Annotated in this window: 48 protein-coding genes (1 of these 48 running past the window's edge); 23 read left to right on the plus strand and 25 right to left on the minus strand. The window is 56.2% G+C overall.

The features are described from left to right. Window positions 1-13 precede the first annotated feature (13 nt). The 3 genes from ACSEMK_RS10090 to aroP form a co-directional block, all read right to left on the minus strand. Window positions 14-964 (minus strand): glycoside hydrolase family 43 protein, encoded by a 951-nt coding sequence (locus ACSEMK_RS10090; RefSeq protein WP_430914839.1) that lies wholly within the window; start codon window positions 962-964, stop codon window positions 14-16. Further along, window positions 964-2,370 carry a glycoside-pentoside-hexuronide (GPH):cation symporter gene (locus ACSEMK_RS10095; RefSeq protein ID WP_430914840.1) on the minus strand — a complete coding sequence of 469 codons (1,407 nt, stop codon included), beginning with the start codon at window positions 2,368-2,370 and terminating at the stop codon, window positions 964-966. Before ACSEMK_RS10095 ends, ACSEMK_RS10090 begins: the two co-directional genes overlap by 1 nt. A gap of 171 nt (window positions 2,371-2,541) precedes the next feature. Continuing rightward, window positions 2,542-3,915 (minus strand): aromatic amino acid transporter AroP, encoded by a 1,374-nt coding sequence (aroP, locus tag ACSEMK_RS10100; protein ID WP_161799840.1) that lies wholly within the window; start codon window positions 3,913-3,915, stop codon window positions 2,542-2,544. A 645-nt stretch (window positions 3,916-4,560) separates the two neighbouring features. Between aroP and pdhR the strand changes: the two genes are divergently transcribed. The 5 genes from pdhR to ACSEMK_RS10125 all read left to right on the plus strand — a co-directional run bounded on the left by pdhR (window position 4,561) and on the right by ACSEMK_RS10125 (window position 12,137). After that, window positions 4,561-5,340 (plus strand): pyruvate dehydrogenase complex transcriptional repressor PdhR, encoded by a 780-nt coding sequence (gene pdhR, locus ACSEMK_RS10105; RefSeq protein ID WP_015368223.1) that lies wholly within the window; start codon window positions 4,561-4,563, stop codon window positions 5,338-5,340. A 140-nt stretch (window positions 5,341-5,480) separates the two neighbouring features. Then, window positions 5,481-8,144, plus strand: coding sequence for a pyruvate dehydrogenase (acetyl-transferring), homodimeric type (aceE, locus tag ACSEMK_RS10110; protein WP_015368222.1), 2,664 nt, complete (start codon window positions 5,481-5,483; stop codon window positions 8,142-8,144). Window positions 8,145-8,158: 14 nt separating this feature from the next. Beyond that, window positions 8,159-10,057 carry a pyruvate dehydrogenase complex dihydrolipoyllysine-residue acetyltransferase gene (gene aceF, locus ACSEMK_RS10115; protein ID WP_430914841.1) on the plus strand — a complete coding sequence of 633 codons (1,899 nt, stop codon included), beginning with the start codon at window positions 8,159-8,161 and terminating at the stop codon, window positions 10,055-10,057. Between the two features lie 206 nt (window positions 10,058-10,263). Then, on the plus strand, window positions 10,264-11,688 hold the full coding sequence (lpdA, locus tag ACSEMK_RS10120) for a dihydrolipoyl dehydrogenase (protein ID WP_015368220.1): 1,425 nt from the start codon (window positions 10,264-10,266) through the stop codon (window positions 11,686-11,688). A gap of 164 nt (window positions 11,689-11,852) precedes the next feature. Next, window positions 11,853-12,137, plus strand: coding sequence for a hypothetical protein (locus ACSEMK_RS10125; protein WP_087860872.1), 285 nt, complete (start codon window positions 11,853-11,855; stop codon window positions 12,135-12,137). Window positions 12,138-12,181: 44 nt separating this feature from the next. Here ACSEMK_RS10125 and ACSEMK_RS10130 read toward each other — a convergent pair whose 3' ends face one another. Continuing rightward, window positions 12,182-12,988 (minus strand): DUF2950 family protein, encoded by an 807-nt coding sequence (locus ACSEMK_RS10130; RefSeq protein ID WP_435336439.1) that lies wholly within the window; start codon window positions 12,986-12,988, stop codon window positions 12,182-12,184. 10 nt (window positions 12,989-12,998) lie between these two features. Further along, window positions 12,999-14,636, minus strand: a complete 1,638-nt coding sequence (locus tag ACSEMK_RS10135) for a DUF3300 domain-containing protein (protein WP_435336441.1) — start codon at window positions 14,634-14,636, stop codon at window positions 12,999-13,001. A gap of 355 nt (window positions 14,637-14,991) precedes the next feature. On the opposite strand from ACSEMK_RS10135, the gene acnB reads away from it, so the two are divergent. Continuing rightward, window positions 14,992-17,589, plus strand: a complete 2,598-nt coding sequence (gene acnB, locus ACSEMK_RS10140) for a bifunctional aconitate hydratase 2/2-methylisocitrate dehydratase (protein ID WP_072201386.1) — start codon at window positions 14,992-14,994, stop codon at window positions 17,587-17,589. A gap of 186 nt (window positions 17,590-17,775) precedes the next feature. Further along, window positions 17,776-18,138 (plus strand): protein YacL, encoded by a 363-nt coding sequence (gene yacL, locus ACSEMK_RS10145; RefSeq protein ID WP_430914843.1) that lies wholly within the window; start codon window positions 17,776-17,778, stop codon window positions 18,136-18,138. 72 nt (window positions 18,139-18,210) lie between these two features. Here yacL and speD read toward each other — a convergent pair whose 3' ends face one another. From speD to ACSEMK_RS10170, 5 genes are all read right to left on the minus strand, one after another. Next, window positions 18,211-19,005, minus strand: coding sequence for an adenosylmethionine decarboxylase (speD, locus tag ACSEMK_RS10150; RefSeq protein WP_015368213.1), 795 nt, complete (start codon window positions 19,003-19,005; stop codon window positions 18,211-18,213). A gap of 24 nt (window positions 19,006-19,029) precedes the next feature. After that, window positions 19,030-19,890: a polyamine aminopropyltransferase gene (gene speE / locus ACSEMK_RS10155; RefSeq protein ID WP_087860869.1), complete on the minus strand. Its 861-nt coding sequence runs from the start codon at window positions 19,888-19,890 to the stop codon at window positions 19,030-19,032. A 122-nt stretch (window positions 19,891-20,012) separates the two neighbouring features. Then, the gene (locus tag ACSEMK_RS10160) at window positions 20,013-21,296 is read right to left on the minus strand and encodes an FKBP-type peptidyl-prolyl cis-trans isomerase N-terminal domain-containing protein (protein ID WP_430914844.1); all 1,284 of its coding nucleotides are present in this window, start codon (window positions 21,294-21,296) and stop codon (window positions 20,013-20,015) included. A gap of 8 nt (window positions 21,297-21,304) precedes the next feature. Next, window positions 21,305-21,718, minus strand: coding sequence for a hypothetical protein (locus tag ACSEMK_RS10165; RefSeq protein WP_087860867.1), 414 nt, complete (start codon window positions 21,716-21,718; stop codon window positions 21,305-21,307). A gap of 264 nt (window positions 21,719-21,982) precedes the next feature. Further along, window positions 21,983-22,330: a YacC family pilotin-like protein gene (locus ACSEMK_RS10170; protein ID WP_087860926.1), complete on the minus strand. Its 348-nt coding sequence runs from the start codon at window positions 22,328-22,330 to the stop codon at window positions 21,983-21,985. A gap of 145 nt (window positions 22,331-22,475) precedes the next feature. On the opposite strand from ACSEMK_RS10170, the gene cueO reads away from it, so the two are divergent. After that, window positions 22,476-24,077, plus strand: a complete 1,602-nt coding sequence (cueO, locus tag ACSEMK_RS10175; RefSeq protein ID WP_430914845.1) for a multicopper oxidase CueO — start codon at window positions 22,476-22,478, stop codon at window positions 24,075-24,077. A 75-nt stretch (window positions 24,078-24,152) separates the two neighbouring features. Here cueO and ACSEMK_RS10180 read toward each other — a convergent pair whose 3' ends face one another. Then, window positions 24,153-26,543, minus strand: coding sequence for a glucose/quinate/shikimate family membrane-bound PQQ-dependent dehydrogenase (locus ACSEMK_RS10180; RefSeq protein WP_430914846.1), 2,391 nt, complete (start codon window positions 26,541-26,543; stop codon window positions 24,153-24,155). 78 nt (window positions 26,544-26,621) lie between these two features. Here ACSEMK_RS10180 and ACSEMK_RS10185 point away from each other — a divergent pair, with 78 nt between their 5' ends. Together ACSEMK_RS10185 and hpt are read left to right on the plus strand one after the other, a co-directional pair. Further along, window positions 26,622-26,726 carry a hypothetical protein gene (locus tag ACSEMK_RS10185; protein WP_370429761.1) on the plus strand — a complete coding sequence of 35 codons (105 nt, stop codon included), beginning with the start codon at window positions 26,622-26,624 and terminating at the stop codon, window positions 26,724-26,726. Window positions 26,727-26,745: 19 nt separating this feature from the next. Beyond that, window positions 26,746-27,282, plus strand: coding sequence for a hypoxanthine phosphoribosyltransferase (hpt, locus tag ACSEMK_RS10190; protein ID WP_015368206.1), 537 nt, complete (start codon window positions 26,746-26,748; stop codon window positions 27,280-27,282). 57 nt (window positions 27,283-27,339) lie between these two features. Here hpt and can read toward each other — a convergent pair whose 3' ends face one another. Next, window positions 27,340-28,002 carry a carbonate dehydratase gene (can, locus tag ACSEMK_RS10195; protein WP_045390077.1) on the minus strand — a complete coding sequence of 221 codons (663 nt, stop codon included), beginning with the start codon at window positions 28,000-28,002 and terminating at the stop codon, window positions 27,340-27,342. 230 nt (window positions 28,003-28,232) lie between these two features. Between can and ACSEMK_RS10200 the strand changes: the two genes are divergently transcribed. The 4 genes from ACSEMK_RS10200 to ACSEMK_RS10215 all read left to right on the plus strand — a co-directional run bounded on the left by ACSEMK_RS10200 (window position 28,233) and on the right by ACSEMK_RS10215 (window position 31,800). Beyond that, window positions 28,233-29,159: an ABC transporter ATP-binding protein gene (locus tag ACSEMK_RS10200; RefSeq protein ID WP_015368204.1), complete on the plus strand. Its 927-nt coding sequence runs from the start codon at window positions 28,233-28,235 to the stop codon at window positions 29,157-29,159. Beyond that, window positions 29,156-29,926, plus strand: coding sequence for an ABC transporter permease (locus ACSEMK_RS10205; protein ID WP_015368203.1), 771 nt, complete (start codon window positions 29,156-29,158; stop codon window positions 29,924-29,926). Before ACSEMK_RS10200 ends, ACSEMK_RS10205 begins: the two co-directional genes overlap by 4 nt. Before the next feature lie 123 nt (window positions 29,927-30,049). Further along, a complete protein-coding gene (locus tag ACSEMK_RS10210; protein ID WP_015368202.1) occupies window positions 30,050-30,490 on the plus strand; it encodes a PTS sugar transporter subunit IIA in 441 nt (146 codons plus the stop codon). A gap of 56 nt (window positions 30,491-30,546) precedes the next feature. Continuing rightward, a complete protein-coding gene (locus ACSEMK_RS10215) occupies window positions 30,547-31,800 on the plus strand; it encodes a polysaccharide deacetylase family protein (protein ID WP_213317268.1) in 1,254 nt (417 codons plus the stop codon). Window positions 31,801-31,834: 34 nt separating this feature from the next. Here ACSEMK_RS10215 and panD read toward each other — a convergent pair whose 3' ends face one another. The 9 genes from panD to thpR all read right to left on the minus strand — a co-directional run bounded on the left by panD (window position 31,835) and on the right by thpR (window position 38,879). Then, window positions 31,835-32,215 carry an aspartate 1-decarboxylase gene (gene panD / locus ACSEMK_RS10220; protein WP_087860863.1) on the minus strand — a complete coding sequence of 127 codons (381 nt, stop codon included), beginning with the start codon at window positions 32,213-32,215 and terminating at the stop codon, window positions 31,835-31,837. A gap of 80 nt (window positions 32,216-32,295) precedes the next feature. Further along, window positions 32,296-33,150 (minus strand): pantoate--beta-alanine ligase, encoded by an 855-nt coding sequence (gene panC / locus ACSEMK_RS10225; RefSeq protein ID WP_213317269.1) that lies wholly within the window; start codon window positions 33,148-33,150, stop codon window positions 32,296-32,298. An 11-nt stretch (window positions 33,151-33,161) separates the two neighbouring features. Continuing rightward, window positions 33,162-33,953, minus strand: a complete 792-nt coding sequence (gene panB / locus ACSEMK_RS10230; protein ID WP_213794588.1) for a 3-methyl-2-oxobutanoate hydroxymethyltransferase — start codon at window positions 33,951-33,953, stop codon at window positions 33,162-33,164. Between the two features lie 120 nt (window positions 33,954-34,073). Then, complete coding sequence (gene folK / locus ACSEMK_RS10235) at window positions 34,074-34,553, minus strand: 2-amino-4-hydroxy-6-hydroxymethyldihydropteridine diphosphokinase (protein WP_430914847.1); 480 nt, start codon at window positions 34,551-34,553, stop codon at window positions 34,074-34,076. Continuing rightward, window positions 34,550-35,947, minus strand: a complete 1,398-nt coding sequence (gene pcnB / locus ACSEMK_RS10240) for a polynucleotide adenylyltransferase PcnB (RefSeq protein ID WP_087860859.1) — start codon at window positions 35,945-35,947, stop codon at window positions 34,550-34,552. The genes folK and pcnB overlap by 4 nt, the downstream gene beginning before the upstream one ends. Before the next feature lie 119 nt (window positions 35,948-36,066). Then, window positions 36,067-36,948: a tRNA glutamyl-Q(34) synthetase GluQRS gene (gene gluQRS, locus ACSEMK_RS10245; protein ID WP_430914848.1), complete on the minus strand. Its 882-nt coding sequence runs from the start codon at window positions 36,946-36,948 to the stop codon at window positions 36,067-36,069. A gap of 59 nt (window positions 36,949-37,007) precedes the next feature. Continuing rightward, complete coding sequence (dksA, locus tag ACSEMK_RS10250; RefSeq protein ID WP_007373199.1) at window positions 37,008-37,463, minus strand: RNA polymerase-binding protein DksA; 456 nt, start codon at window positions 37,461-37,463, stop codon at window positions 37,008-37,010. A gap of 163 nt (window positions 37,464-37,626) precedes the next feature. After that, window positions 37,627-38,343 carry a DNA/RNA nuclease SfsA gene (gene sfsA / locus ACSEMK_RS10255; RefSeq protein ID WP_045390098.1) on the minus strand — a complete coding sequence of 239 codons (717 nt, stop codon included), beginning with the start codon at window positions 38,341-38,343 and terminating at the stop codon, window positions 37,627-37,629. After that, complete coding sequence (gene thpR / locus ACSEMK_RS10260; RefSeq protein ID WP_087860857.1) at window positions 38,343-38,879, minus strand: RNA 2',3'-cyclic phosphodiesterase; 537 nt, start codon at window positions 38,877-38,879, stop codon at window positions 38,343-38,345. The genes sfsA and thpR overlap by 1 nt, the downstream gene beginning before the upstream one ends. 72 nt (window positions 38,880-38,951) lie before the next feature. Here thpR and hrpB point away from each other — a divergent pair, with 72 nt between their 5' ends. The 6 genes from hrpB to fhuB all read left to right on the plus strand — a co-directional run bounded on the left by hrpB (window position 38,952) and on the right by fhuB (window position 50,468). Beyond that, on the plus strand, window positions 38,952-41,381 hold the full coding sequence (hrpB, locus tag ACSEMK_RS10265) for an ATP-dependent helicase HrpB (protein ID WP_430914849.1): 2,430 nt from the start codon (window positions 38,952-38,954) through the stop codon (window positions 41,379-41,381). Window positions 41,382-41,751: 370 nt separating this feature from the next. Beyond that, window positions 41,752-44,304 (plus strand): bifunctional glycosyl transferase/transpeptidase, encoded by a 2,553-nt coding sequence (mrcB, locus tag ACSEMK_RS10270; protein ID WP_430914850.1) that lies wholly within the window; start codon window positions 41,752-41,754, stop codon window positions 44,302-44,304. Window positions 44,305-44,545: 241 nt separating this feature from the next. Beyond that, the gene (fhuA, locus tag ACSEMK_RS10275; RefSeq protein ID WP_430914851.1) at window positions 44,546-46,756 is read left to right on the plus strand and encodes a ferrichrome porin FhuA; all 2,211 of its coding nucleotides are present in this window, start codon (window positions 44,546-44,548) and stop codon (window positions 46,754-46,756) included. Window positions 46,757-46,801: 45 nt separating this feature from the next. After that, the gene (fhuC, locus tag ACSEMK_RS10280; protein ID WP_045390112.1) at window positions 46,802-47,599 is read left to right on the plus strand and encodes a Fe3+-hydroxamate ABC transporter ATP-binding protein FhuC; all 798 of its coding nucleotides are present in this window, start codon (window positions 46,802-46,804) and stop codon (window positions 47,597-47,599) included. Then, window positions 47,599-48,489 carry a Fe(3+)-hydroxamate ABC transporter substrate-binding protein FhuD gene (fhuD, locus tag ACSEMK_RS10285; protein ID WP_213317273.1) on the plus strand — a complete coding sequence of 297 codons (891 nt, stop codon included), beginning with the start codon at window positions 47,599-47,601 and terminating at the stop codon, window positions 48,487-48,489. Before fhuC ends, fhuD begins: the two co-directional genes overlap by 1 nt. Continuing rightward, entirely contained in the window at window positions 48,486-50,468 is a 1,983-nt protein-coding gene (gene fhuB, locus ACSEMK_RS10290) for a Fe(3+)-hydroxamate ABC transporter permease FhuB (RefSeq protein ID WP_411325684.1), read from the plus strand. Before fhuD ends, fhuB begins: the two co-directional genes overlap by 4 nt. A 134-nt stretch (window positions 50,469-50,602) precedes the next feature. Here the strand turns inward: fhuB and hemL are convergent, their stop codons facing one another. Further along, entirely contained in the window at window positions 50,603-51,883 is a 1,281-nt protein-coding gene (hemL, locus tag ACSEMK_RS10295; protein WP_435336461.1) for a glutamate-1-semialdehyde 2,1-aminomutase, read from the minus strand. A gap of 179 nt (window positions 51,884-52,062) precedes the next feature. Here hemL and clcA point away from each other — a divergent pair, with 179 nt between their 5' ends. Further along, entirely contained in the window at window positions 52,063-53,481 is a 1,419-nt protein-coding gene (gene clcA / locus ACSEMK_RS10300) for a H(+)/Cl(-) exchange transporter ClcA (RefSeq protein ID WP_113374436.1), read from the plus strand. A gap of 81 nt (window positions 53,482-53,562) precedes the next feature. Beyond that, on the plus strand, window positions 53,563-53,907 hold the full coding sequence (gene erpA / locus ACSEMK_RS10305) for an iron-sulfur cluster insertion protein ErpA (RefSeq protein ID WP_008807363.1): 345 nt from the start codon (window positions 53,563-53,565) through the stop codon (window positions 53,905-53,907). A 79-nt stretch (window positions 53,908-53,986) separates the two neighbouring features. Here the strand turns inward: erpA and ACSEMK_RS10310 are convergent, their stop codons facing one another. Genes ACSEMK_RS10310 through mtnN form a run of 3 tightly spaced genes read right to left on the minus strand, consistent with a single transcriptional unit; the run spans window position 53,987 to window position 56,136 of the window. Continuing rightward, window positions 53,987-54,610, minus strand: coding sequence for a TRIC cation channel family protein (locus ACSEMK_RS10310; RefSeq protein ID WP_087860849.1), 624 nt, complete (start codon window positions 54,608-54,610; stop codon window positions 53,987-53,989). Between the two features lie 34 nt (window positions 54,611-54,644). Further along, entirely contained in the window at window positions 54,645-55,445 is an 801-nt protein-coding gene (gene btuF / locus ACSEMK_RS10315; protein WP_087860848.1) for a vitamin B12 ABC transporter substrate-binding protein BtuF, read from the minus strand. Further along, a complete protein-coding gene (gene mtnN / locus ACSEMK_RS10320) occupies window positions 55,438-56,136 on the minus strand; it encodes a 5'-methylthioadenosine/S-adenosylhomocysteine nucleosidase (protein WP_015704439.1) in 699 nt (232 codons plus the stop codon). The genes btuF and mtnN overlap by 8 nt, the downstream gene beginning before the upstream one ends. A gap of 83 nt (window positions 56,137-56,219) precedes the next feature. Here mtnN and dgt point away from each other — a divergent pair, with 83 nt between their 5' ends. Next, window positions 56,220-57,671: the 5' portion of a dGTPase gene (gene dgt / locus ACSEMK_RS10325; RefSeq protein ID WP_435336467.1), read on the plus strand. Its footprint extends 63 nt past the window's final position; the window shows 1,452 of its 1,515 coding nt (coding positions 1-1,452); it begins with the start codon at window positions 56,220-56,222; the stop codon falls past the right edge of the window.

The raw sequence follows: 57,671 nt of genomic DNA on the forward strand, positions 1-57,671 counted from the left end.
GGGGATTGACTCGCTACAGCGTATCAGCGGGCGGGATGCCGAAGTCGGGCATCCCGTTTTCTTGCCAGCGCACTAACTTCAGCCGGGTGTGACGGTTAGGATCGTACAGCGGGTCGCCTTCAATTTCGGTGTAGTTGCGCGCGTGGTACACCAGCACATCTTCCCCCTGCGGCGTTTGCGTAAAGCTATTGTGGCCGGGACCATACTGGCGGTTTTCATAGCTGGTGCGAAATACCGGCTGCGGGGATTTATGCCAGTTTTCAGCCACCAGCGGGTCGGCTTCACGGTCGATCCATAATAATCCCATGCAGTAGTTTTCATCGGTCGCGCTGGCGGAATAGCTGATAAACAGCTTATCGCCGTGTACCAGCACCGCAGGCCCCTCATTGACCATAAATCCCCGGCATTCCCAGGCGAACTCCGGCTTGCTCAGCATGAGCGGCGCGCCTTTTAGCGTCCACGGGTTTTCCAGCTCCGCCAGATAGAGATTGCTATTGCCGGCGATCTGCGGGTCTTTCTGCGCCCATAAATACCAGCGTTTCCCTTGATGGCAGAAAGTGGTGGCGTCGAGGGCAAAGGTATCGAACGTGGTGATAATTTGCCCTTTTTCATGCCAACGGCCGCTGAGCGGATCGCTGTCGGTACACTCAAGGGCAAACATCCGGTGCTGGAACATCCCCAGGGCGTCGAGGTCATGGGTCGGGGCGGCGGCGAAATAGATATACCACTTGCCGTCGATGTGGTGGAGCTCCGGCGCCCAAATCAGCTGGCTCATCGGCCCGCTTTGCGGCTTGCGCCAGACGGTCACCGGCTCGGCTTCACGCAGGCCTTCCAGCGTGGCGGCGCGGCGAATCTCCAGCCGATCGTATTCCGGCACGGAGGCAATAAAATAGTAGTGGTCGTGATGGCGCAGGATAAAAGGGTCCGCGCGTTGTTCAATAAAGGGGTTAGGCCAGTTGTTCATCAGGCTTTCCTTACGTGTTCACTGGTTTTCAATTCCTGGAGCTCATTCAGTTCGCTGTAGTTACTGCGGCGCTTTTCCAAATCATTCTGGATTTGGCGCATCAGATTGCGGTCAACTTTCAGCAGGCGTACGACGCCTGCGGTAATCAGGTAGCCAACGCCGGGGATCACTGAGAACAGCAGCACGATACCATTTAGCGCCGAGGCGCTTTGCTCCTTCGCGCCGGCATCGTAGCCGTACCACGACAGCAGGAAACCCACCATAGCCCCGGCGACCGCCAGCCCAACTTTTAGGAAGAACAGGTTGCCGGAGAAGCTGATGCCGGTGATCCGTTTACCGGTTTTCCACTCGCCGTAGTCATCAACGTCGGACATCAGCGACCAGTGCAGCGGCGACGGGATTTGATGCAGGATATTGAGCAGGAAGTAGAGCACCAGAATCAGCGTCGTGGCATGCGGATTAAAGAAGTAGAACGCGCAAGAGAAGACCGCCAGTACAATGTTGGTCCAGAAAAAAACCTGCAGTTTACACCAACGGTCGGTCAGCACTTTCGCCAGCATGCTGCCGATCATCATGCCGATGACGCCAAGGCTGATAAACAGGGTGGCGAAATGGGTACTTTGCCCCATGACCCAGGTGACGTAGTACATGGTGGCGGCCATACGGATAAAGCCGGGGCAAACGTTGCACAGGGTTAAGAGCAAAATGCGAACCCACTGGTCGTTTTTCCACACATCTTTGAGGTCTTTTTTCAGCTCGTCGTTGGTTTGGACCGCCGGGCGGATGCGCTCGCGTACGGTGGCGAAGCAGAACAAAAACATACACATGCCGATGAACGCCAATACGGTCATCGCCATTTGATAACCTTTGGCTTTATCAGCGCCGCCGAACCACTCCGCCATAGGCAGCAGAGTCAGCGAGAGCAGAAGCGTCGCGATACCGACCAGCACAAAGCGGTATGACTGGCAGGCGACACGTTCTTGCGGGTCGGATGTCATCACTGTCCCCAAAGAGCAGTAGGGGATATTTATCGCGGTATAGGTTATCGACAGCAGGAAGTAGGTGACGAAGGCATAGATAACCTTGCTGTTGTAGGTCCATTCCGGGGTGGTGAACATCAGTACGCTGAACAGGGCGTAGGGGAAGGCCATCCACAGCAGCCATGGGCGAAAGCGGCCATATTTACTGCGGGTGCGGTCGGCCATCGCTCCCATGATCGGGTCGGTGACGGCATCGATGACGCGCACCGAAAGCAGCAGCACCCCAACCAGCGCCGGCGCAAGACCAAAAATATCCGTATAAAAGTAGTTAACGAACAACATGATGGCGCCAAAGATAATGTTACATCCGGCGTCGCCCATCCCGTAGCCAATCTTTTCTTTCAGCGAAAGTGTATTGCCTGTCATCCTGGAACTCTCCATTGCAGTCTGGAGAGAATTATTGGTCTTAGCGTCGGGAATTACGTTGCAGTAATCCGTCATCGATATGGAGAAAACTGTTACAGGAAGGAAAGTGTGAAGCAGATAACAATGCGCCGTGCCCGTCGGTAAAGGACGGACACGGCGTGACGAGATGTATTATTGTGCTTTTACGACGCCGGCGCTTTTCTGTTTAAACAGATAGCCAACGCCGAGAACGGCAATCCATACCGGTATCAGCCACACCGAAATCGCCATCCCCGGGGTCATCAGCATGATGGCCAGTACCGCGACCATAAACAGCAGGCATACCCAGTTACCCAGCGGGTAGAACAGCGCCGGGAAACGCGTTTTCACGCCTTCCTGCTGCTTGGCGCGACGGAATTTGATATGCGCGAGGCTAATCATCGCCCAGTTAATCACCAGCGCGGAGACCACCAGCGCCATCAGCAGTCCGAACGCCGATTCCGGCGCCAGATAGTTGATCAGCACGCACAGCGCGGTGACCACGGCGGATACCAGAATGGTGTTGACCGGTACGCCGCGCTTATCGAGAGTCAGCAGCGCTTTCGGCGCATTGCCCTGCTGAGCCAGGCCGAATAGCATACGGCTATTACAGTATACGCAGCTGTTGTAAACCGAGAGCGCGGCGGTCAGCACCACGATGTTGAGGGCGTTTGCCACCAGCGTGTCGCCGAGTTCGTGGAAGATCAGCACGAACGGGCTGGTATCGGCGGTGACGCGCGTCCACGGCAGCAGCGAGAGCAGCACGGCCAGGGAGCCTACATAGAAAATAAGGATACGGTAGATAACCTGGTTGGTGGCTTTCGGGATGCTCTTTTCCGGGTTGTCCGCTTCCGCCGCGGTGATCCCCACCAGTTCCAGACCGCCGAAGGAGAACATAATGATCGCCATCATCATCACCAGCCCGGTGAAGCCGTGCGGCAGGAAACCGCCCTGATCCCACAGGTTACTGACCGTCGCCTGCGGGCCGCCGTTGCCGCTGAACAACAGCCAGGCGCCGAACAGAATCATGGCCACTACTGCGACGACTTTAATAATCGCGAACCAGAACTCCATTTCGCCGAACACTTTTACGTTGGTCAGGTTAATGGCGTTAATGGCGATGAAGAAGACCGCCGCGGAGGCCCAGGTAGGGATTTCCGGCCACCAGAACTGGATATATTTGCCCACGGCGGTCAGTTCCGCCATGGCGACAAGCACATACAGCACCCAATAGTTCCAGCCGGAGGCAAAGCCGGCAAAGCCGCCCCAGTATTTATAAGCAAAATGGCTGAATGAACCGGCTACCGGTTCTTCGACGACCATTTCGCCGAGTTGGCGCATGATCAGGAAGGCGATAAACCCGGCGATAGCGTAGCCGAGAATAATACCAGGACCTGCAGATTGAATCACTGACGCACTTCCCAGGAATAAGCCCGTACCGATAGCGCCTCCTAGCGCAATGAGCTGTATATGGCGGTTCTTCAAGCCGCGCTTGAGTCGATCGCCATGCTGTTGACCTTCCATCATGAAACCTCGTGTGTGGTTATTATGTTTATACGCTTCATCCTTCAGGTTGCTGCTTTGCTGTCCGTCTCTGCCAAATAGCATAGTTAGCTAATTTCAAGGCGTTTGAGGCCAGTTTTTACCCGAGTGACGCAACGCACACATTGTTGTGTTTGTGTAATTATGAAATTCCATTTTTGTATTGATTTCTTTACGGAAAGAAAAGCGGAAATTCCCTCAAAGACCTTTCGCCTGATGAAGAATAATGGTAAGGGCGTGCGAATGCACCTGCTTTATGAAGGGATGATGACGGAACGAACAAAAAGACACCGTTTGTCATTTTTTCTTACCACCATCGCCGCTACCCTTTATTGGTTATCTATTCACTTTATTGGTTTATAAATGCACTTTTTCGCTTCTTGAATCGGTTCAGAAAGCGTAATTTTTCGTTTATATAAAGTTAATGCTACCCCTTGCTGGGTAAATGTAAGTTTTGTGCAAGGTTACATTTCTGAAACGTTATTTCTGTAAGGTTGTTAAAAAAGGCCGGGTTTACTGATTTCAATCAAAACCTGTATGGACAGGAGGTGAATACTTTGTTACTTTAGCGCTACGAACTTTAAATTGGTAAGACCAATTGACTCCGGGCGAATGGCAGAGACAGGGAATATGGCCTACAGCAAGATCCGCCAACCAAAACTTTCTGATGTGATAGAGCAGCAGCTGGAGTTTCTGATTCTTGAGGGGACGTTGCGCCCCGGTGAAAAACTCCCGCCTGAACGCGAACTGGCAAAACAGTTCGACGTTTCCCGTCCCTCGCTCCGTGAGGCGATTCAACGCCTCGAAGCCAAGGGCCTGTTGCTTCGTCGCCAGGGCGGTGGAACCTTTGTACAAAGCAGCCTGTGGCAGAGCTTTAGCGACCCGTTGGTCGAGCTCCTGTCCGACCATCCTGAATCCCAATTCGATTTGCTGGAAACCCGTCACGCGCTGGAAGGCATCGCGGCTTATTACGCGGCGCTGCGCAGCAATGATGAAGATCGCGACCGTATTCGCGAACTGCATCAAGCCATTGAACGGGCCCAACAGTCCGGCGATCTCGACGCCGAATCCGGCGCTGTCGTCCAGTACCAAATCGCCGTCACCGAAGCGGCGCACAATGTGGTGTTGCTCCATCTGCTAAGGTGTATGGAGCCGATGCTGGCACAGAACGTTCGTCAGAACTTTGAATTGCTGTATGCCCGCCGGGAAATGCTCCCGTTGGTCAGCAACCATCGTACTCGCATTTTCGAGGCGATAATGGCCGGGGAGCCGGAGCAGGCGCGTGAGGCGTCGCACCGTCACCTGGCGTTCATTGAGGAAATTTTGCTGGATCGTAGCCGTGAACAGAGTCGTAGAGAACGTTCATTGCGTCGTTTACAGCAACGAAAGGACGAGAACTCCGGTTCTTAAGCGCCATTTTTTAGAGCGCGGCAACTAAACGCAGAACCTGTCTTATTGAATTTTTGGTTGTTCATCAGAGTGAAACGCTAAAGAGTTCAATGGGACAGGTTCCAGTTAAATCAACGATTAGATAGATAAGGAATACCCCCATGTCAGAACGTTTCCAGAATGACGTGGATCCGATCGAAACTCGCGACTGGCAACAGGCGATCGAATCGGTCATCCGTGAAGAAGGTGTTGAGCGTGCTCAGTATCTGATCGACCAGCTTCTTTCTGAGGCCCGCAAAGGCGGCGTGAAAGTAGCGGCCGGTGCGGCAGCGCATAATTACGTCAACACTATTGCCGTTGAAGATGAACCGGAATACCCGGGCAATCTGGAGCTGGAACGCCGTATTCGTTCAGCGATCCGTTGGAACGCCATCATGACCGTTCTGCGCGCATCGAAGAAAGATCTGGAGCTGGGTGGCCACATGGCATCCTACCAGTCTTCCGCTACCTTCTACGAAGTCTGCTTCAACCACTTCTTCCGTGCGCGCACTGAGAAAGACGGCGGCGATCTGGTTTACTTCCAGGGCCACATCTCTCCGGGCGTATATGCACGTGCCTTCCTGGAAGGTCGTCTGACTGAAGAGCAGATGAACAACTTCCGTCAGGAAGTTCACGGTAATGGTCTGTCCTCTTATCCGCACCCGAAACTGATGCCGGAATTCTGGCAGTTCCCGACCGTATCGATGGGTCTGGGGCCGTTGGGCGCTATCTATCAGGCTAAATTCCTGAAATATCTGGAACACCGTGGTCTGAAAGACACCTCTGCGCAAACCGTTTACGCCTTCCTGGGCGATGGCGAGATGGATGAGCCGGAATCTAAAGGCGCTATCACCATCGCGACCCGTGAAAAACTGGATAACCTGGTCTTCGTCATCAACTGCAACCTGCAGCGTCTGGACGGCCCGGTCACCGGTAACGGTAAAATCATTAACGAACTGGAAGGCATCTTCGGTGGTGCTGGCTGGAACGTTATCAAGGTTATCTGGGGCGGTCGTTGGGATGAGCTGCTGCGTAAAGACACCAGCGGTAAGCTGATTCAGCTGATGAACGAAACCGTTGACGGCGACTACCAGACCTTCAAATCCAAAGACGGCGCCTACGTTCGTGAGCACTTCTTCGGTAAATATCCGGAAACCGCCGCGCTGGTTGCCGACTGGACTGACGAGCAGATCTGGGCCCTGAACCGTGGCGGTCACGATCCGAAGAAAGTCTACGCTGCACTGAAAAAAGCGCAGGAAACCAAAGGCCAGCCGACCGTGATTCTGGCGCATACCATTAAAGGTTATGGTATGGGCGACACCGCGGAAGGTAAAAACATCGCGCACCAGGTTAAGAAAATGAACATGGACGGCGTTCGCTACGTCCGCGATCGTTTCAACGTGCCGGTGGCTGATGCCGATATCGAAAAACTGCCGTACGTGACCTTCCCGGAAGGTTCCGAAGAGCACACTTACCTGCACGCTCAACGTGAAAAGCTGAACGGCTACCTGCCGACTCGTCAGCCGAAATTCACTGAGAAACTGGAGCTGCCGACCCTGGCCGACTTCAGCGCGCTGCTGGAAGAGCAAAACAAAGAAATCTCTACCACTATCGCTTTCGTTCGTGCCCTGAACGTGATGCTGAAGAACAAGTCGATCAAAGATCGTCTGGTGCCGATCATCGCCGATGAAGCGCGTACTTTCGGTATGGAAGGTCTGTTCCGTCAAATCGGTATCTACAGCCCGAACGGCCAGCAGTACACCCCGCAGGACCGTGAGCAGGTTGCATACTACAAAGAAGACGAGAAAGGCCAGATTCTGCAGGAAGGTATTAACGAGCTGGGCGCAGGCGCATCCTGGCTGGCTGCTGCGACCTCCTACAGCACCAACGACCTGCCGATGATTCCGTTCTACATCTACTACTCGATGTTCGGCTTCCAGCGTATCGGCGATCTGTGCTGGGCGGCAGGCGATCAGCAGGCTCGCGGCTTCCTGATCGGCGGTACTTCCGGTCGTACTACGCTGAACGGCGAAGGTCTGCAGCACGAAGATGGTCACAGCCACATTCAGTCGCTGACTATCCCGAACTGTATCTCCTACGACCCGTCTTACGCGTACGAAGTCGCTGTCATCATGCATGACGGTCTGGTACGTATGTACGGCGAAGCGCAAGAGAACGTTTACTACTACATCACTACGCTGAACGAAAACTACCACATGCCGGCCATGCCGGAAGGCGCCGAGGAAGGTATCCGTAAAGGTATCTACAAACTCGAAACCCTCGAAGGTAGCAAAGGTAAAGTTCAGCTGCTGGGCTCTGGTTCTATCCTGCGTCACGTTCGTGAAGCAGCGCAGATCCTGGCGAAAGACTACGGCGTGGGTTCTGACGTGTATAGCGTCACCTCCTTCACCGAACTGGCGCGTGATGGCCAGGATTGCGAACGCTGGAACATGCTGCACCCGCTGGAAACTCCGCGCGTACCGTACATCGCTCAGGTGATGAACGACGCTCCGGCTGTGGCATCCACTGACTATATGAAACTGTTCGCCGAGCAGGTTCGTACTTACGTACCGGCTGATGATTACCGCGTACTGGGTACCGATGGCTTCGGTCGTTCCGACAGCCGTGAAAACCTGCGTCACCACTTCGAAGTCGATGCTTCCTATGTGGTCGTTGCGGCGCTGGGCGAACTGGCTAAACGTGGTGAAATCGATAAGAAAGTCGTGGCTGACGCCATTGCTAAATTCGACATCGATGCAGAAAAAGTTAACCCGCGTCTGGCGTAAGAGGTAAGAGAATAATGGCTATCGAAATCAAAGTACCGGACATCGGGGCTGATGAAGTTGAAATCACCGAGATCCTGGTCAAAGTTGGCGACAAAGTTGAAGCTGAACAGTCGCTGATCACCGTAGAAGGCGACAAGGCCTCTATGGAAGTTCCGTCTCCGCAGGCTGGCGTCGTGAAAGAGATTAAAGTCTCCGTCGGCGACAAAACCGAGACTGGCAAACTGATCATGATTTTCGATTCCGCCGAGGGTGCAGCAGCCGCTGCACCTGCGCAGGAAGAGAAAGCAGCTGCTCCGGCACCGGCAGCAGCGCCGGCGGCAAGCGCAGCGAAAGAAGTTCACGTACCGGATATCGGCGGCGATGAAGTTGAAGTCACCGAGATCATGGTTAAAGTGGGCGACACCATCGCCGCTGAGCAATCCCTGATCACCGTCGAAGGCGACAAAGCTTCTATGGAAGTTCCGGCGCCGTTCGCGGGTACCGTAAAAGAGATCAAAATCAGCACCGGCGACAAAGTGTCCACCGGCTCTCTGATCATGATCTTCGAAGTGGCGGGCGCTGCGCCTGCAGCCGCTCCGGCACAGGCTGCCGCTCCGGCTGCAGCGGCACCGGCTGCTGCAGCTGGCGTGAAGGATGTTAACGTACCGGATATCGGCGGCGACGAAGTTGAAGTCACCGAAGTGATGGTAAAAGTCGGCGATAAAGTTGCCGCTGAGCAGTCACTGATCACCGTCGAAGGCGACAAAGCTTCTATGGAAGTTCCGGCGCCGTTCGCGGGTACCGTAAAAGAGATCAAAATCAGCACCGGCGACAAAGTGTCTACCGGCTCTTTGATCATGGTCTTCGAAGTGGAAGGCGCCGCGCCTGCTGCTGCTCCAGCTCAGGCTGCTGCACCGGCACCGGCACCGGCTGCTGCACCGGCACCGGCTCAGAAAGCTGCCGCGCCGGCTGCGAAAGCAGAAGGTAAAACCGAATTCGCTGAAAACGAAGCTTACGTTCACGCGACTCCGCTGATTCGCCGCCTGGCGCGCGAGTTCGGCGTAAACCTGGCGAAAGTGAAAGGGACTGGCCGTAAAGGTCGTATCCTGCGCGAAGACGTTCAGGCTTACGTGAAAGAAGCGGTTAAACGCGCTGAATCCGCACCGGCTGCTGCCGCAGGCGGCGGTCTGCCGGGCATGCTGCCATGGCCGAAAGTTGACTTCAGCAAGTTTGGCGAAATCGAAGAAGTGGAACTGGGTCGTATCCAGAAAATCTCTGGCGCTAACCTGAGCCGTAACTGGGTGATGATCCCGCACGTTACGCACTTCGACAAAACCGATATCACCGATCTGGAAGCGTTCCGTAAGCAGCAGAATGCCGAAGCTGAGAAGCGCAAACTGGATGTGAAATTCACCCCAGTGGTCTTCATCATGAAAGCCGTTGCCGCTGCGCTTGAGCAGATGCCGCGCTTCAACAGCTCGCTGTCCGAAGACGGTCAGCGTCTGACGCTGAAGAAATACATCAACATCGGTGTGGCGGTTGATACTCCGAACGGTCTGGTGGTTCCGGTCTTTAAAGACGTGAACAAGAAGAGCATCACCGAGCTGTCTCGCGAACTGACCACCATCTCGAAGAAAGCGCGCGATGGCAAGCTGACTGCTGGCGAAATGCAGGGCGGTTGCTTCACCATCTCCAGCATCGGCGGCCTGGGTACCACCCACTTCGCGCCGATTGTTAACGCGCCGGAAGTGGCCATCCTGGGCGTGTCTAAGTCCGCGATGGAGCCGGTATGGAATGGTAAAGAGTTCGTTCCGCGTCTGATGATGCCGATCTCTCTGTCCTTCGACCACCGCGTCATCGACGGTGCTGATGGTGCCCGCTTCATTACCATCATTAACAACACCTTGAGCGACATTCGCCGCCTGGTGATGTAAGCGAAAAAGCCGGCCTGACGGCCGGCTTTTTTCTGATAACCTCAGGCTGTTGAGGATTATCAGCAACAAAGGACAAAATCGTTTGCCGTTTGTTGTTTAAAAATTGTTAACAATTTTGTAAAATACACGCGGATAGAACGTCCCGGTGGACTTGGGCGTAATAATAAAAGCGTCAGACCCGCCGGATATAAATTACAGAGGTCATGATGAGTACTGAAATCAAAACTCAGGTCGTGGTACTTGGGGCAGGTCCTGCAGGCTACTCTGCAGCCTTCCGTTGCGCTGATTTAGGTCTGGAAACCGTCATCGTAGAACGTTACAGCTCCCTGGGCGGCGTTTGCCTGAACGTGGGTTGTATCCCTTCTAAAGCACTGCTGCACGTTGCTAAAGTTATCGAAGAAGCGAAAGCGCTGGCCGAACACGGCATCGTTTTCGGCGAACCGAAAACCGACATTGACAAGATCCGCACCTGGAAAGAAAAAGTCATCACTCAGCTGACCGGTGGTCTGGCTGGCATGGCCAAAGGTCGTAAAGTGAAGGTGGTTAACGGTCTGGGTAAATTCACCGGCGCTAACACCCTGGAAGTTGAAGGCGAAAACGGCAAAACCGTGATTAACTTCGACAACGCGATCATCGCGGCGGGCTCCCGTCCGATTCAACTACCGTTTATCCCGCATGAAGACCCGCGCGTTTGGGATTCCACCGACGCTCTGGAACTGAAATCTGTACCGAAACGCATGCTGGTTATGGGCGGCGGTATCATCGGTCTGGAAATGGGTACCGTATACCATGCGCTGGGTTCAGAGATTGACGTGGTTGAAATGTTCGACCAGGTTATCCCGGCTGCCGACAAAGACGTGGTTAAAGTCTTCACCAAACGTATCAGCAAGAAATTCAACCTGATGCTGGAAACCAAAGTAACTGCCGTTGAAGCAAAAGAAGACGGTATTTACGTTTCCATGGAAGGCAAAAAAGCCCCGGCGGAAGCGCAGCGTTACGACGCGGTGCTGGTGGCTATCGGCCGCGTGCCGAACGGTAAAAACCTCGACGCAGGCAAAGCCGGCGTGGAAGTTGACGATCGCGGCTTCATTCGCGTTGACAAACAAATGCGCACCAACGTGCCGCACATCTTTGCTATCGGCGATATCGTCGGCCAGCCGATGCTGGCGCACAAAGGCGTACACGAAGGTCACGTTGCCGCAGAAGTTATCTCCGGCCTGAAACACTACTTCGATCCGAAAGTTATCCCGTCTATCGCCTACACCGAGCCAGAAGTGGCATGGGTTGGCCTGACTGAGAAAGAAGCGAAAGAGAAGGGCATCAGCTACGAAACCGCCACCTTCCCGTGGGCTGCTTCCGGCCGTGCTATCGCTTCCGACTGCGCAGACGGTATGACCAAACTGATCTTCGACAAAGAGACCCACCGTGTTATCGGCGGCGCGATTGTCGGCACCAACGGCGGCGAGCTGCTGGGTGAAATCGGTCTGGCTATCGAAATGGGCTGCGACGCGGAAGACATCGCGCTGACTATCCACGCTCACCCGACTCTGCACGAGTCCGTTGGCCTGGCGGCAGAAGTCTTCGAAGGTAGCATTACCGACCTGCCAAACGCGAAAGCGAAGAAAAAGTAACTTTTTCTTTCGGGTAAAATGCATAAGCGGCTCTCAGAGCCGCTTTTTTTATCGCTAATGTTTAGAACTATGTCCGTGTTCACAAACCGCTACACCTCATACATACTTTGAAAATAGTCACTCAGTAAACTAATAGGCAGTTAATTATGTATCTGAGGTGTGAGATGAAACGCTTGTTAACCACGGCGCTGTTAGCGACGACATTAGTTTCCGGTATGGCCTGTGCGGCCGATGCGGTCATTCCCTGGGCTGCGAACAGCGGCGGCACTGAAAATAGCCATATTGCGGCGATGGGCCAGGATCTGAATGCGCAGCATCAGTTGGTGACGAAAACTACTGAAGGGGTGTGGGCGGCGAATTCCGGGAGCATCAGCTCGGATGAAGCGGCGCTGACCAGTCAGAAACCTGCTTTTGCCGGTTATCCGGAGCTGATGCCGCACCAGGGCTAAGCATAAGAGAGTGCCCGGTTGCTATCGCGCAACCGGGCATTTTTTTATTGATTGACCGCCTGCCATCCGGCTGCAGAATCGGGGGCAAAATGCGTAATTGCCTGCGCTTTCGTCGCGCTCTCTTCGCCCAGGTTCGCCTGCCAGACCTTATCGTTCTGATCGATCATAAAGCTCATCACCCCGGTTTCTCCCCACTCTACCGGCCATGCCAGTAAAGCGACGCCTTGATTATCGTTATCGGCGATAATGCGGAAGCGGTAGCCATGATACCCGGCGCCGGGCTCCGTCGGGCTGAATGCCGGCCCCAGCGGGCTTGGCGTTTCACCCGGCGAGGTAGGCCAGTACAGGCCATCTTTTTTGCCTTCGCTGCTGATGATTTTTTGTGCCCAGCGATGATTCATTTGATAGTAATCCTGCTGGGCATCAACGTAGGCGTGCATGGCGGCAATTGCCGACAGTTCATTGCGGCCGATGGCGCGTGTGAGAATTTCATCTTTCCCGGCCGCCATATCAAAACGCCAGCCCTGTTCATCTTTGACAATGGGAATCGGCAACCGCCACGCTTCGCTACCGACATCGAGCCAGGCGCTGTTACCCTGCTGGACAATGACGTGTTTCACCTGCCAGTCGCGCTGAAAGCGGTCGACGGCATTGGGATCAATACCATCGGTGGGTAAAAACTGCTGCCAGTTATCGCCGAGCAGATTATTGAGCGCGGCTTTATCACGATGATTGAGCGCATCGGCCAGCGCGCTTGCCGCTTTCTCCGGCGTGGGGAACGGTTGCTGGGCGAAGGCGGCGAGCGGCGACAGCATTAGCGTGAATAGGGCGATCTGTAATGGTTTTCTCATCTGCTCATCCTCAGCGACGACGCAATTCATGATGTTCGGAAAGACGCTCTCTGGCGGCGCCGCGCTGTTCGCTGCTCAAGCCGGAAATATTGCGGCTTTGCAGCCCGCGCGCCTGCTGCGATTGCCAGGAGGGGGAGCGACTTTCGTTGCCGCTTAAGGCATTGGCGCGTGCCGTGCTCACCGCTTGCTGACGTTGGGCCGGCGTCGCGGAATGAATCTGCTGACGGCGCTGTTGTTGCTGAGGCGTAGGATTTTGCACGTGGCTTTTCACGGCGTCGCGATGCTGTTGCTGCTGCGGCGTTGGATGTTGCAGCTGCGTTTTCGCCGCTTCGCGACGCTGCTGTTTGGCAGGCGTCGGCGTGCTGTCGTAGCCACGGTAGCTGCTGCGCTGGGTGGCCTGCTTCAATTGTTGAGAAGCCGCCTGACGCTGCGCATCGCGAGAGGCGTTATTAGCCGCCAGCTTGCCTGCGCTGGCGGCAGGCGCGTTGGGATGCTGGAGCTGCGTCATCGCCGCTTGCCGTTGAGCGTTGCGATCGACCGGCGCGTGTTGGGTCGCGCTGAGTCCGCCGGGCACATTGGTCTGATGATAGCGCTGGGCGACATTATTATTCGGATAAGGCACGTTGCCGCGATAGGCGGGGTTATGCTGCCAGTTAACATGGTTACCCGGCAGATTCTGCCCGGTAATGCGGTTGAAATTATTCACATTAATATTGATGTTATCGCCATTGTGCTGGTAGCCGCCGTGATGGTAATCGTCATCATGATGATGGTCATCATCATCCCAGTCGATGCTGCTGAAAAGTGCCCAGGTGGTGGCGACGCCAAGGCTGTAACCAAAACCTTTGACGAAGCTATCGGTGAACTGCTCTCCCGGAGGCGGCGGCAGATAAACCGGGGGATAGGCGCTATTCGGCCAACTGCCGTAGACGGTCGAAGGGTTATAGCTCGGAACGTATACCACTTGCGGGTTAGTCGGTTCAATTTTGATAATCTGCGAAGGCGCTGGCGATGCCGTTGAGCTTGTCGAGGATGATACCGTGCTATTGCTATTCGATGACCTCGAAGAGGCGGGTGCCGAGGCCGTGACGGTCACTTTCTGTTGCGGCGTGGATTTCAATGTCCCGGTTTGTTGGGCAATGGCGCGCAGACGCTGTACGGAATCCATCACATCGTGCGGCTGGGCTAAAAATGCGTCGCCAAGGTTTTCCACCCACGGCGGATTTTCGCCCATCATTGCCAGCAGGGCGGGAAAAGCGACGAGGGATTTGACGCTCGGATCCCACGGTTGGCTGGCAACGGCCTGAACGGCCGCGTCGCCTTTCATCGATGGGTTATCCTGCGACCACTGCACCGCCTGCATAACGTTGTCCGGATAGGTGGAGGCCATCAATACCTGCGAGAGCAAACTGTCCGGGTAGAGCGCAATAGGCGCGACCCATTGGTCGATTTGCGCCTGGGTATAGGTGGCCACGACTGGTTGCGCTGGCGCAGTCGCTGGTACTGACGTTGGCACAGGCTGCGCCGTCACCGGCGCTTCAGCGATAGTCTCTGGGGTACGGCTTTTAACATATAGCGTTCCCGCCGCCGCGAGTAAGCCTGCGCTGCAGAGCAGGGCGATAATATGGGGTTTGAACGGTAGTGACATGGAAGCTCCTGACACAGAAATGTTACCCATCTCGCTAAAGTATCGGCGAAAACGGTACGTTACGGGAGTATATGAAGACGATATTGTTTTTTTTGATTTTTGTTGGGATCCTGACATTAAATCTGTAACAGAAATAAATTTATCTACCAGCATTTGAACAGAAAGCCTGCAATATCCTGCCCTTAACGATTCAGCTAAATTTTAATGTTGCTTTTTTGTAAACAGATTAACACCCTTCAAAAATCCTGCTATGCTGCCGTCGCGGTATCGGGCATTTACCCTACAAACTGCTGTCTCACAGGAGCGTGAAGAAAATCGCCTACCGCATTTTACAATGAGAGCGAGGAGAACCGTCGTGCTAGAAGAATACCGTAAGCACGTAGCTGAGCGTGCAGCCATGGGGATTGTTGCCAAACCCTTAGACGCAACCCAAATGGCCGCGCTGGTAGAACTGCTGAAAAACCCGCCAGCGGGTGAAGATGAATTCCTGTTAGATCTGCTTACCAACCGTGTACCGCCGGGCGTCGATGAAGCCGCCTATGTTAAAGCCGGATTCCTTGCCGCTATCGCCAAAGGCGAAGCGACCTCCCCACTGGTTACCCCTGAAAAAGCCGTTGAACTGCTGGGCACCATGCAGGGCGGTTACAATATTCACCCCCTGATTGAAGCGCTGGACGATGCCAAACTGGCGCCGATTGCCGCGAAAGCGCTGTCCCATACCCTGCTGATGTTCGATAACTTCTATGACGTAGAAGAGAAAGCCAAAGCGGGTAATGAGTACGCTAAACAGGTTATGCAATCCTGGGCTGATGCCGAGTGGTTCCTGAACCGTCCGCAACTGGCGGAAAAAATCACCGTTACCGTCTTCAAAGTTACCGGCGAAACCAATACCGATGACTTGTCTCCGGCGCCTGATGCCTGGTCCCGTCCGGATATCCCACTGCACGCTCTGGCGATGCTGAAGAACGCTCGCGAAGGAATTGAACCGGATCAGCCGGGCGCGGTCGGTCCGATTAAACAAATTGAAGCGCTGCAGCAGAAAGGCTTCCCGCTGGCCTACGTTGGCGACGTTGTCGGTACCGGTTCTTCGCGTAAATCCGCCACCAACTCGGTGCTGTGGTTCATGGGCGACGATATCCCGAACGTACCGAACAAGCGCGGCGGCGGCCTGTGCCTGGGCGGCAAAATCGCGCCTATCTTCTTCAACACCATGGAAGATGCGGGCGCGCTGCCTATTGAAGTGGACGTGAGCAACCTCAACATGGGCGACGTCATTGACGTTTACCCGTTCAAAGGTGAAGTGCGTAACCACGAAACCAACGAGCTGTTGGCAAGCTTCGAACTGAAAACCGATGTACTGATCGACGAAGTGCGCGCCGGTGGCCGTATTCCGCTGATCATCGGTCGCGGCCTGACGACCAAAGCGCGCGAAGCGCTGGGTCTGCCGCACAGCGATGTCTTCCGTCATGCGAAAGACGTAGCGGAAAGCAACCGCGGCTTCTCTCTGGCGCAGAAAATGGTTGGCCGCGCCTGCGGCGTTGCCGGTATCCGTCCGGGCGCTTATTGCGAGCCGAAAATGACCTCCGTCGGTTCTCAGGACACCACCGGTCCAATGACCCGTGATGAGCTGAAAGACCTGGCGTGCCTGGGCTTCTCCGCTGACCTGGTGATGCAGTCCTTCTGTCACACCGCAGCCTATCCGAAGCCGGTTGACGTCACCACGCACCACACTCTGCCGGACTTCATCATGAACCGCGGCGGTGTTTCACTGCGTCCGGGCGATGGCGTTATCCACTCCTGGTTGAACCGTATGCTGCTGCCGGATACCGTCGGTACCGGCGGTGATTCCCATACCCGTTTCCCGATTGGTATCTCCTTCCCGGCGGGCTCTGGTCTGGTGGCCTTCGCCGCCGCGACCGGCGTGATGCCGCTGGATATGCCGGAATCGGTACTGGTGCGCTTCAAAGGTAAAATGCAGCCGGGCATTACCCTGCGCGACCTGGTTCACGCCATTCCGCTGTATGCTATCAAGCAGGGCCTGCTGACCGTTGAGAAGAAAGGTAAGAAAAACATCTTCTCTGGCCGCATCCTTGAAATCGAAGGTCTGCCGGATCTGAAAGTCGAGCAGGCATTTGAACTGACCGATGCTTCCGCCGAGCGTTCTGCTGCTGGTTGTACCATCAAGCTGAACAAAGAGCCGATCGTTGAGTATCTGAACTCCAACATCGTCCTGCTGAAGTGGATGATCGCAGAAGGTTACGGCGATCGCCGTACGCTGGAGCGCCGTATCCAGGGCATGGAAAAATGGCTGGCGGATCCGCAACTGCTGGAAGCCGACGCTGATGCGGAATACGCGGCAGTGATCGACATCGATCTGGCGGATATCAAAGAGCCTATTCTGTGCGCGCCGAACGATCCGGACGATGCGCGTCTGCTGTCGGACGTACAGGGTGAGAAGATCGACGAAGTGTTTATCGGTTCCTGCATGACCAACATTGGCCACTTCCGTGCTGCCGGTAAACTGCTGGACAGCCACAAAGGCCAACTGCCTACTCGCCTGTGGGTGGCGCCGCCAACCCGTATGGATGCCGCGCAGTTGACTGAAGAAGGCTACTACAGCGTGTTTGGTAAGAGCGGCGCGCGTATCGAAATCCCTGGCTGTTCCCTGTGTATGGGCAACCAGGCGCGCGTGGCTGACGGCGCGACGGTCGTGTCGACCTCTACCCGTAACTTCCCGAACCGTTTAGGTACCGGCGCCAACGTCTATCTGGCCTCTGCCGAACTGGCGGCGGTCGCTTCTCTGCTGGGCAAACTGCCGACGCCGGAAGAGTATCAGACCTTCGTCGCTCAGGTTGATAAGACGGCGGAAGATACCTATCGCTATCTGAACTTTAACCAGCTGGATCAGTACACTGAAAAAGCTGATGGCGTGATTTTCCAGACCGCTGTGTAATCCGTTCGGTCAGCCTGGCTGACCGTTTGGCTACAAACTCTCCAATGCCCGCTGAACATTGCATCAGCGGGCATTTTTATTTTTAAACCTCCCACCCGTTGCGCTTTTTTTCTTCCTGTCTGCTGCGATAATTAGGTTATGGGTACAGTGCAGCGGTGACGCATTGCCCTTGCAGAGGAAAAGATTATGGATTACGAATTTCTGCGCGATATTACCGGTGTGGTAAAGGTGCGAATGTCGATGGACCATGAGGCGATTGGTCACTGGTTCAACGAAGAGGTGAAAGATAACCTGGCCCTTCTGGATGAAGTGGAACAGGCAGCGCGCACCGTGAAAGGCAGTGAACGTTCCTGGCAGCGGGCCGGCCATGAATATACGTTGTGGCTGGATGGCGAAGAAGTGATGATCCGCGCCAACCAACTGGAATTTTCCGGCGATGAAATGGAAGAGGGGATGAACTACTACGACGAAGAGAGCCTCTCTCTTTGCGGCGTGGAGGATTTCCTGCAGGTGCTTGCCGCATACCGTGAATTTATGCAGCAGCGTTAATGATTCGTTTTGTGCCGGGCGGCGCGGAACCGTAGGCCCGGCAAGCAAAAGCGCCGCCGGGCATTTCAGGCATTACACCGCAGGTATATTGCGGGCGTAATAAATTTCCCGCATCTCTTTCCACAGCAGGTCGGTAATCACCTTGCGCTCTTGCTCGCTTAACTCTTCCGGTTTGGTGTGGAACATGTAGTGTTTCAGATCGAACTCTTTCAGCATCATTTTGGTATGGAACATATTTTCCTGATAGACGTTCACGTCCACCATGTCATACAGCGACTTCATATCTTCTGACATGAAGTTCTGAATAGAGTTGATTTCATGATCGATAAAATGCTTCATACCATTGATATCACGGGTGAAACCACGCACGCGATAATCAATGGTTACGATATCGGATTCCAGTTGGTGAATCAGGTAGTTCAGCGCCTTCAGCGGTGAAATCACGCCGCAGGTGGAGACTTCAATATCGGCGCGGAAGGTGCACAGACCGCCTTCCGGATGACTTTCCGGATAGGTATGCACGCAGATGTGGCTTTTATCGAGATGTGCGACCACGGTCTCAGGCAGCGGGCCCGGATGCTCGCTCTGATCGATAAGCTGCGGGTCGATAGGCTCTTCGCTAACCAAAATGGTGACGCTTGCGCCCTGGGGTTCATAATCCTGGCGTGCGATGTTGAGTATGTTGGCGCCAATGATTGAACAGGTCTCGGAGAGGATTTCCGTCAGGCGATTGGCATTATAGAGTTCATCGATATAGGCGATATAGCCATCGCGCTCTTCGGCGGTTTTAGCGTAGCAGATATCGTAAATACAAAAACTCAGGCTTTTAGTCAGGTTGTTGAAGCCGTGCAGCTTAAGCTTTTTCAATTTGGTTCACCTCCTCGTTTCAGGTTAGCTGGCGGACAGCGCATCCAGCAGGTACTGCGGTAGCGCGAAAGCCGCGGTATGAATTGCCGGGTTGTAATAACGGCATTTCAGCCCGGCGCTATGGAAGCGGGCCTGAATAATTTCCGTCGACAAATGACGCAGGGCTTCATTATCGGTCGCCCAGGCAAAGGTCATGATGCCGCCATAGTAGGTCGGGATCGCCGCCTGATAGAAGCTGACATCGTTGAAGTAATGGCTGAGTTTGCGATGGCTACCGACCGCTTCATCCTGCTGCAGGAAGCTTACCCCGTTCTGAGCAACGAAAATTCCGCCGGGGTTCAGGCAACGTTTACAACCGGCATAAAACGCCGAGGTAAACAGGCTCTCACCGGGGCCAATCGGGTCGGTACAGTCGGAGATAATGACATCAAAGGTTTGTGACGTTTGGTTGACGAAGTTCACGCCGTCATCGATCACCAGCGTAAAGCGCGGGTCGTCATAGGCGCCGGCGTTATGGTTTGGGAGATACTGACGGCAGAACGAGACCACCCCGGCGTCGATTTCCACCATGGTAATGGTTTCGATATGTTGATGGCGGGAGACTTCGCGCAGCATCGCGCCATCGCCTCCGCCAATGATCAGCACGTGCTTTGCGTGACCATGGGCCAGCAGCGGAACGTGGGTCATCATTTCATGATAAATAAACTCATCGCGCTCGGTGGTTTGCACCACGCCATCAAGCGCCATCACGCGGCCAAATGCCGCATTTTCGAAGATGATTAAATCCTGATGATCGGTCTTCTCATGGTACAGCACGTTATCAACGGTAAAATATTGACCAAAATGGTCGTGCAGCGTCTCATGCCACTGATTACTCTCGGCCATGGCTTACTCCTCCTTTGTTAACTTCTGTCGCGCCCGCAAAGCGGGCACCACATCATAGCCAACTATAGGTAGAGATTGATATGGTGAATAGTAAACCATCTGAAGTTTGGCGGAACTCTCGCTTAGCGTGAGGCTTTCGGCGCAGATGCTTTAGGCTGTTGGTCGCTGTTGGGCCTGGCGTCAACAATTCGCACGGTATACACCATCGTCGCGCCAGGCGGAATTTTTCCAGGGATTCCTTTGCTGCCGTAGGCCCGCTCCGGTGGAACAACAATAGTGATGGCGCCATGGTTATTCAGGCGTTTAAGCGGTTCGCGGAAGGTCGCGGGATACTGACTTAGCGCCTGTGACCAGACCTTATCTTCGGCTTCCATATCGTTTATCACGGTACCGTCGATCAAGCTTTCTTTGATAACGACGGTGACGATATCGTTATCAGCGACCTTACCTTTACCGGGGTAGTCTATACGGCTGTAAATACCCGCTTTAAGCGCTACGCCTTTCTGCGCGGCAAATTGCTGTTGATACTTTTTGCCTTCGCGGAGAGTGTGTTGCTCAAGCTTATCAATGTTCTTGTATAACCGCTGCGAGACGTCGAAAAGCGCCTTATTGCGCGCTTGTTCATCCAGCGCCGGCTTACCGGCAAAAACATCGTTAATGCCCTTAAGAACGGTTTCCTGTTGCAGGTTTAACCCCTTAGCGGCCTGGCTGGACAGCGTTTTAAGCGCATCTTGCCCTATCGACACGCCAACCGAATATGCCTGCTGCTGTGGAGCGCTGCTGAGGTTTAGCGTGGGTGCTTTGGCTGTCGTGGCGGCGGTGGTTTTTACGCCGGCGAGTTCGGCGCTCAGTTTCTGCTGCTCCGCCATTGCCGTAGCCAGCTTATCGCTCAGCGCCTGCTTGTCTGTCTCCAGCGCGTTGAGCTGTACCTTTTGCGCCTGCAGAGCGGCGGCAGAGCGTTTGAGATTATCCGCGGCGTCGACTTTTTCCTGCTGGACGGTATGGACTTGCTGAACAAGCCGTTTGTTTTCCGTGTCCAAAGCAGCGATCCGGCGCTGGAGCTGTTCGATAGTGTTATTCATCGCTGCATTATCTACCGTCGCTGGCATCCTGGCGGGAGGTGGCGATTTGAGCTGTGCCTGTAGTTGGCGGATGGTCTTATCTTTGTCGGCGATGAGAATTTTTTGCGCGGCCAGTTTTTTGTGCAGCGCTGCCGTGTTGTTCTCGCTGACCCTGGCGGGTTTACTGACCTCCGGTGCCGGAGGTATCTCTTTCTTCTCTTTTTTCTCCTGCTGCTGGACATAGTTGAGAAACGCAGGCGCGCCGTCATCCGCGTGCGCATGACTAATAAAAAGGGACGCCAGCAAAATGAAGGCCAGCGTCAATATATTAAGGCGATTTATCATGGCGCCTGTCACTTCACCGCATTATCGCCGCGCATGACCAGGCTATCGATCAGCGACTTTTCAATATCGGCGCAAAGCTTAATGGATTTAAATTGATACATGGAATCGATGCCCTGACGGGTTGGGTCGGCGACTTTCGTACGCACTGAGTTATATTGCGACGCCGCGCCTATCAGGGCGGTGAATTCACTACCCAGTCTTGAAGCTTCTTTCGGATTGACTTCTTTTAACGAATCCAACGCCTGGCGGCAGGCATTAAGTCGCTCCTGCTCAGCGGCCAGCCGCAGCTTTTCATTCTGCTGCGCGTCGGTGGCGATGGCGATTGGTGGCGTTATGGGAGCGTTAGCCTGACGATGCGCCTGGCAGCCAGCTAACATGAGAACAGTGAACGGAAGTAAGCGAAAAACAGGTGAGATATTCAAAATGTCATTCCATTGCAATAAGAGAGGTTGCAGGCGATTTTAATTAGCCAGCAGGTCTTTGCAATAAACGATGAGTTGAATTGTTTACTCTCGAATGTGATTTTTACAGATAAATTAAGCTTACAGTTAATTAATAAAAAGAGAGAATAACCGAGAGCATGAAATAAAAATATTGTTTAATGAATTCATGTTTAGTCAATATTAACGGAGATGGGAAGTCAGAAATCTACAGAGACAGCCGCATCGCCGCGGCTGCAGATAGGCTTACTTCACATAGGCCAGCAGGCTAAGGGAGTCACGCGCCAGAGCTTTGCACTTTTTGGCGGTCGGGATTTTGATACCGCTGAGATCGCGATAGCTGTCCTCACCTAATGCTTTCATATTAAAGCTATCGTAGTTGCTGAGATCCCATTGGTTTTGCTGGGCAAAAAAGACCAGCGCGCGGCGAATTTGCGTATTTGGCAAATTTTGATAGCCGCAATCGTTTTTCAGGAATACAAATACCGCCGTTAAATCAGCCATATCTTCCGCTTCGGACTCGTTTAATGCATAGCTATTGGCGGAGAGGGCGAGCAGGCTGCCAAACAGCATTGTTCTGAAAAACGTCTTCATTTTTTCTACCATTGAAACACGGACAATCAAAGTTAGCATACTTCTTTACACCACGCAGAGCTTTATTCACAAGCTTCTGCTTGACCTTCCCGTTGCGGGAGGGTTTAAGCTTAAATATTCACCAGCAGAATAAAAGGATGTGAAAATGCAACGTCGTGAGTTTATCAAATTAGGCGCCGCGCTTGGCGCGGTCAGCGCCTTACCGCTCTGGAGCCGTTCGGTATTCGCTGCCGGCCGTCCGGCTTTGCCGGTTCCGGATTTATTGACCGCCGACGCGCGCAATCGCATTACGCTGACGATTCAAGCCGGAAAGACGCAGTTTGGCCCGCATCTTGCGACGACCTGGGGCTATAACGGCAACCTCCTCGGCCCCGCGTTGAAGCTGAAGCAAGGTGAAGCGGTAACGGTAGATATTCATAACCGCCTGGCGGAGGAGACCACGGTCCACTGGCACGGACTGGAAGTGCCTGGCGAAGTCGATGGCGGTCCGCAGGGCGTCATCGCCGCAGGAGCCTCAAGGACGGTGAAATTTACGCCGACGCAGCGAGCGGCAACCTGCTGGTTCCATCCTCATCAGCATGGTAAAACCGGCCGTCAGGTCGCGATGGGGCTGGCGGGTTTGGTGCTGATTGAAGATGTCGAAAGCGGGCAATTACTGCTACCGAAGCAGTGGGGAATTGATGATATTCCGGTGATCGTGCAGGACAAAAGATTCAATGCCAATGGCGAAATAGATTATCAGCTCGATATCATGAGCGCCGCCGTTGGCTGGTTTGGCGATACCCTGTTGACGAACGGCGCGCTGTATCCCGAACACGCTCCGCCGCGCGGTTGGCTGCGCCTGCGTCTGCTTAATGGCTGTAATGCCCGCTCGCTGAATTTCGCTACCAGCGATCGCCGCCCAATGTACGTAGTAGCAAGCGACGGCGGCCTGTTGGCGGAACCGGTCAAAGTGAGCGAACTGTCGGTGCTGATGGGTGAACGATTTGAGGTGTTGATTGATACCCGCGATGGGAAGGCATTTGATCTGCAGACGCTGCCGGTGAGCCAGATGGGGATGGCGATTGCGCCATTTGATAAACCGCAACCGGTGCTCCGTATACAGCCGCTATTGATCCCGGCCTCCGGTAAGTTACCCGATACTTTGGCGGCGATGCCTGCGCTGCCCTCACTGGAGGGGCTGACGCAGCGCACGCTGCAGCTGTCGATGGATCCTATGCTCGACATGATGGGAATGCAGGCGTTGATGAAGAAATATGGCGACCAGGCGATGTCCGGTATGAACCATGGAATGATGGAGCATGGCGACATGAACAATATGGGAAATATGAATCATGGTGAAATGAAGAATATGAACCATGGCGGCGGCATGGCGCATGGAACCTCATCAGGAAAGGGCTTCGATTTCCATAACGCCAACCGCATCAACGGCAAAGCCTTTGATATGAATGTGCCGATGTTTGCCGCGGCCCGAGGTCAGTACGAGCGCTGGCTGATCTCCGGCAAGGGCGACATGATGTTGCATCCTTTCCATATTCATGGCACGCAATTCCGTATTCTGAGTGAAAATGGCCAGGCGCCGGCGGCGCATCGTCGCGGCTGGAAGGATACGGTAAGAGTGGAGGGCGGGGTGAGTGAAGTGCTGGTGAAGTTCGATCATCAGGCGCCAAAGGAGTTTGCCTATATGGCGCACTGTCATCTGCTGGAGCATGAAGATACCGGGATGATGTTGGGGTTCACCGTTTAGGGCTGTGCGACCTGCCGCCTTCTCCTGTGAGGGGGGCAAATAAAAAAACGGCAACTTTCGTTGCCGTTTTGCATTTTACTTCGCGTCATCCGGTAGCGCGTAGGCAACGATGTAGTCACCCATCTTGGTACCGAACGAGCCATGACCGCCTGCAGAGATGACAACGTACTGCTTGCCATTCACTTCATAGGTCATCGGCGTCGCCTGGCCACCTGCCGGCAGACGCGCCTGCCACAGTTTTTCGCCATTGCTCATGTTGTAAGCGCGCAGGTAGTTATCGGCGGTGGCGGCGATAAACAGCACGTTACCGGCGGTTGAGATCGGACCGCCCAGCATCGGCATACCCATATTGAACGGCAGCGGGACAGGCAGCGGGAACGGCAGACTATCCTGCGGCGTCCCGATGCGTTTTTTCCACACCACTTCATTGGTCTTCAGATCCAGCGCCGAGATATAACCCCATGCCGGTTGTTTACACGGCAGGCCAAACGGCGACAGGAACGGGTTCAGGGTGACGCCGAACGGGACGCCATACTGCGGCTGAACGCCGGACTCGGTACCAGAGCCTTTCGCGTCTTTTGGCGGTTCCATCGGGTTGCCCGGGCCGCGCGGGATTAATTTAGAGACGAACGGCAGCGCCATCGGGTTGGCGATAGCCACCTGACGGTTTGGATCGACGGAGATACCGCCCCATTCAAACATCCCCAGGTTACCAGGGAACACCAGCGTGCCCTGTTCAGACGGCGGAGTGAAGATACCTTCATAGCGCATCTGATGGAAGATAACGCGGCACACCAGCTGGTCAAACATGGTGGCACCCCACATGTCTGCGCCGGTCAGGTCTTTCTTCGGACGGAAACTCAGCTCGGAGAACGGCTGGGTTTTAGCGACATAATCGCCTTTCGCCGCACCTTGCGGAACCGGTTTTTCCGGCGCCGGGACCACCAGTTCGCCATTACGGCGATCCAGCACGAAGATGTTGCCGGTCTTGGCCGGAGCGTAAATCACCGGTACGGTTTTACCGTTCACATCAATGTCGGCCAGCGTCGGCTGCGACGGCATATCCATATCCCACAGATCGTGGTGTACGGTTTGGTAGCTCCACGCCAGTTTACCGGTGGTTGCGTTCAGCGCCACGATAGAGCTGGCGTAACGTTCCTGTTCCGGCGTGCGGTTGCCGCCCCAGATATCCGGCGTGGTAACGCCCATCGGCAGATAGACTAAATCCAGCTTAGCGTCATAGGCGGCAGGCGCCCAGGAGTTAGGTGAATTGAGTGTGAAGTGATGCTCATCGCTCGGGATCGCATTAGGGTCTTTCGCGCCCGGGTCGAAGGCCCACAGCAGTTTACCGGTATTCACATCAAAGCCGCGGATCACGCCTGATGGCTCGCGGGTTGAGAAGTTATCGGTTACCGCGCCGGCAATGACGATAGTCTTGTCGGTGATAATCGGCGGCGACGTCGGTTCATACATGCCCGGCGTGGTCACCGGCATGTTGGTCTGCAGGTTGAGAATGCCTTTGTTGGCAAAGGTTTCGCACAGCTTACCGTTGTCGGCGTTCACCGCGAACAGGCGGCCATCGTTGACCGGCAGAATAATACGGCGCGGGCAGTCGGCGACGACGTCGGCAGGGGCGTTATCTACTTTGGCTTCATGATAGGAAACGCCACGGCAGGTCACGTGCTGGAACGACGGATCGGCGTTCAGCTGCGGGTCAAAATGCCACTTCTCTTTACCGCTGGCCGCGTCAAGCGCGAACAGACGCTGGTGCGCGGTGCACAGATACAGCGTGTCGCCAACTTTAATCGGCGTCACTTCGTTAGTGATTTCACCCGGATCGTTCGGCTGCTTCAGGTCGCCGGTGCGGAATACCCAGGCTTCCTTCAGGTTCTTCACGTTGTCGGCGTTAATCTGTTTCAGCGGCGAATAACGCTGGCCTTCCTGGTTACGGCCATAGGCCGGCCAGTCGCTATCGGCGACGGTAGAAATCGGCGCGGCAGGCGTCGCGTCAGCGCTCAGCGTACCGTTCACCTCCTGCGGGTCGTTAAAACCGGCCCAGGTCAGGATCCCGCCGCTAATCAACAGGGCGATAACCAGACCGCCCACGGCGCCAGCGGAAGAGCCCGGCAGGCGACGCCAGACAAATGGCAGAATCAGCCAGATGCCGAAGAAGACCAGGATGTCGCTACGCGGCGTCAGCGCCCAGAAGTCGAAACCGACTTCCCATACCCCCCAAATCATGGTTGCCAGCAACAGGGCGGCATACAGCCACAGCGCTGCGCGCTTGCCGCGGAACAGCATGACGGTGACGGCCAGCATCACCAGGCCTGCGATAGGGTAGTACCAGGAACCGCCGATAGCGGCCAGCCATACCCCACCGATTAACAGATACAGGCCACAGAAGGCGGCAAATAGCGCCGTCAGCGTGACGAGTAACCGTGATTGTTGAGATTTTGTTTCTGCCATAGAAAGACACTCTTCAGTTGTTAATTTTTTAACTGCAATTAATTATAGGATTTAACAACTGTGATCGGAATCACAAATATGGCTTTATTATTCACTGCACCGAAGATTTCGTTTTGCTGGTATACTGTATCGCTTGCCGGTCAACGTCGATGTGAAAGCAACGGCTTTGAAGATTTATCCTAAGAATCAAATGGTTAGTTTAATGAAACATACTGTAGAAGTGATGATCCCGGAAGCCGAGATCAAAGCGCGTATCGCCGAACTGGGTCGTCAAATTAATGAACGCTATAAAGACAGCGGCAGCGAAATGGTGCTGGTGGGTCTGCTGCGCGGTTCATTTATGTTTATGGCTGACCTGTGCCGTGAGGTTCAGGTGCCGCATGAAGTCGACTTTATGACCGCCTCCAGCTATGGCAGCGGCATGTCCACCACCCGCGATGTCAAAATCCTTAAAGACCTGGATGAAGACATTCGCGGTAAAGACGTATTGATCGTCGAAGACATCATTGATTCCGGCAACACCCTGTCTAAAGTGCGCGAAATCCTCAGCCTGCGCGAGCCGAAATCGCTGGCTATCTGCACGCTGCTGGATAAACCAAGCCGTCGTGAAGTGAACGTGCCGGTGGAGTTTGTCGGTTTTGCGATTCCGGATGAGTTCGTGGTGGGTTACGGTATCGATTACGCTCAGCGCTATCGCCACCTGCCGTACGTCGGCAAAGTGATCCTGCTGGACGAGTAATTATTGTTGCGGTCCCGGATAAGGCGAGCGCCTTATCCGGGGCGGTGAGGGCGGCGGCTATTTATGGTTGGCGTGCTTGCTCTTGAGATTGGAAATCCCGTGGCGATAGCGCTGCTCGAGGGTTTCCCGGCTGACGGCGGTGACATCAAGATCGCGCAGTAGTCCGTCGTGAATACCATAAGCCCAGCCGTGGATCGTCACCTTTTGGCCACGTTTCCACGCCGATTGCATGATTGTCGAGTGACCCAGGTTGTATACCTGCTCCATCACGTTCAGTTCGCAAAGCGTATCCAGACGCCGATCTTCCGGCATTTCACCGAGCAGCGAGCTGTGTTTAAACCAGATATCGCGAATGTGCAGCAGCCAGTTATCAATAAGCCCCAGTTCCGGGTTTTCGACCGCCGCCTGTACGCCGCCGCAGCCGTAGTGGCCGCAGATAATAATGTGTTCGACTTCCAGTACGTCAACGGCGTATTGCACCACCGACAGGCAGTTCAGGTCGGTGTGGATCACCAGATTGGCGACGTTACGGTGCACGAACAACTCACCGGGTTCCAGGCCGGTTAAGCGCTCCGCGGGGACGCGGCTATCGGAACAGCCAATCCACAGAAAGCGCGGTTTCTGCGCCTGCGACAATTTCGCAAAGAAGCCGGGGTCCTCTTCCACCAGCATTTTTGACCATAGTGCATTATTGCTGATGAGTGTATCTATATCATTCATGGACGTTTACGGCCTGTAACCAAGTAAGTGCGTTGCGCTAATATAGGGTAAGCTCACCTTTTTGAAAACAATCTTTACCCGTCATACTTCATGCTGCAGGTGCGTTGGCTGCACTCGTTCACCCCAGTCACTTACTTATGTAAGCTCCTGGGGATTCGCTCATTTGCCGCCTTCCTGCAACATGAATTATTTGGGGAAATTAGATGTGAAGACACGAGAAGAGACATTTAATGACCATTGCTCTGGAATTAAAACAGCTCAAGAAAACCTATCCCGGCGGGGTTCAGGCGCTGAAAGGCATCGACCTGCAGGTTGAAGCCGGCGACTTTTATGCGCTGCTGGGCCCGAACGGCGCGGGGAAATCCACGACTATCGGTATCATTAGTTCGCTGGTTAATAAAACCTCCGGCCAGGTTAATGTATTTGGCTACGACCTGGAAAAAGATGTGGTGAACGCCAAGCGCCAGCTCGGGCTGGTGCCGCAGGAGTTCAACTTCAACCCATTCGAAACCGTACAGCAAATCGTGGTTAACCAGGCGGGTTACTACGGCGTTGAGCGTAAAGAAGCAATTTTGCGTAGCGAAAAGTATTTGAAACAGCTCGATCTGTGGGAAAAGCGCAATGAACGCGCGCGTATGCTCTCCGGCGGGATGAAGCGCCGCCTGATGATTGCCCGCGCGCTGATGCATGAGCCGAAGCTGCTCATTCTTGATGAACCCACCGCTGGCGTTGATATCGAGCTACGTCGCTCGATGTGGGGTTTCCTCAAAGATCTCAACGATAAAGGCACCACCATTATCCTCACGACCCACTATCTGGAAGAGGCGGAAATGTTGTGCCGCAATATCGGCATTATCCAGAGCGGCGAGCTGGTGGAAAACACCTCGATGAAGGCGCTGCTGGCTAAGCTGAAATCGGAAACCTTTATCCTCGATCTGGCGCCGAAAAGCCCGCTGCCGACCCTCGACGGGTATCAGTACCGGCTGGTTGATACCTCGACGCTGGAAGTTGAAGTCCTGCGCGAGCAGGGGATTAACAGCGTTTTCGCCCAGCTAAGCGCCCAGGGCGTGCAGGTATTAAGTATGCGTAACAAGGCCAACCGTCTGGAAGAGCTGTTTGTCACGCTGGTGCACGACAAAAAAGGAGAATCAGCATGATGCAGCTGTACTGGGTCGCGCTGAAAAGCATCTGGACCAAAGAGATCCACCGGTTTATGCGTATCTGGGTTCAGACGCTGGTGCCGCCGGTGATCACCATGACCCTCTATTTCGTCATCTTTGGCAATCTGATCGGCTCGCGGATCGGCGAGATGCACGGTTTTACCTATATGCAGTTTATCGTGCCGGGGCTAATTATGATGGCGGTGATCACCAACGCCTACGCCAACGTCGCTTCGTCGTTCTTTAGCGCCAAGTTCCAGCGCAACATTGAGGAACTGCTGGTGGCGCCGGTGCCAACCCACGTGGTGATCGCCGGTTACGTCGGCGGCGGGGTGGCGCGTGGGCTGTGTGTCGGCATTCTGGTGACGGCTATCTCGCTGTTCTTCGTCCCGTTCCAGGTTCATTCCTGGCTGTTTGTCGCCCTGACGCTGATTTTGACGGCAATTCTGTTCTCGCTGGCGGGCCTGCTCAATGCGGTGTTTGCGAAAACCTTCGACGACATCAGCCTGATCCCGACTTTCGTGCTGACGCCGCTGACCTACCTGGGCGGGGTGTTCTATTCGCTGACGTTGCTGCCGCCGTTCTGGCAGGCGCTGTCGCATCTCAACCCTATCGTCTACATGATTAGCGGCTTCCGTTTTGGCTTCCTCGGCATTCATGACGTCCCGCTGGCGACCACCTTTGGTGTGCTGGTGGTGTTTATCGTGGCCTTCTATATTCTGTGCTGGTACCTGATCCAGCGTGGGCGTGGCCTGCGTAGCTAATCCTCTCTACAAGCGCCCCCGCTAATTTCACCTTGCCGGGGCGCTAAGCGGTAATTTTTGATACCCATCACCCCACCTCAACGCTTGCCCTGCTAAATTGTTTGCCTGCTAAGGAGGTAGGCGATGTTAGGTTGGGTAATTACCTGCCATGATGAGCTGGCGCAGGAGATGCTGGATCGTCTGGAGAAAAAGTTTGGCCCGCTGGCGCAGTGCCGGGCGGTGAATTACTGGCGTAATCTGAGCGTCAATATGCTGAGCCGCATGATGTGCGATGCGCTACATGCCACGGACTGCGGCGATGGCGTGATTTTTCTCACCGATAAAACCGGTGCCGCGCCATATCGCGCCGCCGCGCTGATGAGTCACAAACACACCCACTGTGAAGTTATTTCCGGCATTCGCTATCCATTGCTGGAGGAAATGTATTTACAGCGCTATACCCTCAGCAGTGATGCCTTCCGTAATGCTATCGTTAGCGCTGGAGGCCCGACGGTGAGCAGTCTTTGGCATCAACAGCAAAAGAATCCGCCTTTTCGTCTACTGCATGATACGTTCGGAAATTAGGCATTAGCATTGATGCCGCTTTTGTTACAATGGCGGCATTCAGGTTTACCGGTTCGATGCGCATGTTTGCCCGAGTCATAACATTATTCCTTTTGCTGACGTCAGTCAGCGTTTCCGCCAGCCTGCTCAGCCAACAGGGCGTCCCCGCACGCTATATGCAAATCACGGAAGATGCCGATATCTGGGCGCAGGTCGGCAACCATGTAGTGAGCGTCGGCAACGTTCGCGCCGGGCAGATCCTCGCCGTGGTGCCGACCACGGCAGACTATTATGAATTCAATTTCGGCTTCGGTACTGGCTTTATTGATAAAGGACACCTGGGGCCGGTGCAGGGCGCGAAACGGGTTGAGGATAATCTGGGTGATTTACATCAGCCGTTGAGCAACCAGAACCTGCTGACCTGGAAAGACACGCCGGTTTACGATGCGCCGTCAGTGGGCAGCCCGCCGTTTGGTACATTAGCGAATAACCTGCGCTATCCCATTATCAGCAAGCTGAAAGACCGCCTTAATCAGACCTGGTATCAGATTCGTATCGGCAACCGGTTGGCGTGGGTAAGCAGCCTGGACGCGCAGGAGGATAACGGCATTCCGGTACTGACTTATCACCATATTCTGCGTGATGAAGAAAATAGCCGTTTCCGCCATACCTCGACCACCACCTCGGTGCGCGCTTTCAGTAACCAGATGACCTGGCTGCGTGACCAGGGCTATACCACGCTGACGATGTATCAACTGGAAGGGTATTTACGTAACAAGGTTAATCTGCCTGCGCGCTCGGTGGTGATTACCTTTGATGACGGCCTCAAGTCGGTGAATCGCTACGCTTATCCGATCCTCAAGCAGTACGGCTTCCACGCTACGGCATTTATTATCTCATCGCGGATCAAACGTCATCCGCAAAAGTGGGATCCGAAATCGCTGCAGTTTATGAGTATCTCTGAGCTCAGACAGATTCAGGACGTGTTTGATGTGCAGTCGCATACCCATTTTCTGCACCGGGTCGATGCCGCCCGTCACCCGATATTACTCAGCCGGAATTATCACAACATTCTCTTTGATTTCGAGCGTTCCCGGCGAGCGCTGAGCCAGTTTAATCCGCACGTGCTGTATCTTTCGTATCCGTTCGGCGGCTATAACGCCACGGCGGTCAAGGCGGCGAACGATGCCGGTTTTCATCTGGCGGTAACGACGGTGAGAGGGAAGGTGAAACCGGGGGATAATCCGTTCCTGCTGAAGCGGTTGTATATCCTGCGTACCGATTCGCTGGAGACGATGTCGCGGCTTATCAGCAATCAGCCGCAAGGGTAAACCGGCGCTGCGGCTGAGCGCAGCGCCGTAAGAATCAGGCGACCTGCACCGGAATAGCTTTCGCCTGGCGCTTCATTTCGTTATCGCCTTCGAAATAGGCGATCTTCGGCTGCCAGGTGCGGGCTTCTTCGTCAGACATGGTCACGAAGCTGGCGATAATGAGGATATCGCCGACGCTTGCGCAGTGCGCCGCAGCGCCGTTGACGGAGATAATCTTCGAACCACGCTCGGCGGCGATCGCATAAGTCGAGAAACGGTTACCGTTGGTCACGTTCCACAAATGAATGGCTTCATTTTCCAGAATACCGGCCGCTTCGAGGAAATCCTGGTCAATGGCGCAGGACCCTTCGTAATGCAGGTCAGCCTGCGTGACTTTAACGCGGTGGAGCTTGCCCTGCAGCATATTACGCATCATAACTTCTACCTTCCAACCTTTATGTAGCAAAGCGGACACGGCATCCGCTTTGAGAAAATAACCCGATTTTTCGTTCCGGACTACTGGCCCAGCTCGACGATTTTGTTATCAATCAGACGCGCCTGGCCCAGCCATGCCGCCATCAGGATCACCGCGCGTTTGCTGGCATCAGTGAGCTCCAGCAGGGTGTCGGCATCACGGATCTGGATATCGTCGGCGCGAAAACCTGATTCGTTGAGCTCCTGCTCGGCGATGGCAATGATTTCCTCGAGGTTACGCTCGCCAGCGGCAAGTTTATCCGCCACCGAACTCAGCACTTTGTACAGACCCGGGGCGATTTTGCGCTGTTCGGCGGTCAGATAACCGTTGCGCGAACTTAGCGCCAGGCCGTCTTTCGCGCGGATAATCGGCACGCCGACGATCTCGATGTCGTAGCCCATATCGGCGACCATTTTGCGGATCAGCGCCAGCTGCTGGAAATCTTTCTCGCCGAAGCAGGCGACATCCGGCTGCACCAGGTTGAACAGCTTGCTGACAATGGTTGAGACTCCACGGAAGTGGCCTGGACGGCTGGCGCCTTCCAGCATGGTCGACAGGCCAGGAACGTCAACGAAAGTCTGTCCTTCAGTACCCTGCGGATAAATTTCCGCCGGCGCCGGAGCAAAGACAAAATCGACCTTACGCTTGTTCAGCTTTTCGCAATCCTCCTGCAGGGTGCGCGGATAGCGCGCCAGATCGTCCGGACGGTCAAATTGCATCGGATTCACGAAGATACTGACCACCACGACATCCGCGCAGGCTTTGGCTTCATCGACCAGCTTCATATGGCCATCGTGCAGGTTGCCCATGGTGGGAACCAGCGCAATGCGCTTGCCTTCCTGGCGTAAACGACGGATATGCTGGCGCAGCAGCGGCAGGGTTTCAATTATCAGCACAACAAGACTCCTTAATGGAAACTATGTTCTTCGCCCGGATAGACCCCGGATTCGACTTCGGCAATATACTGCCGTACCGCGGCGCGGATGTCGCCCGCTTCTGCGAGGAAATTCTTCGCGAATTTAGGAATATGGCCGCCGGTGATCCCGAAAGCGTCATGCATCACCAGGATTTGCCCGTCGGTGACGTTACCTGCGCCGATGCCGATAACCGGGATCGTCAGCGCTTCGGTAATGCGTTTTGCCAGCTCTACCGGCACGCACTCCAGCACCAGCAGCTGCGCGCCAGCCGCTTCCAGGGCTAACGCGTCATCGAACAGCGCCTGCGCCGCATCGCCTCGCCCCTGAACTTTATAGCCGCCAAAAACGTTCACCGACTGCGGCGTCAGGCCGAGGTGACCACAAACCGGTACCGCGCGTTCCGCCAGCATCCTGACGGTATCAGCCAGCCACGCGCCGCCTTCAAGTTTGACCATATTGGCGCCGGCGCGCATCACGACGGCGGCATTTTCGAAAGTTTGCTGCGGCGTGGCGTAGGCCATAAACGGCAGGTCGGCGAGCAGCAGACTGTTCGGCGCGCCGCGACGAACCGCGCGGGTGTGGTAAGCGATATCGTCAACGGTCACCGGCAGCGTGGAGTCGTGGCCCTGTACCGTCATCCCCAGCGAATCGCCCACCAGCAGGACGTTAATGCCTTCATCGGCAAAAAGCTTAGCGAAGCTGTAGTCGTAGGCGGTGATAGTGGCGAAGCGCTTTTTCTCCTGTTTGCATTTCTGCAGCAGGGCAATGGTGGTCGGTTTCATAACGTTTCCTGATGATGAAAGTCATATTAACCGGCATTCTAACAGCAGCATTCAGGGGGGCAATGATTTTGGGCAACCGATTACCACTATCGCCGTAAATGCTAAAAAAGGGAGTAGGGGTTACCAGAGAGCGGGTTTTTCGGCGCCCAGATTTTCCAGCGCGGCGCGAAGGGCGAGGCCATCGGGGAAGTGGAGCTGTGGGGCGATTTCAAACAGCGGCCAGAGCATAAAACCGCGATTTTTCATATCGTAGTGCGGCACCGTCAGACGCTCGCTGTTAATGACCGTATCGCCAAACAGCATGATGTCGAGGTCCAGCGTACGCGGCCCCCAGCGTTCGGCTTTGCGCTCCCGTCCCTGCTGCAGCTCAATGCGCTGAGTGTGATCGAGCAGCGCTTCTGGCGCGAGCGAGGTTTCAAGCGCGACGGCGGCATTGAGATAGTCGGGCTGATCCTGCGGCCCCAGCGGCGGCGTACGGTAGAGCGAAGACACGCTCGCCACGCGGCTGTCCGGAATGTCGGCCAGCGCGCGGATAGCGGCATTCACCTGCTCGAGCGGCGAGGCAAGATTACTGCCAATGGCGATATAGACCAGGGTCATGCGTTACCCTGACGCGGCGCGCGTTTACGCGGGCGGCGATGGCGACGGCGCGGAGCGGGATCGTCGCCGAGATCGTTGAGCATATCTTTCTGTTCCGGCGGCGCGGCCACCTGGAACTCACCCCACCATTTGGTCAGGCGCTGCAGTTCGTGGTTGTTCTCGGCGCCTGCGCGCAGTTCAAGCAGGTCATAGGCGGCGCGGAACTTCGGATGCTCCATGAGTTTCCACGCGCGTTTGCCCTGACGGCGGGACATACGTAGCTGCAACTGCCAGATGTCGCGCACCAGGGTGGTGATGCGTTTAGGGATTGCCAGCGTCCGGCAGGCTTCATCCAGTACATCGTTCATCGCCAGCGCGAAGGCGTCGTAATAGGCCAGCCCGCTCTCCTGCGCGATTTTCTGCGCCATTTCCAGCAACGGATACCAGAACATGACCGCGAACAGGAACGCTGGATTGACGCGCATATCGTTATGCAGGCGGTTATCGGTATTCTTCAGCACCTGGATAATGATACGTTCCATCGGGCTATCGCCACGCTCGGTGAAGTAGCGGGTGATTGTCGGGAACAGCGGCTGGAACAGGCTGTATTCGCGCAGCAGTTGATAGGTTTCATAACCATAACCTGCCTGCAGCAACTTCAGCACTTCTTCAAACAGACGCGCTGGCGGTACGTCGTGTAGCAGGGCGGCCAGACGCGGAATTGGCTCGGCGCTTTCGGCGCTGATGCGCATATGGAGTTTGGCGGCGAAGCGTACCGCGCGCAGCATACGCACCGGATCTTCACGGTAACGGGTTTCCGGGTCGCCAATCAGGCGAATTACCCCTTCCTGCAGATCGCGCATTCCACCAACGTAGTCACGTACGGTGAAATCCGCCACGCTGTAATAAAGGCTGTTGATGGTGAAGTCGCGGCGCTGGGCATCTTCTTCGATAGAGCCGAAGATGTTATCGCGCAGCAGCATGCCGTTCTGGCCGCGCTGGGAGGTGACGCGGTCGTTGGTGTGGCCTTCGTGATGGCCGCGGAAGGTGGCGACTTCAATGATTTCCGGCCCGAACATCACGTGCGCCAGGCGGAAGCGACGGCCGACCAGGCGGCAGTTGCGGAACAGTTTACGTACCTGATCCGGGGTCGCGCTGGTGGTGACGTCAAAATCTTTTGGCTTCTTGCCCAGCAGCAGGTCGCGAACGCCGCCGCCGACCAGGTAAGCTTCGTAGCCCGCCTTGTTCAGTCGATAGAGCACCTTGAGCGCGTTTTCACTGATATCTTTGCGGGAAATTGCATGCTGTTCACGCGGGATCACCGTCATATGCGTTTGTTCGACGGCGGCAGCCTCTGCCTCGCGCTCTTCACGGCTTAGCACCTTGCGGCAAAAATTAGCGACTCGGGTAAAAATGGTGCACCTCGTAGTGTCAGACGAACTTCGGATAAAACATTACTCTATGGGCTTCAGGTTGCATTTAAACGGCAAATTCAGGGGCAACCTGAAGGGCGACGAGCAAAAATAGCGGCTAATCATAGCTCAGCGGGAGCCATTTGAGAATGCTGGATTTTTGCAGGCTGCCAGTTGGCTACCGCTTGTTTGAGTAAATCTTCAATACTCAGCGCTTGCCAATCCTCGACGACATCCTGATTCAAAAATGTTAATGCCCGCACAATTTCCGGGCGCGGATCGCCCTCCGGCAGGGCCGGGGCGTGGTTCTGTTTTGAGAGCTTATTACCTTCGGTATTCAGCGCCAGCGGCAGGTGCACGTAGTCTGGTACAGGCCAGCCAAAGTGTTGATACAGCGAAATTTGTCGTACCGTTGGCTCGATAAGATCGGCGCCGCGAACGATTTCGCTGACCCCCTGAAAATGGTCGTCAACCACTACCGCCAGGTTATAGGCGAACAGCCCGTCGCGACGATGGATGATGAAATCTTCCCGCGCCAGCGGTTCGTCGGCGACGAGGGTCCCGCGCAACTGGTCATAAAATTCCAGTACCGGACGGGTCTGGCGCAGGCGCAGCGCGGCGTTTTCGGCGCCAAGGCGCAAATCGCGACAGTGACCGTCGTAGATCCCCCCGACGCTGTGAATGCGCGCGCGGGTGCAGGTGCAGTAGTAGCAAAGATCCCGATCGCGCAGCCAGGCAAGGCGTTCGCGATAAGCATCGTGCCGCTGGGATTGCCACAGTACTTCGCCGTCCCAGTGCAGACCGTAGCGATCGAGCTGTCGCAAAATGGTGTCGGCGGCGCCAGGAACTTCCCGCGGCGGGTCGATATCTTCAATGCGTACGCGCCAGATACCGCCTTTCGCCCGCGCTTGTAGATAGCTGCCAAGGGCGGCGATTAATGAGCCGAAGTGGAGTTCGCCGGAAGGTGAGGGAGCAAAGCGCCCGATATAGTCTGAGTCGGTCATGTTAAACACAAGGGGAATCAGGCGGGAGAAACTCCCGCCAGAGAGTGAGGTAGCTGGGATTAACCCGCCATCTGTTTTTCGCGAATTTCCGCCAGCGTCTTGCAGTCGATGCACAGGTCAGCTGTTGGACGCGCTTCCAGACGGCGAATGCCAATCTCCACGCCACAGGATTCGCAGAAGCCGAAGTCTTCGTCTTCGACTTTTTTCAGTGTTTTCTCAATCTTCTTGATGAGTTTACGTTCGCGGTCGCGGTTACGCAGCTCCAGGCTGAACTCTTCTTCCTGCGCGGCACGGTCGACCGGGTCCGGGAAGTTGGCAGCTTCATCCTGCATATGCGTTACGGTGCGATCCACTTCATCCCTGAGTTGATTACGCCATGCTTCAAGAATGCGCTTGAAGTGCGCCAGCTGGGCTTCGTTCATATACTCTTCGCCCGGCTTCTCTTGGTACGGCTCCACCCCAGCGATGGCGAGAATACTCAGGGACGATGTTTTACGGTTTTGCCCTTCTTGCATGTTGCTTCTCCTTAACACGCACTATCGATCCCCATGTGGGGGAAAAATCAGGCCGCTATAAATAGCAGATGCTTTTCCGGATAGCAATTATCTAAACGTTACACTTGACAACGCTGTGAAGAAAAGCGTATTTGCGCTCGCGAACCGGACACAATTTAGCCTTTTAATTACCGGGGGTTAACGCCACGGCAATCGGCTTATTCAGAGTCATCATTTTGGTAGAAAGTTCCGCTTTCCAGGCGAGAATTTCTACCCCCTTTTCCTGCGCCTCTATCAACAGCTGTGCGTATTTGGCATCAATATGATGCGCGGGTGAGAAACGGTCTATCGCCGAATGCAGCACGGCGAATAAAATCACGGCCCGATGGCCTGCGGCCGCGACGCTCATTAGCTCCCGCAGGTGCTTCTGGCCGCGTGCGGTAACGGCATCGGGAAAATAACCGTACTCTTTTTCCGCCAACGTAACCGATTTCACTTCAATATAGCAGTTACGGCGGCCTTCTGCCTGTAACATAAGGTCGATTCGGCTATTTTCTTCGCCATATTTTACTTCGCTTTTCAGAATGTTATACCCGGCAAGCTCAGGGATATTTCCGGCGAGTACCGCCTCCTTCGCCAGAGTATTGGCCCGCAGCGTGTTGACACAGATCACCGCGCCCTGTTGGGTTTCAGTTAATTCCCAGGTATGTGCATATTTACGTTTAGGATTATCGGAAGTGGAATACCAGACGGTATCGCCCGGCGCAGCGCAGCCGGTCATGGCGCCGGTATTCGGGCAGTGCAGCGTCAGCTCCTGGCCCTCCGGCGTGACGACATCGGCCAGAAACCGTTTGTAACGTTTAATTAAAGTGGCGGACTGCAAAGGCGGAGTGAACAGCATCAGAGTTCCCTGGTAAATGGATAACGTTCCAGCACGTTGTAGCGGGTGCGACCGCGGAGAAAGCTGGACTCATAAAGCACGAATTCGTTGACCGGCACCTGCCAGCAAAAACCCGGCGGCGGGATCGGCACCGCGTGGCGGGCGTCGCGCAGGAGGGTGATATGCGGATGAAACGGCTGTGGGCTTTGATAGCAGCCGCTTCGCGCCGCCTGAGCGCGCAGCATATTTGCCAGCTGCAGCATGCCGCGCGGCGGCTGGCGGGTACCGAGCCAGACTACGCGAGAGCGCAGCCACTGGCCGGCGTCGTCGAGCGTCAGGGTAAATGGCGGTTGTTGAATGCGTCCGGCCATTGCCGACAGCGCGCGCTGTTTTTCAGCGCTGACGTCGCCGAGAAACGCCAGCGTCAGATGTAGGTTATCGGCGGCGACCGGCCTTCCGGCATCGTCGGAAAAATGGGCGGCGCGCCAGTGAATAATCTGTTTCTGTATCGCTTTCGGCAGTTCAAGAGCGAAAAACAGCCGTTTCGGCTCGGACATGATAGAGACTCGGTAATGAATTACGGGGATGCTACAATGCTTGCCCTCGAATGTTAACCTCCGGAGCCTTTCGTGTCCTCATTGCCGGTTGCCGCAATTCTTCCCGAACTTCTTTCCGCCCTGCAGCAGGCGCCGCAGGTGCTGCTTAACGCCCCTACCGGCGCGGGTAAATCAACCTGGCTGCCGCTACAGATCCTCGCCGACGGCAACATCGACGGCCGGATAATTCTGCTGGAGCCGCGGCGGCTGGCGGCGCGTAACGTCGCCCAGCGCCTGGCGGAGCTGCTGGGAGAAAAACCGGGAGAAACGGTAGGCTACCGGATGCGCGCCGAAAGCTGCATAGGGCCAAATACCCGTCTGGAAGTGGTCACTGAAGGGATCTTAACCCGCACTTTGCAGCACGATCCGGAACTTTCCGGCGTGGGGCTGGTGATCCTCGATGAATTTCATGAACGTAGCCTGCAGGCCGATCTGGCGCTGGCGTTGTTGCTGGACGTCCAGCAGGGGCTGCGTGACGATCTCAAGTTATTGATCATGTCGGCGACGTTGGATAACGATCGTCTGCAGCGCCTGTTGCCGGAAGCGCCGGTGGTAGTTTCCGAAGGGCGTGCGTTTCCGGTTGAACGTCGCTTTGCGCCGCTGGCGAGCCATCAGCGTTTTGCCGAAGCGGTAGCGATCGCCGCCGCGGATCTGCTGCGTGAGGCGCAGGGCTCGATGCTATTATTCCTGCCGGGCGTTGGCGAAATTCAGCGCGTACAGGAACAATTAAGCGAGCGCGTAGCCAGCGATGTGCTGTTATGCCCGTTGTACGGCGCGCTGCCGCTGAGCGAACAGCGCAAAGCGATTCTCCCGGCGCCTGCCGGAATGCGCAAAGTGGTGCTGGCGACCAATATCGCTGAAACCAGTTTGACGATCGAAGGCATTCGCCTGGTGGTCGACAGCGCTCAGGAACGGGTCGCGCGCTTCGATCCGCGCACCGGCCTGACCCGGCTAATCACCCAGCGGATAAGCCAGGCGTCAATGACCCAGCGCGCCGGTCGCGCCGGGCGTCTGGAGCCGGGGATCTGCCTGCATTTGCTGGCGAAAGAGCAGGCGGAGCGCGCGGCGGCGCAGAGCGATCCGGAAATTCTGCAAAGCGATCTGTCGGGTCTGCTGCTGGAGTTGCTGCAGTGGGGCTGCCGCGATCCGGCCGAGCTTCGCTGGCTGGATCTACCGCCGGCGATAAATCTGGCGGCGGCGCGGCGTCTGTTGACGGCGTTATCGGCGCTGGAGGGCGAACGCCTTTCGGCTCACGGGCGCAAAATGGCGATGCTGGGTAATGACCCGCGTCTGGCGGCCATGTTGACGGCGGCCGATTCCGCGGATGACGCGGCGACGGCGGCGAAACTGGCGGCTATTCTTGAGGAGCCGCCGCGCGGCGGCGGCAGCGATTTAGGCGCCGCGTTTGCCCGCCAGCAGGGCAACTGGCAGCAGCGGGCGCAGCAGTTATTGAAGCGGCTGGCTAGCCGAGGCGGTCAGCCTGATGCTGAGCGGATGGCGGCGTTGCTGGCTCCAGCCTTTGCCGACCGTATCGCCCGTCGACGCGGCCAGGAGGGACGCTATCAGTTGGCTAACGGCATGGGCGCGATGCTGGATGCCGATGATGCGCTCGGCCGTCACGAATGGTTAATTGCGCCGCTGCTGCTGCAGGGCAGTTCGGCGCCCGATGCGCGAATTTTGCTGGCGCTGCCGCTGAACATTGACCAACTCGTCGCGCAGCGCCCTGAGCTGATACAGCGCTCCGATACCGTGGAGTGGGATGAAGCGCAGGGGACGTTAAAAGCCTGGCGGCGTAACTGTATTGGCCAACTGGTGATAAAAACCCAGCCGTTGGCGAAGCCGTCGGAAGCGGAGCTGCATCAGGCAATGCTCAACGGTATTCGCGATAAAGGGCTCAGGGTGTTGAACTGGACGCCGGAGGCTGAACAACTGCGCCTGCGTCTGCACTGCGCCGCGCAGTGGTTGCCGGAAGCAGGCTGGCCAGCCGTTGATGACGCATCGCTGTTGGCTGCGCTGGAGGCATGGCTGTTGCCGCAGATGACCGGTGTGCATTCGCTTCGGGCGCTTAACGCGGTGGACCTGCGGCAGGCGCTGCAAAACTGGCTGCCGTGGACGTTACGCCAGAAGCTGGATAGCGAGCTGCCGACCCATTACACGGTGCCGACCGGTAGTCGTATCGCCATTCGCTATCATGAAGATAACCCGCCGGCGCTGGCAGTACGAATGCAGGAGATGTTTGGCGAGGCGACGACGCCGCGCATTGCCGAAGGACGGGTTCCCCTGGTGCTGGAGTTACTCTCGCCGGCGCAGCGACCATTACAAATTACCCGCGATTTAAGCGCCTTCTGGCAGGGGGCATACCGCGAGGTGCAAAAAGAGATGAAAGGGCGCTATCCGAAACATGTCTGGCCGGATGACCCGGCGAATACCGCGCCGACCCGGCGGACGAAAAAATACAGCTGAGGCGCCGCACCCTTGCTGTGGGCGCGGTTCCGAAAATCGCTGGCCGCAGTCACACGGCGCAATATTTATGTTATTAAAAAACATCATATTTTACCGTTTATCGCGTTTTGCGGTTGTAAAATGCTGGTTAAGAATGTCGCGGATTAGTGCTATTCTCTGTGGCCTGGACAATTCGTGCTATGTCCGGAGATATTCTTCAGCTTAAACAGATAATTATATGATTTGTTTAATGAATTATTCTTCGAAGATGATATGAAAGACGTCGGCCGCGGCAGCGCGGCGGGTGTGAAATTGAGAGATATCTTCTTCCTCCTAAAGGGGGAAGTATTGAGAATCAGGCCTTTACGCCTGAAAGTTGCGGAGAAAAAGCATGGCGGGAGATGACCGCGAGCCTATCGGACGTAAAGGGAGACCTTCACGCCCGGCAAAACAAAAAGTCACCCGTCGCCGGGTCCGGGATGAGGACTACGACGATGATTACGATGACGATTATGAGGATGAACGACCGATGCCGAAGAAAGGAAAGGGCAAAGGCAATAAGCCTCGTCGTAAGCGCAGCTGGCTGTGGCTGCTGGTCAAGCTGGGGATTGTCTTTGCGGTAATTATCGCCGCCTATGGCGTCTACCTCGACCAGAAAATTCGCACCCGCATTGACGGTAAAGTCTGGGAACTGCCGGCGGCAGTGTATGGCCGGATGGTCAACCTTGAGCCGGATATGCAGATCAGCAAAAACGAGATGGTGCGCCTGCTTAATGCGACCCAGTACCGTCAGGTCAGCGCAATGACGCGTCCTGGCGAATACACCGTACAGGCTAACAGCATCGAGATGATCCGTCGTCCGTTCGATTTCCCGGATAGCAAAGAGGGGCAGGTGCGCGCGCGTCTGACCTTTGATGGCGATCATCTGGATACCATCGAGAATATGGATAACAACCGTCAGTTCGGTTTCTTCCGTCTCGATCCGCGCCTGATCACCATGCTGCAGTCGGCGAACGGCGAGCAGCGCCTGTTCGTTAAGCGTAGCGGTTTCCCGGATCTGCTGGTGGATACCCTGCTGGCGACCGAAGACCGCCACTTCTACGAGCATGACGGCATCAGCCTGTACTCAATGGGCCGCGCGGTGCTGGCGAACCTGACGGCGGGGCGTACGGTGCAGGGGGCGAGTACCCTGACCCAGCAGCTGGTGAAGAACTTGTTCCTTTCCAGCGAGCGTTCCTACTGGCGTAAAGCCAACGAAGCCTATATGGCGCTGATCGTCGATGCCCGCTACAGCAAGGATCGTATCCTTGAGCTGTATATGAACGAAGTGTATCTCGGCCAGAGCGGCGATAACGAAATCCGCGGTTTCCCACTGGCGAGCCTGTACTACTTTGGCCGCCCGGTTGAAGAGCTGAGCCTTGACCAGCAGGCGCTGCTGGTCGGGATGGTCAAAGGGGCGTCAATCTATAACCCGTGGCGTAACCCGAAACTGGCGCTGGAGCGGCGTAACCTGGTGCTGCGTCTGCTGCAGCAGCAGAATGTTATCGACCAGGAGCTGTACGATATGCTGAGCGCGCGTCCGCTGGGCGTGCAGCCGCGCGGCGGGGTGATTTCTCCGCAGCCGGCGTTCATGCAGATGGTGCGTCAGGAGCTGCAGGCGAAACTGGGCGATAAAGTGAAAGATCTCTCCGGCGTGAAGATCTTTACCACCTTTGACCCGGTGGCTCAGGAGGCGGCGGAAAAAGCGGCCATTGAAGGGATCCCGGTACTGAAGAAACAGCGTAAGCTGCCGGATCTGGAAACCGCCATGGTGGTGGTCGACCGCTTTACCGGTGAAGTCCGGGCGATGGTCGGCGGCGCGGAGCCGCAGTTTGCCGGCTACAACCGCGCGATGCAGGCGCGTCGTTCGATTGGTTCGTTAGCGAAACCGGCCACTTATCTGACCGCGCTGAGCCAGCCGAACCAGTACCGCCTGAATACATGGATTGCCGATGCGCCGGTGACGATCCGCCTGGCTAACGGCCAGACCTGGTCGCCGCAGAACGACGATCGTCGCTTTAGCGGTCAGGTGATGCTGGTGGATGCGCTGACCCGTTCGATGAACGTGCCGACGGTTAACCTCGGGATGTCGCTGGGTCTGCCGGCGATCACCGATACCTGGCAGAAGCTGGGCGTACCGAAAGAGCAACTGAATGCGGTTCCGGCGATGATCCTCGGCGCCCTCAACCTGACGCCAATCGAAGTGGCGCAGGCATTTCAGACCATCGCCAGCGGCGGTAACCGCGCGACGCTGTCGGCGCTGCGTTCCGTGATTGCTGAAGATGGTACGGTGCTGTACCAGAGCTACCCGCAGGCGGAACGCGCCGTTCCGGCGCAGGCGGCCTATATGACCCTGTGGACCATGCAGCAGGTGGTGCAGCGCGGTACCGGCCGTCAGCTTGGCGCCAAGTATCCTGGCCTGCATCTGGCGGGTAAAACCGGGACCACCAACAACAACGTGGATACCTGGTTTGCCGGTATCGATGGCAGCCAGGTGACGATTACCTGGGTTGGCCGCGATAACAACCAGCCAACCAAGCTGTACGGGGCCAGCGGCGCGATGTCGATTTATCAGCGCTATCTGGCTAACCAGACCCCGACGCCGCTGGCGCTGACGCCGCCGGAAGACGTGGTGGATATGGGCGTGGACAGTAATGGTTACTTCCAGTGCAGCGGCGGTATGCGTACCTTGCCGGTGTGGACCACCTCGCCGGATGCGCTGTGCCGTCAGGGCGAAGCCCTGCAGCAGCAACAGCAGCAACAACAGGAAGCCAATAACCCGTTCAACCAGTCCGGGCAGCAGCAGCCTGCTAACCAACCGCAGCAGCAACAGCAGCAACCTGCGAAGCAGGAGAAGAGCGATGGCGTGGCCGGTTGGATTAAAGATATGTTTGGCGGCAACTAAAACCGTTTAAGCTGAACGTCTGAACAGCCCCTTAATACGAAAGTATTAAGGGGCATTTTATTGTGGGCATCTGCGTAACACCGTGATAACTCCCTAATAACCGTCTGGTTATTTATTAATCCCTTGGCATTTCGTTCCCGGCATAGCGCTTGCCTTAGATTCCGCGTTTCGCCTATTATGTCACCCGTCATAATAATAATTCTCGTTTACGTTATCATTCACTTTCATCAGAGATATACCAATGGCGCGTCTTAAAACTGCTCAGCCAAATCACTCGCTGCGTAAAATCGCAGTCGTAGTAGCCACGGCGGTTAGCGGCATGTCTGTCTATGCACAGGCTGCGGAACAACCGAAAGAAGAAACCCTCGTCGTTACCGCGGCGCCCGCCAGCCAGGAAAGCGCCTGGGGACCGGCTCCGACTATCGCGGCGAAGCGTTCCGCCACGGCGACCAAAACCGATACTCCCATTGAAAAAACGCCGCAGTCTATCTCCGTGGTGACCCGCGAAGAGATGGACATGAAGCAGCCGACAACGGTTAAAGAAGCGCTCTCATACACCCCGAGCGTATTCTCTACCCGCGGTAGCTCGACCACCTATGATGTAGTCACCATTCGTGGATTCACCACATCCAGCACGGTGAACACCAACCAGTATCTGGATGGCATGAAGCTGCAGGGTAACAACTACTCTGAAGTCTCCATGGATCCGTATTTCCTGGAACGCGTGGAAGTGATGCGCGGGCCAACTTCGGTGCTGTACGGCAACAGCAACCCGGGCGGTATCGTCAGCATGGTCAGCAAGCGTCCGACCACCGAGCCGCTGAAAGAAGTACAGTTTAAGATGGGCACCGATAACCTGTGGCAAACCGGTTTCGACTTCAGCGACGCCATCGATGATGACGGCGTGTGGTCTTACCGCCTGACCGGATTAGGCCGCAGCCAGGATGCGCAGCAGCAGATGGCGAAATCGACCCGTTACGCCGTCGCTCCGTCTTTCAGCTGGCGTCCGGATGATAAAACCGATTTCACCTTCCTCAGCAACTTCCAGAATGACCCGTATGCCGGCTATTACGGTTGGCTGCCGCGTGAAGGCACCGTGGTGCCGTATTACGATGCCAACGGTAAGGCCCACAAGCTGCCGACCGATTTCAACGAAGGCGAGTCCGATAACAAGATGGCGCGTCGCCAGCAGATGGTTGGCTATAGTTTCTCCCACCAGTTCGATGACACCTTTACCGTGCGTCAGAACCTGCGCTATGCCGACGTGCATACGCTGTATCGTTCGGTCTACGGCAATGGTTACCAGGAGCCGGGGAAAATCAATCGTGCCTACGTGCGTTCCGATGAGCACCTGAATACCTTTACCGTTGATACGCAACTGCAGTCTGATTTCGCCACCGGCGCGATGAATCACACGCTGCTGACCGGCGTCGACTACTCGCGGATGCGTAACGACGTTGATGCAGATTACGGTACGGCCGATGCCATTAGCATGACCAATCCGCAGTACAGCAATCCAAACGTGAACGTCAACTTCCCGTATGCGGTCCTTAACCGTATGGAGCAGACGGGGCTGTACGCGCAGGATCAGATGGAGTGGGATAAGTGGGTGATGACCTTAGGCGGTCGTTACGATTACGCCACCACGTCTACCTTCACCCGTTCCACCAGCAGCATGGCGGAGAATCACGACCAGCAGTTCAGCTGGCGCGGCGGTATCAACTATCTATTCGATAACGGCATCTCCCCGTACTTCAGCTACAGCGAATCGTTCGAACCGGTATCGGGTTCCAATAGCACCGGCAAGCCGTTCGATCCGTCGCGCGGAAAGCAGTATGAAGCCGGCGTGAAGTATGTGCCGAAAGATATGCCGGTGGTGGTAACCGCGGCGGTCTATCAGCTGACTAAAGATAAGAACCTGACGGCAGACCCGAACGATCCGACCGGACTGTTTAGCGTACAAACCGGTGAAATCCGCTCCCGCGGCTTTGAGCTGGAGGCGAAAGCGGCGGTCAATGCCAATATCAACCTGACCGCGGCGTATAGCTACACCGATGCCGAGTACACCCACGACACCGTCTTCGAAGGCAAGCGCCCGGCGGAAGTGCCGCGTAATATGGCCTCGCTGTGGGCGGATTACACCTTCCACGAAACTGCGCTCAGCGGGTTGACCATTGGCGCGGGCGCGCGTTATATCGGTTCTACAGTCAGCTACTACAAAAATGACACCAGCACCGGTAAGAAAAATGACTCCTTCAATGTGGCCGGTTATGCGCTGATGGATGCGACGGTGAAATACGATCTGGCGCGCTTTGGTCTGCCGGGGTCTTCGGTCGGCGTCAACGTCAACAACCTGTTTGACCGCGAATATGTCTCCAGCTGCTATAGCGAGTACGCATGCTACTGGGGAGCGGAACGTCAGGTTGTTGCTACCGCAACCTTCCGCTTCTAACTACTCACGGGCGCGGTTCGCTGCGCCCAATATCAGGTTGTTGCTATGCAGGAACAGACTCCGCACTCTGAGACGACGTTTGCGTTAAATCGCGTGACCTTTCGCGTGCCTGGCCGCACGCTGCTTCATCCCCTTTCGTTGACCTTCCCGGCAGGAAAAGTCACTGGCCTGATAGGCCATAACGGTTCCGGCAAATCCACGTTACTGAAAATGCTTGGCCGCCATCAGCCGCCTTCCGAAGGCGATGTGCTGCTGGACGGCCAGCCGCTGGACAGCTGGAGCAGCAAGGCGTTTGCCCGCAAAGTGGCCTATCTGCCGCAGCAGCTGCCGGCGGCGGAAGGGATGACGGTGCGCGAGCTGGTGGCGATTGGCCGCTATCCGTGGCACGGCGCGCTGGGGCGCTTCGGCGTGGCGGATCGCGAAAAAGTAGAAGAGGCGATTGCACTGGTGGGGCTGAAACCGCTGGCGCATCGGCTGGTGGACAGTCTTTCCGGCGGCGAGCGCCAGCGCGCGTGGATCGCCATGCTGGTGGCGCAGGACAGCCGCTGTTTGCTGCTTGATGAACCGACGTCGGCGCTGGATATCGCCCACCAGGTCGATGTGCTGGCGCTGGTGCATCGTCTCAGCCAGCAGCGCGGCCTGACGGTGATCGCGGTCCTGCACGATATTAATATGGCCGCCCGCTATTGCGATTATCTGGTCGCGCTGCGCGGCGGTGAAATGATCGCCCAGGGGACGCCCGCGGAGCTGATGCGCAGCGAAACGCTGGAGCAAATCTACGGCATCCCGATGGGGATCCTGCCGCACCCGGCGGGCGCAGCGCCGGTAAGTTTTGTCTATTGATGGAAAATTCGAACTTCTTCTCACGCCGGCGCCTGTTGACGGCAATGGCGCTGTCGCCGCTGCTGTGGCAGATGCGTGGCGCGCTGGCGGCGAACGTTGACCCGCAGCGCGTCGTCGCGCTGGAGTGGCTGCCGGCCGAACTGCTGCTGGCGCTCGGCGTTACGCCCTACGGCGTGGCAGACATTCCCAACTATAACCTGTGGGTCAATGAGCCGGCGTTACCCGCCTCGGTGATTGATGTCGGCCTGCGCACTGAACCCAATCTTGAATTACTGACGCAGATGAAACCGTCGTTTATCGTCTGGTCGGCAGGCTATGGCCCGTCGCCGGAAAAGCTGGCGCGTATCGCGCCCGGTCGCGGTTTCACCTTCAGCGACGGCAAACGGCCGCTGGCGATGGCTCAGCGTTCGCTGCTGGAAATGGCCGATCTGCTGGGTAAACAGCAGCAGGCGAAGCGCCATCTGGCGGAGTTCGACGCGTTGATGGAAAGCCTGCGTCCGCGATTTGCCGACCGTGGCGATCGCCCGCTGCTGATGATTTCGCTACTTGATGCCCGACATGTGCTGGTATTCGGCGAGAACTGCCTGTTCCAGGAAGTGCTCGATCGTTTTGGCATCAAAAACGCCTGGCGCGGTGAAGCGGCATTCTGGGGCAGTATCACCGTAGGCATCGATCGGCTGGCGGAATTTAAAGAGGCCGATGTTATCTGTTTCGATCACGGCAACGAACGGGAGATGGCCCAACTGATGGCGACCCCGCTGTGGCAGGCGATGCCTTTCGTGCGCGCGGGGCGTTTCCAGCGTCTTCCAGCGGTGTGGTTCTATGGCGCGACGCTGTCGGCGATGCATTTCGCCCGCGTACTGGCCGATGCGCAGGGGAGGGCGGTATGAAGGCGCGTTTCTCGCCGTTAGCCATTATCCTGTTGGTCGTGTTGCTGGTTGCCGCTTTCGCGCTGAGCATCATCAACCTTCAGGTTGCTTTACCTTACGCGCAGTGGCGTCAGGCGCTGTGGCAGCCGGATGGCGATAATATCGCCCAGATGCTGTTCCATTACAGCTTGCTGCCGAGGCTGGCTGTATCGTTGCTGGTCGGCGCCGGACTGGGGCTCGTTGGCGTACTGTTCCAGCAGGTGCTGCGTAACCCGCTGGCGGAGCCGACCACGCTCGGCGTCGCCACCGGCGCGCAGCTTGGAATGACGGTGACGACGTTATGGGCGATCCCAGGCGTGCTGGCGTCGCAGTTTGCCGCGCTGGCAGGCGCTTGCCTGGTCGGCGCGCTGGTGTTCGGCGTCTCGTGGGGCAAACGTCTGTCGCCGGTGACGCTGATTCTGGCCGGCCTGGTGGTGAGTCTCTATTGCGGCGCGGTCAATCAGCTGATGGTGATTTTCCATCACGACCAGCTGCAAAGCATGTTCCTGTGGAGTACCGGTACGCTGACGCAGACCGACTGGAGCGTGGCGCAGCGCCTGTGGCCGCAGCTGCTTGGCGGCGCGATGTTGACGCTGCTGTTGCTACGCCCGTTAACGTTGATGGGGCTGGATGATGGCGTGGCGCGGAATCTCGGGCTGGCGCTCTCTCTGGCGCGCCTTGGCGTCTTGACCCTGGCGATAGTAATAAGCGCGCTGCTGGTCAACGCGGTCGGTATTATCGGCTTTATCGGTCTGTTCGCGCCGCTGCTGGCGAAAATGCTCGGCGCCCGCCGCCTGCTATCGCGGCTGGTGCTGGCGGCGCTACTTGGCGCGTTGATCCTGTGGCTTTCCGACCAAATTATTCTCTGGCTCAGCCGGGTATGGCGGGAGGTGTCGACCGGGTCAGTCACCGCGCTGATTGGCGCGCCTTTATTACTGTGGCTGCTGCCGCGGCTGCGTAGCATCAGCGCACCGGTGATGAATGGCGGCGATAAAGCGCTGATTGAGCGCCGCAACGTGCAGTGGTTCGCGCTGGGCGGATTGGCGCTGATGCTGTTGGCGGTAACCGCCGCGCTGACCTTTGGCCGCGATGCGCAGGGGTGGCAGTGGGCCAGCGGCGATCTGCTGGAGCAATTGATGCCCTGGCGCTGGCCGCGGGTGTTCTCGGCGCTGTTCGCCGGGGTGATGCTGGCCGTCGCGGGTTGCATTATTCAACGCCTGACCGGTAACCCGATGGCCAGCCCGGAAGTGCTGGGTATCAGTTCTGGCGCGGCGTTTGGCGTGGTATTGATGCTGTTCTTTGTGCCGGGCAACGCCTTTATCTGGCTGCTGCCAGCCGGCAGTCTTGGCGCGGCGGCGACGCTGCTGGTTATCCTGGTTGCCGCCGGGCGCGGGGGATTCTCGCCGCACCGGATGTTGCTGGCGGGGATGGCGTTGAGTACCGCCTTCACCATGCTATTGATGATGTTGCAGGCCAGCGGCGATCCGCGAATGGCGCAGATCCTGACGTGGATGTCCGGTTCGACCTATAGCGCGACGCCGGAGATGGTGCTGCGTAGCGGGGTGGTAATGCTGGCGCTATTGGCGCTGGTGCCGCTCTGCCGCCGCTGGCTGACCATCCTGCCGCTCGGCGGCGAGGCGGCGCGAGCGGTGGGAATGGCGTTGACGCCATCGCGTATTGGGTTGCTGCTGCTGGCGGCGAGCCTGACGGCAACGGCGACGCTAACCATTGGGCCGTTAAGTTTCGTTGGTTTAATGGCGCCGCACATTGCGAGGATGATGGGATTCCGCCGGACGATGCCGCATATGGTGATTTCCGGGCTGATTGGCGGGATGCTGCTGGTGTTCGCCGACTGGTGCGGGCGAATGATCATGTTCCCTTACCAAATCCCGGCAGGTTTGTTATCGACGTTTATCGGCGCGCCGTATTTTATCTATTTGTTGAGAAAGCAGAGCCGCTAACGATCCCGATAGCCTCAACATCCCCGGTGGCGCTAGCGCCACCGGGGCTACAGTGCTGCTCGATTTGGTAGCCCGGAGAAGGCGCAATGCGCCGCCTCCGGGAAAATCCCTGCGCCACCAGGCATTCAAGTACCTTACAGCTTGGCAAACACCCGACGCGCGGCGTCGATAGTGTTGTTGATATCCTCTTCGCTATGGGCGACGGACATAAAGCCGGCTTCAAACGCCGACGGGGCGAGGTAAACCCCTTCTTCCAGCATCAGGTGGAAGAAACGCTTGAAACGTTCAACATCGCACTTCACCACGTCCTGATAGCAGGTGACGGTTTCGGCATCGGTAAAGAAGATACCGAACATGCCGCCGACATTATTCACCACCAGCGGGATCCCGGTTTCGCGCGCCGCGTTCAGCAGGCCATCCGCCAGTTGATTGGTCAGCTCGGTCAGGGTTTCATGCACGCCCGGCTGCGCCACTTCGCTTAAGCAGGCGAAGCCTGCGGCCATGGCGATAGGGTTGCCTGACAGCGTACCTGCCTGGTATACCGGACCGGTCGGCGCCAGCGCGTCCATGACCTCGCGGCGGCCGCCGAAAGCGCCCACCGGCATACCGCCGCCGATGATTTTACCCAGACAGGTCAGATCCGGCTCCACGCCGTAATAAGACTGGGCGCCGGCCAGCGCGACGCGGAAGCCGGTCATCACTTCGTCAATAATCAGCAACGCGCCGAATTCGTCACACAGCGCGCGCAGGCCTGGCAGGAACTCCGGCTGCGGCGGAATGCAGTTCATATTACCGGCCACCGGTTCGACGATAATACAGGCGATATCCTGCGGATACTGCTCAAACGCCGCGCGAACCGAAGCAAGATCGTTATAGGTGCAGGTCAGGGTATGCTTCGCGAAATCGGCCGGTACGCCCGGCGAGTTCGGCTGGCCGAGGGTCAGCGCACCGGAGCCGGCTTTCACCAGCAGGCAGTCGGCATGGCCGTGGTAGCATCCTTCAAACTTGATGATTTTGTCGCGGCCGGTGAAGCCGCGCGCCAGGCGAATGGCGCTCATGGTGGCTTCGGTGCCGGAGTTTACCATGCGCACCATATCCATGGTCGGTACCAGTTCAGTAACCAGTTCCGCCATTTTGACTTCCATTTCGGTTGGCGCGCCGAAGCTTAACCCGCGCTCTGCCGCTTCAATCACCGCGTTACGAATGGCCGGGTGGTTGTGACCCAGCACCATTGGGCCCCAGGAACCGACATAATCGATATAAGCTTTACCATCGACATCGTACAGGTAGGCGCCATCCGCACGTTCAATAAACACCGGGGTGCCGCCGACGCCAGTAAAGGCGCGGACCGGCGAGTTGACGCCGCCGGGGATAAGTTCGCGGGCGGCGTTATACAGATTTTCAGATTTGCTCATGGCCAGGATCCTGGTTCGTGAATAAAGTTATCGGGTTATTCTAAGTTATTCCATGAAGGTTATGAAAGTTTTGCCCAATTGAAACATTAAGTAGACGAAACAATTTTTTGGCGACGCGCGGCGCGGAGGCGGCTAGAATGCCTCTCTTCTCATTTGTATTACCAATAAATGATAATGGCATGAAAGCAGAAACTCCCTCTTTTGAAGCACATCAGTTTGTTCGCGTGCGCCGTAGCGATGCGGTCCGCCGGTTAATTCAACGCGACAAAACGCCGCTGGCGGTATTGTTGATGGCGGCGGTAGTCGGCACGCTGGCCGGGCTGGTGGGCGTGGCGTTTGAAAAGAGCGTGAACTGGGTACAGAACCAGCGAATTGGCGCCCTGGTGCAGGTGGCGGACCACTGGTACCTCGTCTGGCCGCTGGCCTTTATCCTGTCGGCGCTGCTGGCGATGGTCGGTTATTTTCTGGTGCGCCGCTTTGCGCCGGAAGCCGGCGGTTCCGGGATTCCGGAAATCGAAGGCGCGCTGGAAGAGCTGCGCCCGGTACGCTGGTGGCGCGTGCTGCCGGTAAAATTCATCGGCGGCATGGGAACCCTGGGCGCCGGGATGGTGCTGGGGCGCGAAGGGCCGATGGTGCAGCTTGGTGGTAATATTGGGCGCATGGTGGTGGATGTGTTTCGTCTGCGCAGCCCGGAAGCGCGGCACACGCTGTTGGCTACCGGTGCGGCATCGGGCCTCTCCGCGGCCTTCAACGCGCCGCTGGCGGGGATCCTGTTTATCATCGAAGAGATGCGCCCGCAGTTCCGATACAATCTGATTTCGATTAAAGCCGTGTTTACCGGCGTGATCATGTCGAGCATTGTATTTCGCATTTTTAACGGCGAAGGGGCGATTATCGAAGTCGGCAAACTCAGCAATGCGCCGGTGAATACCCTGTGGTTGTATCTGGTGCTGGGCATGATCTTCGGTTGTTTCGGGCCATTGTTTAATGCTCTGGTGCTGCGGACGCAGGATATGTTCCAGCGCCTCCATGGCGGCAATATCAAAAAATGGGTGTTGATTGGCGGGCTTATCGGCGGGCTGTGCGGCCTGCTGGGTCTGATGCAGCCGACCGCGGTGGGCGGCGGTTTTAACCTTATCCCGATCGCCGCTGCCGGCAACTTCTCGGTTGGGCTGCTGCTGTTCATTTTTATTGCGCGTGTCATCACCACGTTGCTGTGCTTCTCTTCCGGCGCGCCGGGGGGGATTTTCGCTCCGATGCTGGCGCTCGGCACGCTGCTGGGGACGGCATTCGGCATGGCTGCCATCCCGCTGTTTCCGTCCTATCATCTGGATGCCGGTACCTTCGCTATCGCCGGGATGGGGGCGTTGCTGGCGGCTTCGGTACGCGCCCCGCTTACCGGGATTGTGCTGGTGCTGGAGATGACCGATAACTATCAGCTCATTTTGCCAATGATTATTACTTGCCTTGGGGCAACACTATTGGCGCAGTTCCTCGGCGGTAAACCTTTGTATTCGACCATTCTGCAGCGTACCCTGGCGAAACAGAAGGCCGAAGAGGCGGCGAAAGCGCAGCAGGTACCCCGGGAGAATACTTGAACGATTTACCAGGGTATTAGATAATGGCTCAAAAGGTCCGGTTATTCTTTAATCGGCCGGAAGTATCAATGGGAGCAAAAAATGAGTGATGACGTAGCGTTGCCGCTGGAGTTCACCGAAGCCGCAGCGAACAAAGTAAAACATCTGATTGCGGATGAAGACAATCCGAACCTGAAACTGCGCGTGTACATCACCGGCGGCGGTTGCAGCGGTTTCCAGTATGGCTTCACCTTTGACGATCAGGTCAACGAAGGCGATATGACTATCGAGAAACAGGGTGTCGGCCTGGTGGTTGACCCAATGAGCCTGCAGTATCTGGTTGGCGGCGCCGTCGACTATACCGAAGGTCTGGAAGGTTCGCGTTTCATCGTGACCAACCCGAATGCGAAAAGCACCTGCGGCTGCGGCTCCTCGTTCAGCGTTTAAAGGTAGTCACACTAGCTCTTTGCCACAGAGAGCAACGAATACGAAAAACGGTAACCATGAGGTTACCGTTTTGCTTTTATTACCGTCCGTTATCATCCAACGCAAAGGTCGGCAGCTTGAGGTGCCAGCGAATCGCCGCCAGGCGTATTACCAGCGTCACCACCATGCCTAACATCGCCGAGTTTTCCAGCGACAGCTGAAAGGTGTAGTGCGCCGTCGCGTGCACGATACCGCCGACAATGCAGGCGGTGGCATAGATTTCGGTGCGCAGAATCATCGGAATTTCTCGCGCCAGCACGTCGCGGATAATCCCGCCGCCGACGCCGGTGACCACGCCCATGCAAATAGCTACCAGCGGGCCGGTATGGGCAATAAAGGCTTTATTCACGCCGATGCCGACAAACACCGCCAGGCCGACGGCATCTAATACCGGCAGTACCCATTTCGGCATGCGCCGCGGCTGGCGTACCAGCAGAATCGTTAACATACTGGTGACCATCGCCACGACCAGATCGGTAGGGTCCTTAACCCAGAACACCGGGCCATTGGCCAGCGCCATATCGCGGATCGTCCCGCCGCCCACGGCGGTAACCACGCCTAATACCAGCACGCCGAAAGGGTCCATGCGTAATTTTCCCGCCAGCAATACGCCGGAGATAGCAAATACGGCTGTGCCAATAATATCCAGCCAATAGACAAGCATCGTCAGTTCCCGCTATAAGCCTGCTGCCAGGCGGTTATTTTACCTGCTCAAGCGCAGTACAGAGTTGTTTTGCGGCAAGGATAATACGTGGGCCCGCGCGTTCAAACCAGTCGCTATGTAAGGCGATGAGCGAAATTGTGAGCTGATTTTGCCAATAGCGATCCACGGCGGGGATTTTACTGGCGTCGCCGGTGATGACGATAGCCTGCGGATGCCGTGACAGCACCTGTTCGCGGCTGACCTGCGGCCAGGGAACGCGGCTGGCGGCAAAAATATTTTCTCCGCCGCACAGGCTCAATACTTGATTCTGGATCGAGGCGCTGTTGCTGGTGAACAGCGGGTTGGCGCCGAACTGCAAAAATACGCGCTTTTTCGGCACGGTGGCATAGCGGGCTTTTAGCGCCTGGTAATCGTCTTGCATCGCCTGCGCGGCCTGACGGGCTTTTTCCGGCTGCGGGCTCCACGGCGCCAGCATCCGCAGAGCGCTAATGATTTGCTCAATCGAACCCGTTTCGACCCAGATAACCTTGATTCCCAGTGAACTGAGCTGATTGACCTGGCGTTCGGCATTGCCGCCGCGCCACGCCAGCACCAGATCGGGCTTCAGAGCGACAATACGTTCAAGGTTCATTCCCTGCCAGCTGGCGACTTGTTCGATTTTAGCCGCGGCGGGAGGGTAGTCGGAATAACTGCTGACGCCGACCGGCGTAATGCCGGCAGCAAAGGCCAATTCGGTGTTGGCCGGGGAGAGCGTCACCACCCGCGGCGCGGCGAAAAGCCACGCCGGGGCGAGTAACAGCAGGGCGGTTAACGCCTTCTGTAGCGACTTAGCCACGCGCCAGGTTCTGCACCAGATTTTCCACCATCAGGGTGGACTGCTTGGCGGCAACGGCGAGGAACTCGTCGAAGCTGAGATGCGACTGCTGGTCAGCGACGTCAGAGATTGCTCGTACCACCACAAATGGAATACTGAAGTTATGGCAGACGTGGGCGATGGCAGTCGCTTCCATCTCTACGGCAACGGCCTGCGGGAAGTTGTGGCGGATTTTCGCCAGCCCTACCGAGCCGTTGATGAATGCGTCACCGCTGACGATCAGCCCGCGAACGGCGTTGAGATTCAGCGCTTTGATGCAGGTTTCCGCGGCGGCAATCAGTTTGTCATCAGCTTTGAAACCCGCCGGACAGCCCGGCAGTTGGCCGTATTCATAGCCAAACGCGGTGACGTCGGCATCGTGATAACGCGCTTCGTCAGAGACCACGATGTCGCCGACTTTCAGCGTCGGCGCCAGACCGCCCGCGGAACCGGTATTGATAATCACATCCGGCTTGCAGCGCTCCAGCAACAGGGTCGCGCCCATGGCGGCTGCCACTTTACCAATGCCGGATTTCAGCAGAGCAACCTCGGTACCGTGAAGTTGGCCGGTGTAGATTTCGCTACCGCCGATAGAGATAGTCTGGCGGTTCTCGATTTTGTCGCGCAGAAGAGTAACTTCCTCTTCCATGGCGCCAATAATGCCAATTTTCATAGATTTACTCGCGATATGTCAGGATTAGCTGCATAGTCTATCATGCGCTTAAGGGGAAGCGTATTGCTCGCGCGGGAGAGGCTATGGCAAATATTGATTTTCGCAACAAGATTCACTGGCGTCGGCGCTACCGTTCGCCGCAGGGGGTAGAGACGGAACGCGAGATCCTGCGGGTGTTTGAAAGCGATCGCGGGCGCATTATCAATTCTCCGGCTATCCGGCGGCTGCAGCAAAAAACCCAGGTCTTTCCACTTGAGCGCAACGCGGCGGTCCGCACACGTCTCACCCATTCGCTCGAAGTCCAGCAGGTCGGGCGCTACATCGCCAAAGAGGTGCTAAGCCGCCTGAAGGAGCAAAAGCTGCTGGAACGCTACGGTCTGGATGAACTGAGCGGCCCGTTTGAAAGCGTGGTGGAGATGGCCTGCCTGATGCACGATATCGGCAATCCACCATTTGGCCATTTTGGCGAAGCGGCAATTAACGATTGGTTCAGCAAACGGCTAGCGCCGAAAGATGCCGCCAGCCAGCCGTTAAGCCAGGATCGCTGCCAGGTTGACGCGCTGCGTCTGCACGACGGCGAAGGGTTGCTCAACGAACTGCGGCGTAAAGTGCGTCAGGATTTGTGCTGCTTTGAAGGTAATGCGCAGGGGATCCGGCTGGTGCACACGCTGATGCGTATGAATCTGACCTGGACCCAGGTCGGCTGTATCCTCAAATATACGCGACCGGCGTGGTGGCGGGGAGAGACGCCAGCCAGCCATAGCTATTTAATGAAAAAGCCTGGTTATTATTTAGCCGAAGAAGAGTATATCGCGCGGCTGCGTAAAGAATTGGATCTGGCGCCTTACAATCGTTTCCCATTAACGTGGATTATGGAAGCTGCCGATGATATCTCATATTGTGTTGCTGACCTCGAAGATGCGGTGGAAAAAAGGATATTCAGCGTGGAGCAATTGTATCAGCATCTGTATGACGCATGGGGCGTTCATGAAAAAGGATCGCTGTTCGCACAAGTCGTAGAAAACGCGTGGGAGAAATCGCGCGCTAATTCACTCAGCCGCAGCACTGAAGATCAGTTCTTTATGTATTTACGGGTTAATACGCTGAATAAACTGGTGCCTTATGCGGCGCATCGATTTATCGAAAACTTACCGGCCATTTTTAGCGGCGACTTTAATCATGCGCTGTTAGAGGACGATAGTGATTGTAGTCAGCTACTTGAACTTTATAAAAACGTCGCCATAAAACAGGTGTTTAGCCATCCTGATGTTGAACAGCTGGAATTACAGGGCTACCGCGTTATCAGCGGGCTGTTGGATATCTACGAGCCACTGCTGAAATTATCGCTGGAGGAGTTCAGCCAATTGGTGGAACAAGAGCGGGTACGCAGTTTGCCTATTGCTTCGAGATTGTTCCAGAAACTCTCAACCCGACATCGGTTGGCTTATGTGGAGGCGGTAAATAAGCTTTCGCGCGATACCGAAGAATATCTCGTGCTGGAGTATTATTACCGTTGTCGATTGATTCAGGACTAT

It is taken from the genome of Klebsiella sp. K-3, assembly GCF_051207495.1.
GTDB lineage: Bacteria > Pseudomonadota > Gammaproteobacteria > Enterobacterales > Enterobacteriaceae > Klebsiella > Klebsiella aerogenes.

What these genes read in the sequence shown, in the direction of transcription:
- fhuA (WP_430914851.1), top strand. Translation starts at nt 44,546, where the DNA reads ATGGCGCGTCTTAAAACTGCTCAGCCAAATCACTCGCTGCGTAAAATC.
- dksA (WP_007373199.1), bottom strand. Translation starts at nt 37,463, where the DNA reads ATGCAAGAAGGGCAAAACCGTAAAACATCGTCCCTGAGTATTCTCGCC.
- fhuD (WP_213317273.1), top strand. Translation starts at nt 47,599, where the DNA reads ATGGAAAATTCGAACTTCTTCTCACGCCGGCGCCTGTTGACGGCAATG.
- erpA (WP_008807363.1), top strand. Translation starts at nt 53,563, where the DNA reads ATGAGTGATGACGTAGCGTTGCCGCTGGAGTTCACCGAAGCCGCAGCG.
- ACSEMK_RS10210 (WP_015368202.1), top strand. Translation starts at nt 30,050, where the DNA reads ATGTTAGGTTGGGTAATTACCTGCCATGATGAGCTGGCGCAGGAGATG.
- mtnN (WP_015704439.1), bottom strand. Translation starts at nt 56,136, where the DNA reads ATGAAAATTGGCATTATTGGCGCCATGGAAGAGGAAGTTACTCTTCTG.
- ACSEMK_RS10095 (WP_430914840.1), bottom strand. Translation starts at nt 2,370, where the DNA reads ATGACAGGCAATACACTTTCGCTGAAAGAAAAGATTGGCTACGGGATG.
- ACSEMK_RS10310 (WP_087860849.1), bottom strand. Translation starts at nt 54,610, where the DNA reads ATGCTTGTCTATTGGCTGGATATTATTGGCACAGCCGTATTTGCTATC.
- ACSEMK_RS10130 (WP_435336439.1), bottom strand. Translation starts at nt 12,988, where the DNA reads ATGAGAAAACCATTACAGATCGCCCTATTCACGCTAATGCTGTCGCCG.
- ACSEMK_RS10135 (WP_435336441.1), bottom strand. Translation starts at nt 14,636, where the DNA reads ATGTCACTACCGTTCAAACCCCATATTATCGCCCTGCTCTGCAGCGCA.
- ACSEMK_RS10090 (WP_430914839.1), bottom strand. Translation starts at nt 964, where the DNA reads ATGAACAACTGGCCTAACCCCTTTATTGAACAACGCGCGGACCCTTTT.
- ACSEMK_RS10170 (WP_087860926.1), bottom strand. Translation starts at nt 22,330, where the DNA reads ATGAAGACGTTTTTCAGAACAATGCTGTTTGGCAGCCTGCTCGCCCTC.
- fhuB (WP_411325684.1), top strand. Translation starts at nt 48,486, where the DNA reads ATGAAGGCGCGTTTCTCGCCGTTAGCCATTATCCTGTTGGTCGTGTTG.
- gluQRS (WP_430914848.1), bottom strand. Translation starts at nt 36,948, where the DNA reads ATGACCGACTCAGACTATATCGGGCGCTTTGCTCCCTCACCTTCCGGC.
- speE (WP_087860869.1), bottom strand. Translation starts at nt 19,890, where the DNA reads ATGGCCGAGAGTAATCAGTGGCATGAGACGCTGCACGACCATTTTGGT.
- panB (WP_213794588.1), bottom strand. Translation starts at nt 33,953, where the DNA reads ATGAAACCGACCACCATTGCCCTGCTGCAGAAATGCAAACAGGAGAAA.
- lpdA (WP_015368220.1), top strand. Translation starts at nt 10,264, where the DNA reads ATGAGTACTGAAATCAAAACTCAGGTCGTGGTACTTGGGGCAGGTCCT.
- clcA (WP_113374436.1), top strand. Translation starts at nt 52,063, where the DNA reads ATGAAAGCAGAAACTCCCTCTTTTGAAGCACATCAGTTTGTTCGCGTG.
- thpR (WP_087860857.1), bottom strand. Translation starts at nt 38,879, where the DNA reads ATGTCCGAGCCGAAACGGCTGTTTTTCGCTCTTGAACTGCCGAAAGCG.
- hpt (WP_015368206.1), top strand. Translation starts at nt 26,746, where the DNA reads ATGAAACATACTGTAGAAGTGATGATCCCGGAAGCCGAGATCAAAGCG.
- ACSEMK_RS10215 (WP_213317268.1), top strand. Translation starts at nt 30,547, where the DNA reads ATGCGCATGTTTGCCCGAGTCATAACATTATTCCTTTTGCTGACGTCA.
- yacL (WP_430914843.1), top strand. Translation starts at nt 17,776, where the DNA reads ATGGATTACGAATTTCTGCGCGATATTACCGGTGTGGTAAAGGTGCGA.
- folK (WP_430914847.1), bottom strand. Translation starts at nt 34,553, where the DNA reads ATGACCCTGGTCTATATCGCCATTGGCAGTAATCTTGCCTCGCCGCTC.
- aroP (WP_161799840.1), bottom strand. Translation starts at nt 3,915, where the DNA reads ATGATGGAAGGTCAACAGCATGGCGATCGACTCAAGCGCGGCTTGAAG.
- ACSEMK_RS10160 (WP_430914844.1), bottom strand. Translation starts at nt 21,296, where the DNA reads ATGATAAATCGCCTTAATATATTGACGCTGGCCTTCATTTTGCTGGCG.
- sfsA (WP_045390098.1), bottom strand. Translation starts at nt 38,343, where the DNA reads ATGCTGTTCACTCCGCCTTTGCAGTCCGCCACTTTAATTAAACGTTAC.
- cueO (WP_430914845.1), top strand. Translation starts at nt 22,476, where the DNA reads ATGCAACGTCGTGAGTTTATCAAATTAGGCGCCGCGCTTGGCGCGGTC.
- can (WP_045390077.1), bottom strand. Translation starts at nt 28,002, where the DNA reads ATGAATGATATAGATACACTCATCAGCAATAATGCACTATGGTCAAAA.
- aceE (WP_015368222.1), top strand. Translation starts at nt 5,481, where the DNA reads ATGTCAGAACGTTTCCAGAATGACGTGGATCCGATCGAAACTCGCGAC.
- pdhR (WP_015368223.1), top strand. Translation starts at nt 4,561, where the DNA reads ATGGCCTACAGCAAGATCCGCCAACCAAAACTTTCTGATGTGATAGAG.
- ACSEMK_RS10180 (WP_430914846.1), bottom strand. Translation starts at nt 26,543, where the DNA reads ATGGCAGAAACAAAATCTCAACAATCACGGTTACTCGTCACGCTGACG.
- ACSEMK_RS10200 (WP_015368204.1), top strand. Translation starts at nt 28,233, where the DNA reads ATGACCATTGCTCTGGAATTAAAACAGCTCAAGAAAACCTATCCCGGC.
- mrcB (WP_430914850.1), top strand. Translation starts at nt 41,752, where the DNA reads ATGGCGGGAGATGACCGCGAGCCTATCGGACGTAAAGGGAGACCTTCA.
- ACSEMK_RS10205 (WP_015368203.1), top strand. Translation starts at nt 29,156, where the DNA reads ATGATGCAGCTGTACTGGGTCGCGCTGAAAAGCATCTGGACCAAAGAG.
- hemL (WP_435336461.1), bottom strand. Translation starts at nt 51,883, where the DNA reads ATGAGCAAATCTGAAAATCTGTATAACGCCGCCCGCGAACTTATCCCC.
- ACSEMK_RS10125 (WP_087860872.1), top strand. Translation starts at nt 11,853, where the DNA reads ATGAAACGCTTGTTAACCACGGCGCTGTTAGCGACGACATTAGTTTCC.
- fhuC (WP_045390112.1), top strand. Translation starts at nt 46,802, where the DNA reads ATGCAGGAACAGACTCCGCACTCTGAGACGACGTTTGCGTTAAATCGC.
- aceF (WP_430914841.1), top strand. Translation starts at nt 8,159, where the DNA reads ATGGCTATCGAAATCAAAGTACCGGACATCGGGGCTGATGAAGTTGAA.
- panD (WP_087860863.1), bottom strand. Translation starts at nt 32,215, where the DNA reads ATGATGCGTAATATGCTGCAGGGCAAGCTCCACCGCGTTAAAGTCACG.
- ACSEMK_RS10185 (WP_370429761.1), top strand. Translation starts at nt 26,622, where the DNA reads ATGGCTTTATTATTCACTGCACCGAAGATTTCGTTTTGCTGGTATACT.